Annotated in this window: 45 protein-coding genes, 1 tRNA gene and 1 pseudogene; 20 read left to right on the forward strand and 27 right to left on the reverse strand. The window is 51.3% G+C overall.

Going from position 1 to position 43,138, the window contains the following annotated elements; all coding sequences use genetic code 11:
• The first annotated feature begins 101 nt into the window (after positions 1-101).
• The gene (locus V5T57_RS18690; RefSeq protein WP_332892781.1) at positions 102-1,451 is read left to right on the forward strand and encodes a M16 family metallopeptidase; all 1,350 of its coding nucleotides are present in this window, start codon (positions 102-104) and stop codon (positions 1,449-1,451) included.
• Between the two features lie 393 nt (positions 1,452-1,844).
• Here the strand turns inward: V5T57_RS18690 and htpX are convergent, their stop codons facing one another.
• The 5 genes from htpX to V5T57_RS18715 form a co-directional block, all read right to left on the reverse strand.
• On the reverse strand, positions 1,845-2,693 hold the full coding sequence (gene htpX / locus V5T57_RS18695; RefSeq protein WP_332892782.1) for a zinc metalloprotease HtpX: 849 nt from the start codon (positions 2,691-2,693) through the stop codon (positions 1,845-1,847).
• A 425-nt stretch (positions 2,694-3,118) separates the two neighbouring features.
• Complete coding sequence (fmt, locus tag V5T57_RS18700) at positions 3,119-4,054, reverse strand: methionyl-tRNA formyltransferase (RefSeq protein ID WP_332892783.1); 936 nt, start codon at positions 4,052-4,054, stop codon at positions 3,119-3,121.
• Positions 4,054-4,572, reverse strand: a complete 519-nt coding sequence (def, locus tag V5T57_RS18705) for a peptide deformylase (protein WP_332892784.1) — start codon at positions 4,570-4,572, stop codon at positions 4,054-4,056. Before def ends, fmt begins: the two co-directional genes overlap by 1 nt.
• Before the next feature lie 458 nt (positions 4,573-5,030).
• Complete coding sequence (locus V5T57_RS18710; protein WP_332892786.1) at positions 5,031-5,558, reverse strand: putative molybdenum carrier protein; 528 nt, start codon at positions 5,556-5,558, stop codon at positions 5,031-5,033.
• 216 nt (positions 5,559-5,774) lie between these two features.
• On the reverse strand, positions 5,775-6,332 hold the full coding sequence (locus V5T57_RS18715; RefSeq protein ID WP_332892787.1) for a ClpXP protease specificity-enhancing factor SspB: 558 nt from the start codon (positions 6,330-6,332) through the stop codon (positions 5,775-5,777).
• Between the two features lie 275 nt (positions 6,333-6,607).
• Here V5T57_RS18715 and V5T57_RS18720 point away from each other — a divergent pair, with 275 nt between their 5' ends.
• Positions 6,608-7,432, forward strand: coding sequence for a ferredoxin--NADP reductase (locus V5T57_RS18720; protein WP_332892788.1), 825 nt, complete (start codon positions 6,608-6,610; stop codon positions 7,430-7,432).
• A 258-nt stretch (positions 7,433-7,690) separates the two neighbouring features.
• Here V5T57_RS18720 and truD read toward each other — a convergent pair whose 3' ends face one another.
• Positions 7,691-8,743 (reverse strand): tRNA pseudouridine(13) synthase TruD, encoded by a 1,053-nt coding sequence (truD, locus tag V5T57_RS18725; RefSeq protein WP_332892789.1) that lies wholly within the window; start codon positions 8,741-8,743, stop codon positions 7,691-7,693.
• A 325-nt stretch (positions 8,744-9,068) separates the two neighbouring features.
• Here truD and rho point away from each other — a divergent pair, with 325 nt between their 5' ends.
• The 3 genes from rho to V5T57_RS18740 all read left to right on the forward strand — a co-directional run bounded on the left by rho (position 9,069) and on the right by V5T57_RS18740 (position 11,508).
• On the forward strand, positions 9,069-10,322 hold the full coding sequence (gene rho, locus V5T57_RS18730) for a transcription termination factor Rho (RefSeq protein WP_332892790.1): 1,254 nt from the start codon (positions 9,069-9,071) through the stop codon (positions 10,320-10,322).
• A 158-nt stretch (positions 10,323-10,480) separates the two neighbouring features.
• Complete coding sequence (rpmE, locus tag V5T57_RS18735; RefSeq protein WP_332892791.1) at positions 10,481-10,693, forward strand: 50S ribosomal protein L31; 213 nt, start codon at positions 10,481-10,483, stop codon at positions 10,691-10,693.
• A 323-nt stretch (positions 10,694-11,016) separates the two neighbouring features.
• Positions 11,017-11,508: a methylated-DNA--[protein]-cysteine S-methyltransferase gene (locus tag V5T57_RS18740; RefSeq protein WP_332892792.1), complete on the forward strand. Its 492-nt coding sequence runs from the start codon at positions 11,017-11,019 to the stop codon at positions 11,506-11,508.
• A gap of 1,054 nt (positions 11,509-12,562) precedes the next feature.
• Here the strand turns inward: V5T57_RS18740 and V5T57_RS18745 are convergent.
• From V5T57_RS18745 to V5T57_RS18755, 3 genes are all read right to left on the reverse strand, one after another.
• Positions 12,563-13,612, reverse strand: coding sequence for an MBL fold metallo-hydrolase (locus V5T57_RS18745; protein ID WP_332892793.1), 1,050 nt, complete (start codon positions 13,610-13,612; stop codon positions 12,563-12,565).
• A 155-nt stretch (positions 13,613-13,767) separates the two neighbouring features.
• Positions 13,768-14,346 carry a TetR/AcrR family transcriptional regulator gene (locus V5T57_RS18750; protein ID WP_332892794.1) on the reverse strand — a complete coding sequence of 193 codons (579 nt, stop codon included), beginning with the start codon at positions 14,344-14,346 and terminating at the stop codon, positions 13,768-13,770.
• 614 nt (positions 14,347-14,960) lie between these two features.
• A tRNA-Arg gene (locus V5T57_RS18755) sits at positions 14,961-15,037 on the reverse strand.
• 315 nt (positions 15,038-15,352) lie between these two features.
• On the opposite strand from V5T57_RS18755, the gene trxA reads away from it, so the two are divergent.
• The 7 genes from trxA (at position 15,353) to gluQRS (ending at position 19,931) form a co-directional block, all read left to right on the forward strand.
• Entirely contained in the window at positions 15,353-15,685 is a 333-nt protein-coding gene (gene trxA, locus V5T57_RS18760) for a thioredoxin (protein WP_332892795.1), read from the forward strand.
• Between the two features lie 243 nt (positions 15,686-15,928).
• Entirely contained in the window at positions 15,929-16,645 is a 717-nt protein-coding gene (locus tag V5T57_RS18765) for a YggS family pyridoxal phosphate-dependent enzyme (protein WP_332892796.1), read from the forward strand.
• A 74-nt stretch (positions 16,646-16,719) separates the two neighbouring features.
• The gene (gene proC / locus V5T57_RS18770; RefSeq protein WP_332892797.1) at positions 16,720-17,535 is read left to right on the forward strand and encodes a pyrroline-5-carboxylate reductase; all 816 of its coding nucleotides are present in this window, start codon (positions 16,720-16,722) and stop codon (positions 17,533-17,535) included.
• A 23-nt stretch (positions 17,536-17,558) separates the two neighbouring features.
• Complete coding sequence (locus V5T57_RS18775) at positions 17,559-18,158, forward strand: YggT family protein (RefSeq protein ID WP_332892798.1); 600 nt, start codon at positions 17,559-17,561, stop codon at positions 18,156-18,158.
• Between the two features lie 5 nt (positions 18,159-18,163).
• On the forward strand, positions 18,164-18,463 hold the full coding sequence (locus V5T57_RS18780) for a DUF167 domain-containing protein (RefSeq protein WP_442918243.1): 300 nt from the start codon (positions 18,164-18,166) through the stop codon (positions 18,461-18,463).
• Between the two features lie 104 nt (positions 18,464-18,567).
• Positions 18,568-19,071, forward strand: a complete 504-nt coding sequence (locus tag V5T57_RS18785; protein ID WP_332892800.1) for a chemotaxis protein CheW — start codon at positions 18,568-18,570, stop codon at positions 19,069-19,071.
• Positions 19,071-19,931 carry a tRNA glutamyl-Q(34) synthetase GluQRS gene (gene gluQRS, locus V5T57_RS18790; RefSeq protein ID WP_332892801.1) on the forward strand — a complete coding sequence of 287 codons (861 nt, stop codon included), beginning with the start codon at positions 19,071-19,073 and terminating at the stop codon, positions 19,929-19,931. The genes V5T57_RS18785 and gluQRS overlap by 1 nt, the downstream gene beginning before the upstream one ends.
• A gap of 11 nt (positions 19,932-19,942) precedes the next feature.
• Here the strand turns inward: gluQRS and V5T57_RS18795 are convergent, their stop codons facing one another.
• The 4 genes from V5T57_RS18795 to V5T57_RS18810 form a co-directional block, all read right to left on the reverse strand.
• Positions 19,943-20,509, reverse strand: coding sequence for a TetR/AcrR family transcriptional regulator (locus V5T57_RS18795; RefSeq protein ID WP_332892802.1), 567 nt, complete (start codon positions 20,507-20,509; stop codon positions 19,943-19,945).
• 2 nt (positions 20,510-20,511) lie between these two features.
• On the reverse strand, positions 20,512-21,066 hold the full coding sequence (locus tag V5T57_RS18800; protein WP_332892803.1) for a dihydrofolate reductase family protein: 555 nt from the start codon (positions 21,064-21,066) through the stop codon (positions 20,512-20,514).
• An 83-nt stretch (positions 21,067-21,149) separates the two neighbouring features.
• Complete coding sequence (locus V5T57_RS18805; RefSeq protein WP_332892804.1) at positions 21,150-21,914, reverse strand: TatD family hydrolase; 765 nt, start codon at positions 21,912-21,914, stop codon at positions 21,150-21,152.
• 15 nt (positions 21,915-21,929) lie between these two features.
• Entirely contained in the window at positions 21,930-22,739 is an 810-nt protein-coding gene (locus V5T57_RS18810) for a FecR family protein (RefSeq protein ID WP_332892805.1), read from the reverse strand.
• A gap of 108 nt (positions 22,740-22,847) precedes the next feature.
• On the opposite strand from V5T57_RS18810, the gene rpe reads away from it, so the two are divergent.
• Both rpe and V5T57_RS18820 read left to right on the forward strand, forming a co-directional pair.
• Positions 22,848-23,513, forward strand: coding sequence for a ribulose-phosphate 3-epimerase (gene rpe, locus V5T57_RS18815; protein ID WP_332892806.1), 666 nt, complete (start codon positions 22,848-22,850; stop codon positions 23,511-23,513).
• A gap of 360 nt (positions 23,514-23,873) precedes the next feature.
• The gene (locus V5T57_RS18820; RefSeq protein WP_332892807.1) at positions 23,874-24,887 is read left to right on the forward strand and encodes an ankyrin repeat domain-containing protein; all 1,014 of its coding nucleotides are present in this window, start codon (positions 23,874-23,876) and stop codon (positions 24,885-24,887) included.
• A gap of 455 nt (positions 24,888-25,342) precedes the next feature.
• Here V5T57_RS18820 and V5T57_RS18825 read toward each other — a convergent pair whose 3' ends face one another.
• From V5T57_RS18825 to V5T57_RS18860, 8 genes are all read right to left on the reverse strand, one after another.
• Entirely contained in the window at positions 25,343-26,278 is a 936-nt protein-coding gene (locus V5T57_RS18825) for a hypothetical protein (protein WP_332892808.1), read from the reverse strand.
• Positions 26,279-26,594: 316 nt separating this feature from the next.
• On the reverse strand, positions 26,595-27,629 hold the full coding sequence (locus V5T57_RS18830) for a hypothetical protein (RefSeq protein WP_332892809.1): 1,035 nt from the start codon (positions 27,627-27,629) through the stop codon (positions 26,595-26,597).
• A gap of 464 nt (positions 27,630-28,093) precedes the next feature.
• The gene (locus tag V5T57_RS18835; protein ID WP_332892810.1) at positions 28,094-28,447 is read right to left on the reverse strand and encodes a YajD family HNH nuclease; all 354 of its coding nucleotides are present in this window, start codon (positions 28,445-28,447) and stop codon (positions 28,094-28,096) included.
• 9 nt (positions 28,448-28,456) lie between these two features.
• Positions 28,457-30,094: an electron transfer flavoprotein-ubiquinone oxidoreductase gene (locus tag V5T57_RS18840; RefSeq protein ID WP_332892811.1), complete on the reverse strand. Its 1,638-nt coding sequence runs from the start codon at positions 30,092-30,094 to the stop codon at positions 28,457-28,459.
• Positions 30,095-30,269: 175 nt separating this feature from the next.
• Positions 30,270-30,629, reverse strand: coding sequence for a P-II family nitrogen regulator (locus tag V5T57_RS18845; protein ID WP_332892813.1), 360 nt, complete (start codon positions 30,627-30,629; stop codon positions 30,270-30,272).
• An 18-nt stretch (positions 30,630-30,647) separates the two neighbouring features.
• Positions 30,648-31,451, reverse strand: a complete 804-nt coding sequence (locus V5T57_RS18850; RefSeq protein WP_332892814.1) for a DUF1538 domain-containing protein — start codon at positions 31,449-31,451, stop codon at positions 30,648-30,650.
• A 3-nt stretch (positions 31,452-31,454) separates the two neighbouring features.
• Positions 31,455-32,207, reverse strand: a complete 753-nt coding sequence (locus V5T57_RS18855) for a DUF1538 family protein (protein ID WP_332892815.1) — start codon at positions 32,205-32,207, stop codon at positions 31,455-31,457.
• Positions 32,208-32,214: 7 nt separating this feature from the next.
• Complete coding sequence (locus V5T57_RS18860) at positions 32,215-32,814, reverse strand: TIGR04211 family SH3 domain-containing protein (protein ID WP_332892816.1); 600 nt, start codon at positions 32,812-32,814, stop codon at positions 32,215-32,217.
• Positions 32,815-33,123: 309 nt separating this feature from the next.
• Between V5T57_RS18860 and argB the strand changes: the two genes are divergently transcribed.
• The 4 genes from argB (at position 33,124) to V5T57_RS18880 (ending at position 35,323) form a co-directional block, all read left to right on the forward strand.
• Positions 33,124-34,008: an acetylglutamate kinase gene (gene argB / locus V5T57_RS18865; RefSeq protein WP_332892817.1), complete on the forward strand. Its 885-nt coding sequence runs from the start codon at positions 33,124-33,126 to the stop codon at positions 34,006-34,008.
• Positions 34,009-34,246: 238 nt separating this feature from the next.
• The gene (locus tag V5T57_RS18870; protein WP_332892818.1) at positions 34,247-34,435 is read left to right on the forward strand and encodes a hypothetical protein; all 189 of its coding nucleotides are present in this window, start codon (positions 34,247-34,249) and stop codon (positions 34,433-34,435) included.
• A gap of 16 nt (positions 34,436-34,451) precedes the next feature.
• Entirely contained in the window at positions 34,452-34,829 is a 378-nt protein-coding gene (locus V5T57_RS18875; RefSeq protein ID WP_332892819.1) for an XdhC family protein, read from the forward strand.
• Positions 34,830-34,975: 146 nt separating this feature from the next.
• A complete protein-coding gene (locus tag V5T57_RS18880; protein ID WP_332892820.1) occupies positions 34,976-35,323 on the forward strand; it encodes a nucleotidyltransferase family protein in 348 nt (115 codons plus the stop codon).
• 92 nt (positions 35,324-35,415) lie between these two features.
• On the opposite strand, the gene V5T57_RS18885 is transcribed toward V5T57_RS18880, so the two are convergent.
• The 4 genes from V5T57_RS18885 to V5T57_RS18900 all read right to left on the reverse strand — a co-directional run bounded on the left by V5T57_RS18885 (position 35,416) and on the right by V5T57_RS18900 (position 38,349).
• Positions 35,416-36,012 carry a glutathione S-transferase N-terminal domain-containing protein gene (locus V5T57_RS18885; RefSeq protein WP_332892821.1) on the reverse strand — a complete coding sequence of 199 codons (597 nt, stop codon included), beginning with the start codon at positions 36,010-36,012 and terminating at the stop codon, positions 35,416-35,418.
• 153 nt (positions 36,013-36,165) lie between these two features.
• A complete protein-coding gene (locus V5T57_RS18890; RefSeq protein ID WP_332892822.1) occupies positions 36,166-36,825 on the reverse strand; it encodes a TVP38/TMEM64 family protein in 660 nt (219 codons plus the stop codon).
• Between the two features lie 3 nt (positions 36,826-36,828).
• The gene (locus V5T57_RS18895) at positions 36,829-37,659 is read right to left on the reverse strand and encodes a sterol desaturase family protein (protein ID WP_332892823.1); all 831 of its coding nucleotides are present in this window, start codon (positions 37,657-37,659) and stop codon (positions 36,829-36,831) included.
• 69 nt (positions 37,660-37,728) lie between these two features.
• On the reverse strand, positions 37,729-38,349 hold the full coding sequence (locus V5T57_RS18900) for a class I SAM-dependent methyltransferase (RefSeq protein ID WP_332892824.1): 621 nt from the start codon (positions 38,347-38,349) through the stop codon (positions 37,729-37,731).
• 255 nt (positions 38,350-38,604) lie between these two features.
• Between V5T57_RS18900 and V5T57_RS21025 the strand changes: the two genes are divergently transcribed.
• Positions 38,605-39,294: an ArsR/SmtB family transcription factor gene (locus V5T57_RS21025; protein WP_442918242.1), complete on the forward strand. Its 690-nt coding sequence runs from the start codon at positions 38,605-38,607 to the stop codon at positions 39,292-39,294.
• 41 nt (positions 39,295-39,335) lie between these two features.
• Here V5T57_RS21025 and V5T57_RS18915 read toward each other — a convergent pair whose 3' ends face one another.
• The gene (locus V5T57_RS18915) at positions 39,336-40,859 is read right to left on the reverse strand and encodes an NAD-binding protein (RefSeq protein WP_332892825.1); all 1,524 of its coding nucleotides are present in this window, start codon (positions 40,857-40,859) and stop codon (positions 39,336-39,338) included.
• A gap of 373 nt (positions 40,860-41,232) precedes the next feature.
• Between V5T57_RS18915 and V5T57_RS18920 the strand changes: the two genes are divergently transcribed.
• Entirely contained in the window at positions 41,233-42,630 is a 1,398-nt protein-coding gene (locus V5T57_RS18920; protein WP_332892826.1) for a glutamate--cysteine ligase, read from the forward strand.
• Positions 42,631-42,644: 14 nt separating this feature from the next.
• Here V5T57_RS18920 and V5T57_RS18925 read toward each other — a convergent pair.
• A pseudogene (locus V5T57_RS18925) lies at positions 42,645-43,138 on the reverse strand (MBOAT family O-acyltransferase); the annotation flags it as partial.

Consider the following 43,138-nt stretch of genomic DNA (forward strand, 5'->3'; position numbering starts at 1 on the left):
AGGGGGGCTGTGTTGATTTCTATTGCACCTGAGGGGACATCCCTATTTAATGGGCTTTTTTTCAATCACAACGGAAGTACTCACCTTTGCCACCCATGGATATGGAAGCATTTTCCCAAGCCCACCCGCTTACTGAGCCCCAGCACGGTATCAGTCAATTAAACAACGGCCTGACCGTGGTTAGCTTTCCCATGCCTTGGCTTCATGAGGTTGGGGTAACCATTCTTACCCGATCTGGAAGCCGTTTTGAGCTGGAAAGGGAGGCAGGTATTGCCCACTTTTTAGAGCATATGCTCTTTAAGGGCACCAAACGTATTCCTGACCCGACCGAACTGCATACGCGGCTGGAAGCTTTGGCGGCGGATATGAATGCCGCCACGGGCCCGGAATCTAACCTCTACTGGTTGAATGTTCCCCCCATCCATTTGGAAGAGAGTTTGACGCTCTTTTCCGAACTGTTTACCGAGCCAGCTCTTTTGGGTATTGAAAATGAGCGGCAGGTGATCTTGGCAGAGATGCGTGAAGATGAAAATGAAGCCGGGGAGAATACCCACCCTTTTGTGTTGGCCAGTGATCAACTGTGGAAAAATCATCCCCTGGGTCGCTCCGTACTGGGTACCCGTGAAGCGGTAGAGAGCCTTCAAGTGGCGGATCTACAACGCTTTTTGGCCAAGCACTACCGGGGTGATAATATGGCCATTGCCTTCTTTGGTCCGGTGGAGCACAGCCATGTCCATGATCTGGCCAACAAGTGTTTAGGTGCATTGCCCTCGGGTCCTGGTGAGTCAACGCCACCACCACCAGCTATGCCCAAGGGACCCCACTGGTTGGCGGTGAACGATCCTACCGCACAGCTGTCAATAAGCCTGTTCTTCCGTGCCGCTGGCCAGCAGGACCCAGCCCATTTTTACCCGACAGCGGCCATGCGCAGGCTGTTGGATGATGGCTTTGCCTCCCGCTTGCAAGCTCAGGTACGTGAGAAAAAAGGGTTGGTGTATGACCTCTGGGCTGCCTATTCCGCCTATACGGATACCGGTACATTGGAGATTGGTGCATCGGTTTCTCCTGAAAATTTAGATAACCTGTTCAGTAATTTAATTCATCAACTGGATAAATTACGACACGAGCCTGCTTCTGAAGAGGAGTGGAAGCGCTTAATGACCCGCTGGTATGCGGCTTTGGGTAGTTCGCTGGATCGTCCATCTGAACTGGTGGAGCGCTATGTCAGTGACCATCTGTTCCGTTGCGTAGAGCCAGTGACTGATAGCTGGCAACGGGTACTGCAACTCACCCCCCAACAGGTGCAGTCCCAAGCAGAGCTGCTGCTGCAACCAGAAAATCTGGTGGTGGTTTTGGTGGGACCCAATGCGGAAAAGCATCGTGATGATCTGCAAGCCCGTTTTACGGAGACCCTGGCAGGCTGGACCATCAACAGCTCTTGGGAGGCGTAGAACAGACGATCTGTTTGGTCTACCCATACCGTTTATCGACCTTTAAACCATAAGACCCGGCCAGATTGGCCGGGTCTTGTGGTTTAAGCTTCTGCCTAGGTGGGGTCAATCCACCCCGCGATAGATCTTCCCCATGGTTAAGATGAGCGTAGGAATCTTGCTTTTGTCTGCCCACCCTCTGTTTTATCGCCCATGTATCCAGACCTTTTAACATGCGTCGTGATCGTACGGTTGCAGGCTTTAGGGGTTAGAAAAAGGGTGGGCTACGCTCTATGGGCCTAGTGAGTGGTTGCTCTGTACTCTGGGTGGTGGTGCTTTAGGGGTATGGAAGAGGGGCCATAAAAAAGGCAGGAGGTTACCCCCCTGCCTTCAGTGTTCTGTATGCAACTCGGTTCAGCGGCCTGTTAAGTGCTCGAGACGTCTGATGCGCTCAGGGATGGGAGGGTGGGTAGAGAATAGATTGCCCAGACCACCGGCCAGAGGGTTGCAGATATACATATGGGCCGCAGCTGGGTGGGCCTCTGCGGTGCGGTTGGGAATTTGCTGAACCCCACGCTCCAGTTTATCCAACGCACTGGCCAGCCATAGAGGGTTACCGCATAGCTCAGCCCCAATTTTATCGGCTTTATACTCCCGTGTCCGGGAGATCGCCATTTGAATCAGTGAGGCAGCGATGGGGGCTAAGATCATCATGACCAGACCCATGGCACCTCCGCCTCCCTCTTCCTCATTATTATGGCTACCGAAGATCATAGCAAATTGGGCAATGTTGGCGATGGCGGTGATGGCCCCCGCAAAGGTGGCAGAGATGGTCCCGATGAGGGTGTCTCGATTAATGACATGGGCCATTTCATGGGCCATGACGCCAGCCAGCTCTTCGCGGTTAAGTATCTGCATTAAGCCTGTAGTGGCCGCTACCGCAGCATGCGCAGGATCCCGCCCTGTGGCAAACGCGTTGGGGGAGGGGTCATTGATGACATAAACCCGAGGCATGGGGGCTTTGGCCCGTTTGGCCAGGGATTGTACCAAGCCATAGAGCTCGGGGGCCTCCCGGGGGCCAACCTCTTGGGCATTATGCATGCGTAGAACCATCTGGTCTGAATTCCAGTAGGCATAGAAGTTCATACCACCGGCAAAAATCAAAGCGATAAGCATGCCGCCCTGGCCACCCAGGGCAAAGCCAATCATCATAAACAGTGCTGTGAGTCCAGCCAGTAGCACGGCTGTTTTCATGGTGTTCATCGATTAGCTCCTATTAGAAGAACAGAGGCCCGACCAACCAATAGAGATCTGTATGTCTCTATCCCATCCCCATAATCGTAAAAGGGAGGGGTGGTTTGTGGGTTCTGATGGGTCGATATGAGGTGGCGAGGTCAAGCTCTGACCACGCAGCCACCCCTAAGCCTTTTCCAGGTTTAGCCTTATGTCCAGGCAAGAGGCTGTGACTCAGGGGGTGTTGCATCCCATGTTCATAGGGTGAGGAGAGCAAGTTTATGGTCACCCTGTTTGTGGCGTGGGGCTGCGGCATTTTATCTTAACAAAGGGGCCGGTCCGCTAAAAAAGCCTTGGTTGCCACATGCCAGGGGATAAAACAGATGATCACCCATACGCTGTTGGGGTGCCCCAACCATGATAACCTCTACTTCTTTAAACGTGTGGGCGCTCTCTTATCCTTCGCCCAGGGTTTCACCCTTTTCCACGCCCCGCCCACGTAGCCAGTCTCCGGCAGCCATACGCTTTTTGCCAGCCGCTTGAACTTCGGCAAGGTGTAGGCTCCCTTCACCGCACGCGACAACAAAGCCATCCTTCTCAACCCGGATAACCTCACCCGGTTTACCTTCACCTTCCACTACCGTAGCCGAGAAGAGCTTTAACGGTTTACCTTGCCAAGAGGTAAAGGTACATGGCCAGGGATCAAAGGCCTGTACGGCACGTTGAATTTCCGTCGCTGGTTGGCCCCAGTCCACCACCCCTTCCTCTTTTTTAAGTTTAGAGGCGTAGGTTACACCCTCTTCCGGCTGTATCCGTGGGGTGAGTCCCTTTTTGATCTTGGCCAAGGTGTCGACCAGTAACCAGCCCCCTGCACCCATCAACTGGTCATGTAGTAAGCCACCGGTGGTTTTTGAAAAAATAGTCTGTACCACGGTACTGTACATGGGGCCGGTATCCAGCCCTTCTTCCATGGCCATAATGGTTACGCCGGTTTCACGGTCACCAGCTAGGATGGCGCGCTGAATGGGGGCAGCCCCTCGCCAGCGGGGGAGTAGGGAGGCGTGTACATTAATACAGCCATGGGGTGGAATATCCAGTACCTCGCGGGAGAGGATCTGCCCGTAGGCAACCACCACCACTATATCAGGTTTTAGGGCGCGAAGATCGGCAACAGCCTCTGGCTCACGTAGCTTGTTGGGTTGAAAAACCGGAATATCATGTTGTTCAGCCAACAGTTTGACCGGTGTTTTCTGAACCTTCATCCCTCGGCCAACCGGCTTATCAGGCTGGGTAAAGACACCAACCACTTCATCCGGGCCATCTAGCAGTGCTTGCAGTGAACCGGCAGCAAAATCAGGCGTGCCCATAAAGACTACGCGCCATGTACTCATTAGGCATGCTCCGCTTTAAGTTTTTTAAGTTTCTTAACGATCATATTGCGTTTGAGCGCCGAGAGACGATCAATGAACAGGGTCCCGTCCAGATGGTCCATCTCATGCTGTAGACAGACCGCAAACAGACCGTGGGCATCCAAAGTAACCTCTTGCCCCAGTTCATTCAGGCCACGCACCGTCACATGTTCCTTACGGTGGACCTTGCCGGTGGTTTCTGGGACAGAAAGACACCCTTCATCCCAAGTGATCTCACCATCCGCCGCAATGATCTCTGGGTTCGCCAGGCAGTAGGGTTCACCATCACTACCCCCATCCTCGGAGTAGGTGACATCCACCACAATAATCCGTTTGGAGATCCCAACCTGGGGCGCTGCCAAACCAATACCGGGGGCGTCATACATGGTCTCCAGCATATCTTTCATCAGTTGCTGGATGGTTTCATCGACAGCCTCCACAGGCTCCGCTTTCTTTTTTAAAACCGGATCTGGGGCTGTCACAATGGGTAAAATGGCCATTCAAGGCTCCTCAATTCACCACGATGGGTAATGTCTCTATGCACCATATGGGGTGTGTTGCGCCCCATTGCAAGCGTTCATGTGTGTTTAAAACAGCAGATAAACCGCTACTTCTACCGCTGTGATACGTTACCCAACCAGTAAGTTCAAGGGTCATGGGGGAAAAAAGCATGACGAAGGGGCTAAAAGGGGGAAAAGCTGAATTTTCTAGCATAAAAATTAGAATATTTGAATATTCGATTTTTTACTATTGCATTTAGGAATCGGACCCATTATTTTAAGAAATACCGAGGGGCTGGTGGTGGTCCGGTCAGATGTGCTCCGCTCATCTTCCACGCTACCCCACCGCATTTGGTCAGGCTTACCTGTGTAAATAGGATCGCTGGCCCCTTTGTACCCTGATGCTGAACACCCCATGGATCCACGTCCATGGGGTTTTTTTTGTTCTAAAATGGGTGTTAGGCGCAGGCAGAGTAGTTTTTGTTGTCAGGATCTGCTTGATCCAAGGGGTGGGGGTCTTGAAGTTTTTCGATTAGTTTAATCAGGCAGTTAAAGCTTTTTTGATAGATGCCTGGCTGGCGGCTTTCTCGGGGGCCCGCTATATTAAGGGTTTGAATCGGGTGGGCTGTGATCCACTGGCAAAGTGTGGAGATAAGATCGGGGTCTTGCAGGCAGCTTTGAATCTGTACGACCAGGAGTGGGCGGTTCAGGCGCTGGGCAAACTCCACTGTACGGGCGGTACCCCCACTTACGGGCCCGTCGGTAAAGATCAGGGTGGCATCGGAATCCTGTACATTGAGCCGGTTACGTGCCAGATATCCCCCCTTGGCCAAGGGGCGCATGGGGTAGTGAGAAGAGAGGGGCCCATCCTCAGCACGCCGGTTTGCGGGAATCCACCCACCGCAGCTCAACCCTTGATGAATGGCGGCATCCAGTGCGGCTCTATCCACACCCGTTTGACCACCTGAGATAATTTTTTTAAGCATAATAGTATCCATTGCCTTGCGAAAATAACCATGAAAACCCTCTTAGTTATATTCCCTCGCAGGCGGTCTCTCTGTCAATAAAAGCTTTACGGATCGCAGGGTTTTTAAATGCATAGGGTTATATGCTGACGGTTGTGGTGTTGTGTAATGAAGTAAAGTTGTATGGTTAGGCATGGTTAAAATCAGGCGAGTGGCCTGTGGGTTTGAGCTGGGTGGTTATTTGACCAGCCGTAGGCTAGGTTTGGGACGTTGAGGGGGCGGATCTTCATCGGTTGGGGGTTCGACAACTGCAGGGGGTTCACTGCTGTGGCCTTCAACAATTTGTAGCTGTGGACGATTATTTTGAGCCTGCTCTTCATCCATCCGCAGTTTTTTAACCTGCTCCAAGGCCCCTTCAGGCATCTCAAACCCACCCTCTTGTTGTAAGGATTGGGAGAGCCAATAGTTCTGTCGAACATCGTTGGGCATGGAGTCTGGCCATAACATGCCGTGGCCGGTATCGGGATTAAACGCCCCCCACAAAGTCCCGTAAGGGATAATGCAGTAGTGCGGGATGCCGCCAAAGCGCAGCTCCGACTCGACCGCATCTTCACCCACATGGATGGGTTGGGGCATCTGGCGGTTAAGCACCAGCCGCAGGCTGTTATCGTTTGCAAAGCGACGGGGGACTTCAGCCTGTTCTTGGGTCGCATCCACGCAGAGCATGACGCGGCCTTCCTCTTCAAGGAGGTAGCGTATTACATCAGGCTTGGTGGGTTGTTCCGTGGTAACCATGCGCTAATCTCGACAGATGCCATTAACAGTGAGCGATTCCAACATCCTGCGCAATCTGACCGTAATTGGCAACGGACCGTCTGCGTCCAATAGCAGAACCCTTTGAGCAAAAATAGACTTTTTCATCGTAAGGCCGTGCATGAAGGGGGCAGATAAGGCATGCTCCAAAACATATACGTTGGGATCACCCCACGGTTTTCCTGGGGTTGAAAAGCGTGTATATGTAAAATTCAGGGTGGGTAGCACATGCTTTAACCAAATAGGGAGAGCTGGGCATGGTAACGGCGAATGCGTATAACGCCACAGTGGTAGAACGTCTGAATATTACCCCCAACTTGATGATTGTTCGGGTTAAGCCGGATCTATCAAGCTTTGCCTACAAAGCTGGGCAGTTTGCGGTGTTGGGTCTTAAACGTGAAGCACTCCGTATTCCTGAATCGGATCCTGAAGAGGTTCCAGAAGAGAAGGCCCAACGTCTGGTCCGGCGTGCTTATTCGATCAGCAGTGGTAGCCATGAGGACTATTTGGAGTTTTATATCTCCCTGGTGCAAAGTGGTGAGTTGACCCCACGTCTGTTTGCTTTGCAGGAGGGGGATCGACTGTTCTTAGGAAAATCAGCCAGTGGCTTTTTTACCTTAGACCGCGTACCGCCGGGGCAGAATATTTTAATGATCTCCACCGGTACTGGGTTGGCACCTTATATCAGCATGGTTCGTACCATGGCCTTAGGTATTGGGTGTCCGGTAACCCCCATTGCGGTGGTGCATGGTGCCAGTTACTCCTGGGATCTGGGATACCGCACAGAGTTGGAAGGGTTAACCCGTCAGTGTGATCACTTCCGCTATGTTCCTGTCGTTTCACGTCCGCAGGATGATAAGGACTGGGCCGGCCGTACCGGTCGCTTGAATGAGTGGGTTGAGAACAAGAAGGCGCTGGAAGAGGCGTGTGGTTTTCCGTTAGACCCCGCCCATACCCACATTTTTCTGTGTGGTAATCCTGGTATGGTCGAGTTTTCGGAGCAGTATTTGGTTGATAACCATGGCTATGATGCTGGATCCAAAAAAGACCCCGGCAATTTGCATGCAGAGAAGTATTGGTAGGCGGTCTGTTCAGGCGGTGTGGGGTCAGATTGGGTCGATGCCTGAGCATGCCTAGGCATGGTTGGTCCACCCTTGACGTCAAAAGCAGACCTGTAAGTGGGCGGCGGTTCAAAATAGGAGGCGACCCTCAGGTGTCGCTTGCTTGAGTGGCAGCATGGGGTATGGCCGGCCCTGTGGCAGGGTGGTTCCTGTTTGACGGGATAGGGCCAGAGACATTGCTGACGTGCCCCTGTCCCCTACCTGGGGGCGCCTTAAGCCCTACATATACTCCCGCATGACACTGGTGGCAAAGCAGCCTCGGGGTAAGGTGAAGGTAGCCACCAGATCTTCGCCCTCCCAGCTATGGGTTAAATCCTGTGGCATTAAGCGCATAGCCCGCCGAGCCCCCTTCATACCAAACCGGTTCAATAGGTCGATAACATCGGCCTCTGCGTGTGCCACCAGCTCTTCGTACTTGGCCGCTTCACCGGTGGGTGCCAGCAGGTCCTGACCAAAGAGAGGGCCTGAGGGGTGGATCTCCCTGGCATCAAAGCGGGGTTGTTCTGCGCAGAGATCTTCCACCCGGAATGAAGCGGTACGACCGGCCAGCTGTACCACATCACCCTCTAACAGGGTTTGGAATAGGTTGGCCTGTAAGCGTGCCGCAACAACCCGGTTAAACAGCTCAGAACGCACAGCAGAGATCTGCAGCCCCTCGGTGTTACGGTTACCCTTGCGGCGTTTGCGCCCAGCTTTAAGGAGCTTTATGCCCTGATCCCAGTTGTCGCCATCCCGACCAAAGCGCTGGGGGCCAAAATAGTTGGGGGCCCCCTGGGTTAAGATACGTTGCCGGGCCTGTTCAGCCAGAGTGTGGCGCTGTTCCATGGAGAGCGTATCATCACACCCCCGCAGACGAATGATAAAGCGGTTGCCCGAGAGCATGCCGGGTTTAATTTTGCGTCGGTCGCGGTTGAGTGTAAGCAGGGTGATCCCCTCCAGCAGCTCTTGGTCCCAACCTTTGGGGGGGGACTTGCCAGGGAGGTGTACGGAAAAATCTTGAATGGTGATGGCGTGCCGATCTTTTTGTCCCGCAAAACCGATGTTTTTACGGGGTACGCCAAAACGTCGACAGAGCCATCCTGCGACTTGGTCTGTCGTTAAATCCTGCTTTTGAATACGTAAAATCCAGTGCTCTCCATCCCCACTTAAGGGGTCGGGTCGCAGTTCCTCGACATGGAAGTCTGCTGGCTGTTGTTTAAGGTAACCCCCCAACCCCTTGTGTGACGTGAGTTTGGGCAGTTGTGGCTGAATGGCTGAAATTTCACGATTCATGCGGTTTTTCGTTTGACTTTCCAGTGAAGTAAAAGTAGTTTTTCCTGCAATCCGACACGACTGAAACCTCAGTATCGTTTCCCCGGCCTACAAAAATCACCTGAAAATCCGCAGCGGCGGGCTGTTTTCGGTGCGTAAACCTTAAGAATGTTGGGTTTTGATGTTTTATAACCCTGCTTTAGATAATCAAGATGGATCTTGAAAATCGTCACTTAAAAGATGATTTAGCATAATCTTGGATGTGCGCACAAAGGCCAGACATGGTTTTTGTCCTCCATTCGTTTTTCTTACTCTCCCTTTCGCCAAACGACCTACGTGCACTCTCATGAATCTCAAAGACTTGAAAACGATGACAGCGGCCGACCTCTCCGAAATGGCAGAGGAGCGGAAAATCGAAAACTACAGCGGTATGCGTCGGCAAGAGCTGATTTATGCTTTGCTGAAGACCGAGAGCGAGAATAACGGGCAGATTTACGGTGAAGGGGTTTTGGAAGTCCTGCAGGATGGCTTCGGCTTTCTGCGTGCACCCGATACCAACTACCTGCCTGGTCCTGATGATATCTACGTCTCCCCCTCGCAGATCCGCCGTTTTGGCCTGCGTACCGGTGATGTGATTGAAGGTCAGATTCGCGCTCCTAAGGAGAGCGAGCGTTACTTCGCCCTGCTGCGGGTAGAACGTATCAACTATGAAGATCCCCTGAAGTCCCGAAACAAGATTCTGTTTGATAATCTCACCCCGCTCTATCCAGATGAGCGGCTGCAGATGGAGATTGAGAACGAGTCATCCAATCTGGAACCTCGGGTTTTGGATCTGGTGGTTCCCATCGGTAAAGGTCAGCGTGGCCTGATTGTGGCCCAGCCCCGTACCGGTAAAACCATGTTGATGCAGAAAATTGCCCACTCCATTGCGGAAAATCATCCTGAGACAGTGCTGTTGGTACTGCTGATTGATGAGCGCCCTGAAGAAGTGACCGACATGAAGCGTTCGGTACGGGGTGAAGTGGTCTCTTCTACCTTTGATGAGCCTGCAACCCGCCACGTTCAAGTTGCTGAAATGGTCTTGGAAAAAGCCAAGCGCTTGGTTGAGCATAAGCGTGATGTGGTTATTCTTCTGGACTCCATTACCCGTTTGGCGCGTGCCTACAACACCGTAGCTCCTTCTTCAGGTAAGGTGCTCTCGGGTGGTATTGATGCCAACGCCCTGCAACGTCCCAAGCGTTTCTTTGGTGCTGCACGAAATGTGGAAGAGGGTGGTTCTTTGACCATTCTGGCCACCGCTTTGGTGGATACCGGATCGCGTATGGATGAAGTGATCTTTGAAGAGTTCAAGGGTACCGGTAACATGGAGGTACACCTGGATCGTAAGTTGGTGGAGAAGCGTACCTTCCCCGCCATTGACATCGCCAAATCCGGCACCCGTAAGGAAGAGCTTCTGACCGGTCGGGACGAGCTTTCCAAGCTTTGGGTGTTGCGTCGCATTCTGCTCCCCATGGGTCCTTTGGATTCCATGAGTTTCCTCCTGGACAAATTGCGTGCGACCAAGGATAATAGCGAATTTTTCGAAAGCATGAACGGCTGATTGAAGCAGAGTCGGCGGCACGCCTGAGGGCCTGGTTACAACAGGTTGGCAGGTGCTTTGCTTTAAACGCGTTAAAATAGCTCTATGGTCATGGCGATCATGGGGTATGAACATGTAACTCAAGAACAGAGCCGTCGGGCCAGCAAGGACGAAGCACCATGAAAGAAGGCATCCACCCCAAGTATGAAGAGGCCACTTTTACGTGTGCCAGCTGCTCCAACGAAATTAAGACCCGCTCCACCGGCGGCGACATCACTTTGGGTGTCTGCTCCGCGTGCCACCCGTTCTTTACTGGTAAGCACAAGTTGGTGGATACTGCCGGTCGTGTTGAGCGTTTCCGTCGTAAGTACGGTAATCAAGCTCAAAAATAAGACCTACGCCTTACTAGACGTACTAAAAAAGCCCAGCACCACTAGTGCTGGGCTTTTTCTGTTTTTATTACAATGATTTGCGTGTTTGGCCTGGGTGGTTTCAATGGGTTAGCGAGCAGCTAAAACTACGTTTTTTTATTGCCTAATGACCAATAAAATGACGAATCACAAATTTTTTTCTTTGGAATTCAATATCTTTTTCCGATTTTAAGTTTTATAGTGCATTTAGGCCCTTGACATAAATAGGGCTAAGTGCATTGAAACTTGTCCATCTGGACGTTTGACCCCTGGTTTTTAGGGGGTAGTACCTGGGAGGTAATCCTGTGTCTTTTTTGCCCTATGATTCGCCCGTTGGCATGTTGTGGTTGGAACTCCGTCAGGGGGCGTTGGTATCGCTCTCCTGGTCACTACCGGACTCCATGGCAGATCCTCAGGAAGATGCGGAAGTGTGTCGTCGTGTTACCCGTTGGTTGGATGACTACTTTAAACGCGCTCCTCGTCCGGTCGACTTTACCGTTCGTCCAGATGGTACCGTCTTTCAACAGAAAGTTTGGCGGGAGATGAGTAAGGTTGGACCTGGTGAGACCATGACCTATGGGGAGCTGGCCAAGCGTTTAAACAGCTCTGCCCGTGCGGTTGGTGTTGCTGCAGGTCAAAACCCCATTCCTGTAATTATCCCATGTCATCGTGTGGTTGGTGCCAAGGAGCTGGGGGGGTATAGTGGCCATGGTGGTTTACAGACCAAGCGGACACTGCTTAGTCTGGAAGGTGCCCTGATTGGTGATATGGGTATTCCTTATCGTCAGGCTTCATAATATGAGTTAACCACCCTATTGGGTGTGACGTACGAGATATCATTTTCGGGCCGGAGGGGTAGGATACCCTCTGGCCCGTTTTTATTGGGGCTGCTAGCTTAAACCACACCATAAAAATGTCATACGCTCGGCTGTTTTTTGGGCTAAATGTTCATCACCCTGTTAAAGGGGTCACACGTGTTGAGGGTGATATGTTGAATGGGCAGGGATGGTATGGGTAGAGAGTGCGAGAAAAAGCACCTGCTTTTATGGTGGGGTGGTTCTGCTTGGGTTGAGTTGTCTGCCACGTCATATGGAGCTGAAAAGGGATTACGCCTAGTTTCCAATGTGGTCAGAGGGGATCCTTTAAAGGCTGTATGGACCATGAATTTGGCCAACTGTGCAAGCGGTAGCAGGGCAGGCAGGGTTGTAGAGAGGTTGTATAAGGCGTTTGCTAAGCAAGAGTTTTTGCGTGGGCAGATAGGATGAATGTCGCCAGATTGGAACAGGTATACGTGTTTAAACCCCATAACCAACAGTCCACTTTCTATAGCACCCTGTCCACGAGTAAGTAAATACTGTGTTGGGGCTGTATTGGTATAGGGCCTGAGCACTGTTAAGGGGGGGGTCTACGGTCATTCGGTGCCACTGGTCCCGGTCAACCAGCCCCGGAGATGCTCAGGTAGAAAACCCTGATATCTTGGTGTTGAAACAGAGATTCTAGACTTGAGAGGTTACAAATCTTACGCAGGGTCACCTCTTGACGCTTAGGGTTCGTTATCCCAGTGGATATGAGGATCTAGCGGGTTACTTGGGGCCGTGACAAGCCGGTTTGCAGTATGAATTCTCCGACCATATCCGTGGCACGGGTTGATAGGATATGGCGTGTATTCTCTCCTTTGGGTATAGGTTGTCCCTGCCAAGGTTATCCATACGGACCTTTTATAGGCGTATGAAATATAGTCTTTTTAACTTCAAAGGGTTTGGGCCCATGCCCCAGACAGTAGAGAATGGCATGGACCCAATGTTCAGGTGGTATCAAACCGTTGAAACGGCTAGAACCCTCACGGTTTGTTTAGCGTACTGAAGCGTGTGCGTGGTCCTGAGGGTGGTGGATCGGTTGTAAATGTTTCCACCAAGATGTAGTGGGGTACGCTTCGGTTAGGGTGAATCGTTGCCCAATCATGGGGGTGATGATTTGAAGATCTTTGAGGGATGCCGCCTTTTTTAGCCGCTCAATGGGTTCATTCCAGGTATGGAGTGAGAGGTTGAATCGCCCCCAGTGGATCGGTAATAGCGCCTCTCCACGTAGATCTTGGTGGGCCTGAGCGGTCTGTTCGGGAAACATATGTACGTTGGGCCAGCCTGGGTTATACGCACCACACTCCAGCATGGTGAGATCAAACGGCCCAAGACGGTCACCAATCTCTTTAAAACCGGGAAAGTAGCCGCTATCCCCACTAAAGAAGATATTTTCTGATTGACCACGTATGGCCCAGCTTGCCCATAGGGTTTGATTACCCCCTGTCAGGCTACGACCAGAGAAGTGGCGGGCCGGTGTTGCGGTTAAGGTCAGGGGCCCCAATGTGGTCTCCTGCCACCAATCCCGTTCGATAATTTTCTGTTCAGGGACCCCCCAGCGTTGGAGGTGGGCCCCCACACCCAATGGAACCACAAAGTGATCCACCTTGGGGCCAAGTTTTTTTATGCTCTGCATATCCAGGTGATCGTAGTGATCATGGGAGATCACCACGATATTAATGTGTTCCACAGTATCCAGGGTGATGGGCAGTTCAGGGAAAAAACTTTTTGGGGGGAGCCATGCAAAGGGAGAAGCATGGTTACTGAAAACAGGGTCCATGAGTACAGTTTGACCATCCATCTCCAATAATAAGGTAGAGTGCCCCATCCAGGTAATATGGCTACGACCATCGTCTACCTTAAGGGTGCTGAGCTTATGAACGGGAATGGGTTGGGTCGGGGGGCGGCCAGGTCGGGTAAAGATCCACTGGTAGAGGGTTGACCAGAAGTGGCCTTTCTCCAGGCCCTGAGGCGTGGGGATGGTGTTCATGAATTGGCCATCCTCATAGCGGCTTGTACGGTTTGTATGGGTGTGTTCAGACATGGGTTCTAAACCTCCAAAAGGTTCGGTTTGCACCAAGGTGCAACCCACTAAAATGAGGGTTATGATGAGTAAAAGGGTCAATCGCTTGGCCATAGTGATCGCTCTATCTGCTAACTGACTGGTCAGTCATAAAAGGTTAAAAAAAAGCCCACGGTTTAATGGGTAGTGATGCCTTGCCAGTAGACATGAAAACCTTGTGCAATCGTGGTTTGTGTCTCTGTAGCCTCTCCCTCTGGTGTTCTTAGGAAGGTGATGGTGGCATTAATAAGGGCGCCAGCCATGGTTAGGTGATAGGTGACGGGGAGGTCGCAGATGATTTTCTCCTTTATACCCATCTGCATATCCATGGAGAAGCCAGTGAATTCAGCTGCCATGGCTTCACGTGTCTCTTGGGAGACCAGCTCTGAGAGACGTAGTTGCTCCATGAGATCATAGTGTGTGGGGTTGTTCTGTGCCCACAGGATCATACCTGTCCATGCTTGTAGCAGTTTTTCCCTTAGGTGCGCTTTAGGGTCCCAGTTGGCCATAATATGGGCATAGAGATCTTTTTTAAGCCGTATATAGACTGCATCAATCAGGATATCTTTGGAGCTGAAGTAATGAAATAGGGTACCGGTGGCAACCTGAGCCTCTTTGGCAATACTGGCCGTTGAGGTTTTCCAGAAGCCATCTCTGGCAAAAAGGTAGATGGCCGCTTCTAGAATGCGGGTCTTTTTATCTTTTAAGGTATCCATGGATCTGACTTTAGCTCTGATTGAGTGATCAGTCAATCATAAAAAGGTAAGCGCTATCTTAGCCTCCTAACGGGGTGAAATAGTCATATAGGGGCGGGTTTTTTAGGGGGTAGATATCCATGGCATCTACCTGTCCATGAGGGATGCAGATTCGTCCCGAAATGTCCCTGGGCAAGAGGTCACCAAGAACAGGGTGGTTATAAGACAGAAGGGGATGTCTAAAAAAGAAGGAAGGACAAATCATGACCAAACGGCCCACCCTGAGCGGAAGAGTTCACATTCTACCTGTTTACCTGCAAGCCTGTGGTGGCGCGGAAAGAGCAGGTACCTCTAATCGTGAAAAAGCGCGTACAGGTGGCGCATCATTAAAAAATCTAGGGATAGTTTTAGTTGAGTGGACCCACACTGAAGGCGTAAACCGATCCGTCCTCAAGAGTGAGCAAGTCATGCTTTTGGGGTGTTCAAAAAGGTCGTTCGGAAGGCAACAGACAGATAATGCATAGCAGGACACCAAGGGTACAACGCTTTGGAATGCCCCTCCGACCATCTGATTACTATTTGATTGCTAGAAACAAAAAAGGCTTACGATGTGAATCGTAAGCCTTTGATATAAATGGCGCGCGGTAGAGGATTCGAACCTCTGACCTTTGGCTTCGGAGGCCAACACTCTATCCGGCTGAGCTAACCGCGCGTAGACAGAAATTTTGGATGTGCAACTATAGGTACTGGACGCTGGATTGTCAAAGGCCAAATGAGAGCAACTTGACAACGGCAAGCAGGCAACCTACGGTAGCACGAATGCAATGTCACACCATGGTGGCTTGTAGGGTAGAAAATGGAAGAATGGATTTCCTTTTTTTTAAGGAAATTGGAACATATGCCCCCTTGGTATGCCTAAGGTGGGAACATGGACAGCAGCGTATGCCATTGAGCGGTGGACCCCTATAAAAAAGGTCCAGGTGGTAGCGCCAATATCTCTTTATGTGCAAGAGGAGCAGACCAGATCATGAGCGAAAATGTCACGAGCACCACAGATAGCCAGTTTGAAGCCGACGTTCTGCAAGAAGATAAGCCGGTATTGGTGGATTTCTGGGCCGAGTGGTGTGGCCCCTGTAAGCAGGTTGCCCCTTTCCTGGAGCAGCTGGCTCAGGATAAGGCGGATAGCCTGAAAGTGGTCAAATTGAACATTGATGAGAACCCCAACGTTCCCGGTCGCTTCGGTGTACGTGGTATCCCCACCTTGATGATTTTTAAAGGTGGCCAGATCCAGGCTTCCAAGATTGGCGCCATGCCTAAATCCAAGCTGTATGAGTGGGTAGATGAAGCCATGGCTGGCTAAGTCATCCCCATTGGATGTATAAAAAAAGGCTGGTCATTTCGACCAGCCTTTTTTTAATTCTACCTGGACACAACGGTACCTTCATAAAAAGGTCCAACATCCACCGTGATCAGGTGACACTTTTTTCAAGCCTTTTTTATCCAAGCACTTTGTTTCATCCTGACTCAATCATGGTACCGTGTTTTTATACTGTGTACCCTGTAGCATGGCCTTTTTCCTATTTACCCCAACGGGTTCACGACCATGGAAACCATCACCCAACGTTTGGAACAGATACAAGAGCGTATCATCACAGCCTGTCAACGCGTGGGCCGTTCCCCTCAGGAGATTCAGCTCATGGCGGTCTCCAAACGTAAACCAGCACAAGCCATAGAAGAAGCTTTGCAGGCAGGCCATCTCCTCTTTGGAGAGAACCGGGTGCAGGAGGCCAGAGAGAAGCTGCCGGCGGTTCAGATACCTGCAGAGGCCACCCCTCAGTGGCATCTTATTGGTCCTTTACAGAAGAATAAGGTCAAATACATTGGCGGCTTGTTTCATATGGTGCAGACCGTAGATACATTGGAGCTGGCTGAGGCGATAGATAAACGTATGGGCCAGGAGCAGCGGAACATGCCGATACTGTTGCAGGTCAATGTGGGGGGTGAGGTACAGAAAAGTGGGATGGCACCGGATGATCTGGAGGCGGTGGTCACCGCCATTGCCCCGCTACAAGGGGTGACGGTAAAAGGGTTGATGACGGTACCACCCTTTGCAGAAGATCCTGAACAGGTACGTCCCTACTTCCGTGCGTTGCGTACCCTGGCCACCCATGTCAAACAGATGCGCTTACCCGGTGTTCATATGGATGAACTCTCTATGGGTATGAGTCACGATTTTCATGTCGCCATTGAAGAAGGGGCGACCATGGTACGGGTGGGGAGCGCACTGTTTGGTGCCCGTGAACCGTTATCGTCCGATTGATTCTGGAAAGCGGATCGTACAGAGGCTATGCTCATAGCCCACGGATTTCTGATAGCCTGTTGAGAGTCAAAGATATGTCCACCCATCCTCAAATCGCCTTTCTAGGCGGCGGTAATATGGCCAGTGCCATCCTTGCGGGCCTACGTCAGGCAGAATTTCCTGGACGTAACCTCCATGTGGGCGAGCCTAATACTGACCAGCGTACGGCGCTACAGTCCAAATTTGGTCTGCAGGGTCATGCACAAAACCGCGATGCCGTGACGGGGGCTGACTTGGTTGTGGTCGCGGTTAAGCCTAACCTGGTTCCCATCGTGTTGGCGGATGTGGCGGAACACCTACCCCCCACGGCTGTGGTGCTCTCCATAGCAGCGGGTATGGATCTGGATACCATGGCGGATGCGCTCAATGGGCCACAGCCGATCATTCGTGCCATGCCTAATACCCCGGCTTTGGTGGGGGAGGGGGTGACGGTACTCTGCCCCAATGACCATGTGACCGATGCTCAGCTTACCCAGGCTAAAACGGTACTAGAGAGTGTGGGGCAGGTGGCTGTGGTGAAGCAGGAGAGCTTGATTGATGGTGTCACAGCACTGTCTGGATCAGGGCCGGCATATGTGTTTTTGATGGCGGAAGCACTCTCAGATGGTGGTGTCTCCTGTGGGCTGCCTCGGGATCTGGCTGATCAATTGGCGGTACAGACCCTGCTGGGATCAGCCACCCTTTTACGGGAGAGTGGTGAACACCCGGGAGTCTTAAAAAACCGGGTTACCTCACCCGGTGGTACCACCATTGCTGGGATGGGGGTGTTGGAACGTCATGGTGTGCGTGGTGCATTGATTGATGCGGTACAGGCTGCCTGGAGCCGTTCCAAGGAACTCAGTGGTAAGTAAGTACGTGTAAGGAATAAATATCCATGGATATCATGAGTTCTATCGGTCAGTTATTAACCTTTTTTCTGGGTATCTACTCCTGGATTATTCTCTTTCGGGTGTTGATCTCCTGGGTTAATCCAGACCCCTATAACCCCATCGTTCAGTTGCTGATACGGGTAACCGAACCGGTATTGGGTCCTCTGCGGCGTATGATCCCCTCTATTGCGGGTATCGACTTTTCCCCCATCGTGGCCTTTTTGGGCATCAACATGCTGCAGAGCATGATACACGCCCTTTTCTCCTCCGGTAATGTAGGGGGAGCCATGATGGCCATACTGGGGCAGCTGATCCAGTTTGTGTATCTGATTGTGGTTTTCTATATGCTGCTGCTGCTGGTACGGGGTGGGATTAATTTGTACTCCTGGTCCAGCTTCCGTCGCGGGCAGACCTCAAAGCTGGATCTGCGTCATCCTCTGGCCCGTTTTATCTTTCAGGCAACAGAGCCTGCGGTGCGGCCACTGAAGCGTTATGTGCCCACCGTGTTTGGCTTGGAGATCTCCCCTTTTATTGCCGCATTGTTGAGTATCTTCGTATTGAATATTCTACAGATTGTGGTGGCAGCCTTAATGGGTATCCGCTAACTGTGGTGCGAGAGACCCTAAGCTGGCAGGGGGAAACCCTGTACCTGACGGTTCGGGTTCAGCCTAAGGCATCTCGTGAACGAGTGATGGGCTGGCAAGGGGATCACCTGAAAATTGCGTTGAATGCACCACCGGTAGATGGTGCGGCCAATAAGGCTTTGTGTGGCTTTTTGGCCAAACAGTTTGGGGTTGCCAAGGGGCAAGTGTGTATTGTTCGGGGGGAAAAATCCCGTGAAAAGCAGCTCGCTTTACACGGTGTGGATCAGACGATGTGGGCCAAATTTGCACAGTGCCACGGCCTATAAACCATCTTTTTTCAAACTTTCCACTATCTTTTCTTCTCCAAAGCTTTGAATCAGGCTATCTTTTTTAGAGGTATGTTGGGTTTTTAGCCGTAGGGAGTGTGCCGATGTCTGTCAAAGGGATTTTAGAAACCACCCAATTTCTCACGTTCACCTTGGATCAAGAGGTGTTTGCGGTAGACATTGCGCGGGTACGAGAGGTGCTGGAGTATACCTCGGTCACCAAAGTACCCCGAACACCCGAGTTTATGAGTGGTGTGATCAACCTACGGGGTAGTGTGGTCCCGGTGGTGGATCTGCGTGTGAAGTTTGGTATGGAGGCCACGGCTCAGACCGTCGATACTTGTATTATCATCATTGAGATTGAGAATGGTGGTGAAAAAACGGTGCTGGGTGCCTTGGCGGATTCCGTGAAAGAGGTGATGAGCCTGGAACCGGAGAATATTGAGAATGCCCCCAAGCTGGGAACCAGCCTGCGTACAGACTTTATCCGCGGTATGGGTAAAGAGGGCAACACCTTCATTATTATTCTGGATACTGATCGGGTGTTTAGTGCTGAAGAGCTCTCCTCCATGACCGATGGTCCAGACGAGACCAGTTCGGCAGCCTAATGGGTCTGGTTACCACCCGTTTTGCCCCCAGCCCGACGGGCTATCTCCATTTAGGTCATGCTTTTTCAGCATGGACTGCTTTTGATTTCGCCCACCGCCATGGTGGGCGTTTTCTATTGCGTATTGAGGATATCGATGGGGGGCGCTGTCGCCCGGAGTATATCGATGCCATCTATGAAGATCTCAACTGGCTGGGGATCTATTGGCCTGAACCCGTCCGTCAGCAGTCCCGCCACATGGTGGCCTATGGAGATGCCTTGGTCCAGTTACAGGATTTAGGGGTTCTCTATCCCTGCTTCTGTACCCGTAAGGAGATCCAGCAGGAGATCGCCAATGCCGATCATGCGCCCCATGGGCCAGATGGACCCCTCTACCCTGGGCGATGTCGTGATCTCTCTTCAGGGGAGCAGGGTGAGCGGCTCATGTCAGGGGCCTCCCACGCTCTCCGTTTGGATATGACCCAAGCGATTGCCTTGCTTGCTCAGCCCTTATACTGGGTGGATGGCGATCGTGAGGAGGAGATCACGGCAACCCCTGAAATGTTTGGGGATGTGGTCTTGGCCCGTAAGGATTCCCCCACCAGTTACCACCTAGCTGTGACGGTGGATGACCATATTCAAAAAATCTCCCATGTGGTGCGGGGAGCAGATCTACGTGAAGCAACCCACGTACACCGTTTGCTACAGGCGTTGTTGGGCTTGCAGACCCCAATTTATCATCACCATGGTCTGATGACCGATGAGCAGGGTAAACGTTATGCCAAACGGGATAAAAGCCTGACCCTGCGGGCATTGCGGGCATCCGGGGTGACGGTGGATGAGATCAAAGCCCGTTTAAAGCCAACAACTCTCTCCAGTTAACCAACGGTTCCTCACGATTGTCCTTGGTCAATGGCCTCTAATATCCAGGTTAAACCCTTTTGAAAATCCTCAATCTGTAGAGGGGGGATAGACGCTGTCTCTCCACCATAGGCGGTGGCAGAGAAGGCAAAACCATGGGTGTAATCAATCATAATGCCCAAAAGTAGATCGATTTGTGAGGGGGGTAGATTTAGAGCTTTCAGTTGGTTGCGTACCTGGTTAGTCAGGTGTTGTAGGGGTTTAGACATCAAGGTCGGGTCAGCCAAAATGGCGTGTACCAGGTTTGGGTGGGCCATGACCATAAGGCCATACTGCTGGAGCATGGCGTGTATACAGGCTTGGGGTGTGTCGGCTAAGGGTGTGGTGGCGACGGGATGAAAGACTTGATGAACCAAGGCCTGTAACAGCTGTTTCCGTGTTCCGACATGATGGGTAATGGCCATGGGGGTAACCTGCATCTGTTTGGCCAAGGCACGAAAAGTCAGGCCGTGTATGCCTTGATTGTCCAACAGATGTAAGGCCACCTTTAAGATCTTTGGTTTGCTTAAGTGGCTCGCGGCTTTAGTCGGGCGTGCCATGTTCAAGCTTCCCCATGCGTTGGTTGACAGAACTGGTAGTGGTTCTGCACCAAGCCGGAGGCAAAGCTTCGGCTTTGTATCAGCTTGAGGTCGATATCCTGATCCACCATACCAAAGAGTCGTATGCCCTCCCCAATGAGTATGGGTATGGTGGTTAGGGTGATATCTGCTATCAAACCCAGGCGTATAAAGGACTGGATCACTAGGCCACCATCTATATAAGCCTGTTGCCAGCCCTGTGTGTGCAGCTGGGCCATCAGTGCCTTGGGGCCCAGTTGGGTTATCTGAACCTTATTCTGTAGAGCATCCGGAACATCAGCTGGTGTAAGTGAGTGGCTCATCACCACCACGGGCTTTTGATAGGGCCAGGCATCAAAAGTTAAGAGGGTTTTAAAAGAGCCCCGACCCATCACCAAGCCATCTACCCCTGCCATAAAGGCTGCATAGCCGTGATCTTCACCTTCTGTCGAATGTTTCATTAACCAATCCAATGCATGGTTTGGGCGTGCAACAAAGCCATCCAGGCTGGTGGCGATAAAGCTATGTCCTGTGGTCATGATGTCCCCCGCTTTTGCATGGAATTAATTATACAGTGTATAAATAATAAGGTGAGGAAGTAAAGCGGGGTGAATAGGTGGATTTAGGTAAGGGCGGTGTAGAGCTTTTGTGTGTTTTCCCAGACCACTTCACGGAGCTGCGCTTGGGAGATGCCTTTAACCTCTGCAATAACCGGTAGGCTTTGGGCAATATTCGCAGGTTCATTACGTTGATCTGGCTCTGGGCCCAAAACTGGGCTGTCAGACTCCAACAACAAACAGCTTAATGGAAGTTTGGCGACCAGTTCACGCATCTGCCCAGAACGTACGACAGAAGGGGGGATGGAGAAGTACCAGCCAGCTTCAACCGCTTTAAGGGCGGGTTTGTGGGGGCCATGGTAGGCATGCATCTGTACCTTTTTGGCATCCTGTTCCAAGAGCAGTTCAATAACCGGTTTACCTGCGGAGCGGGAGTGACAGTTTAGGGGAAGGTCCCAAGCTTTGGCCAACTGAGCAAAGCGGACTAAAACTTCACGTTGTATGGCACGTTGTGGTTCCTCTTTGGCCAACATGTAATCCAACCCGACCTCACCAATGGCCACCCAGCGGGATTGATGCTCGGTCATAAAGGTGATCATCTGATCCGCTTGGTCAAGATCTGCATGATCGGGGTAGAGTCCGCAAGCTGGCTGTAGAAGCGGGTAGGTTGCGCAAAGCTCTAAGTTGCGTTGTGCATCGGCCAGGGTTTCACTGACGGCAACAATGGTGGATAGACCAGCCTCGGTGGCACGGGCCAAGACCGCTTCACGATCGGCATCAAAACGGTCATCACACAAATGGGCGTGGGTATCGATCAAGGTTTGTGACATGGTCGGTTTTCTCGTTTAATAGCTGCTGGTACCACTGATGATCTTACCAAAGCGGTCTAAAAAAGGGGGTTTGCGTAGAACCAGTGCCTCTAACATGATGAGCTCTGCATCGGTGTGGTTAACCACTGGGGCTTTGACCATCATGTTATCCCCTTTCATATCGATGTAGCGGGGATCATCGTGGTGTCTGGTTTTTACCCGCTTTTGCATCTCTGGGTTACCCAAAGGCATGAGATCAGCCTCACCGTAGCAGGTGCAGGCATAGGTCCGTTTAGGTTCTAACTCCAAATAAATGCCGGTACCACGAATGGCAATGTGTGCCTGAGGGGTGCGGAGCAATCTGGGACCTGTGGCAAAGACCGAAAGCACCCCCCCGGATTGTAAATCAAAACCGGTAATGCCCAATAGATCCGTTGGTTCCCCCTCAGGGGGCAGTTCCGGTTCCCCCTCAGGGGGCAGTTCCGGTTCCCCCTCAGGGGGCAGTTCCGGCTGTGATTTGGCGGATAAGCTGGTGTTTTGTCGATGGCTTAGGGGGGCATCCAGTAACAAACGGGTGTCGGCACGTAGTAGTAGGGCATCCTTGCCGATCACCACCACGGCTTCGGTACCCAGATCGGTTTCCAAAAGGGCACCCGCGGGTATGGGTTCCCCCTGTTTCAGGGGTTTACCATTGGCCGTTATACCGCCAGCACCCTGATGTAGCCCAGGCTTGATTAAACCGGTTTTCATGCAAGCACTCAGTAAGGGGGTTAAAAGACCCCAAGCTGCCAATGTATGGGCACTGCGTTGCAGTAGAGAACGGCGACTTATTGGTAAGGTTGGCATGGTGATTTTATCCCTGTGCTAGAAAATGCTTGCTCCCAGCGACTATCTTGACCACAATCCCTCGCATTGTCACACGATTCCACGCCCTTGCAACAGGTAGCGACCATCATGATCAAAGTAGCCCCCTCTATCCTCTCTGCTGACTTTGCCAATCTTGCTGAAGAGATTCGCACAGTAGAGGCCGCTGGTGCCGACTATATCCATGTGGATGTCATGGATGGGCACTTTGTTCCCAACATTACCATGGGACCACCAGTGGTAGCCTCTATCAGTAAGGTTGCCACTAAGCCCCTGGATGTACACCTGATGATCTCTCCAGTAGATCCGTACATTGAAGCGTTTGCCAAAGCTGGTAGTGATATCATCACCGTACATGCCGAAGCTACCCACCACCTGGATCGCACACTTAACTTGATTAAGGAGTGTGGTAAAAAAGCGGGTGTCTCCATCAACCCAGCCACGCCGGTTAGCGTGATCGAAAATGTACTCCACATAGTCGATATGGTGTTGGTGATGAGTGTAAACCCAGGGTTTGGGGGGCAAAGCTTTATCCCACAAACATTGGGTAAAGTGCGCCAGGTACGGGATATGATCAATAGTCAGGACCGCCCCATTGAGTTGGAAGTGGATGGTGGTGTGAAGCCTGATAACATCGCAAAAATTGCTGAAGCTGGCGCCAATGTTTTTGTCGCAGGTTCTGCGGTTTTCTCCCAGCCTGACTACAGAATTGTCATTGATACCATGCGTAAAAATGTACGTGATGCCAGTAAATAAAGGGTGAAATTGGGGATTTACAAAGGGGTTACACTTTTCGTGAAACCGTTGCATATATGCATTTTAGGCTATATACGGTTTTTTGCAATTAGGTTACACTTTTAACCACTTACCCTAAATCACAATACCTGTCTGGGTTTAAAGCCCCCTTCACTGTAACACTGGTGAAGGGGGCTTTTTATTTGGCCTTACGGTTGCTAGATGTTGAGGGTCTCTTTTGACCTTTACAATATAATAATTAGAATTTCATTATGAACTAACATAGCCGATACAGACTCCCAAGATCTGTAACGATAAATGACATAAAACGCACCATGTGGGTGGTGTGTTTTTAAGATAGCGAAAGCAGGGGATGAGCAGATGATAGCCTATAAAAGACTAAAAGCCCGTTATCGAACCGGTGTGGTGGTTATGGCGTTGACTGCAGCATGTTTAACCGTGACGCAAACAGCCCAAGCTGCCACAGAAAAAGCGATGGCTGCTAGCTTGCGCCAAGCTGCCATGGTTGGTGATACCAGCCAGATTAATACACTGTTGGCCAATAAAGTTGATCTTAACCGGGCCAGCTCTGTGGGTCAGACCGCATTAATGTGGGCCGCACAGGAGGGCCATGGGTCGGTGATCAAGCAGCTACTACTGGCTGGTGCCGACCCCAACCGCAAAGATCAGTCCGGCTTTACGGCTTTAATAACAGCTGCACAAGAGGGGCATGAGCAGGCGGTTTTGGCGCTTTTGCAATCCTCCAAGCTGGATAAAGATGCCCAGAGTAACCATGGACGTTCAGCCGCGACAGAGGCTGCCCGCTATGGTCATGAAGGGGTTATGACTCTCTTGATCAGTCATGGTGTTAACCTCAATCATCAGGATGGCCATGGTCAAACCCCACTCATGTTGGCCGCTCAAGCTGGCCATAAAACCATGGCCAGTATGATGGTGGCCTCTGGTGCCGATGTGGATGCCGCAGGTCGCTACGGTATGACCGCTCTGATGGTGGCAACAGATGCTGGCTACAGTAGCTTGGTGGACCGTCTGGTGCGTCTCAAGGCAGATCTCTCCATAAAGACCTCGTGTGGCTGTACCGCACTCACACTGGCTGCAGATCGTGGTTATGCATCCATTGCTGAGGCATTGGTTAAAGCCGGTGCAGATATCAATACGCGTAATGAAGATGGTCAGACGCCACTGATGTTGGCGGCAAAGGGGGATCATTTGGATGCTGTGCAGATGCTCCTTAAGCATGGGGCCAATCAATTTCTCTTGGATCATACGGGTAAAAGCGCTCTAGATCTTTCCCCCGGTAGTCATCTATCAGGTGTGGGCCAATTGTTGATAGAAGCACGCAACCTGTCACGTATGACCGCATCTTTGCGGTAAAGCATGGCGCTGACACTCTGTTTACAGAGTGTTGCCATCGCCCCCCATCTCTTCCTCCCCCCCCTTAGTGGAGATGGTGTGGGCGTGAATTGAGGGCCGGAGTCCTGCCAGACTCCAGGCCCTTTTTTTGTGGGTAAAGCCCTAATCTTTTTGGGGTAAAAGAGAAGGTAAAACTCAATCAAGTCCCCTGTGTTTTATGAGGTTTCAGAGGGGGGGTATTCTTAATGATGTGCATGGTGGAAAACTGGGGTCTAGCTTACGTGACTGTCTGCCCATGCGGCTTTTTCACCATGGGTGTGTGGGGGAGGCTCTGTTGATCCCGTAGCGTTTTGTGTCGTGTACACAGATCAATAAAATCCATAGCTCTAGACGGTTAAAGGGGGCCAGCTTGCCGTTGACCCCCTTCACAGAGTGAGCGTTGCGAACGCTCAGGGACCCGAAGGTCCAAATATCTATTACTGTGTGATGATTTTTGAGGATTTGATGCCATCAAAAGGTACCAGGGCAATCCAGTCCTGACCAGATAGCCCGCCATGCACCCGCTCTTGCCAGTGGCCTTCATCCCCCATGATAAACTCACGGTAACCATGGTCATGGTGTAGGTATGTTTGTCGGACACGGCGTACTTCAGAGAGAAAGCGTGCATCATCAAAACCAGTGCGGGTAATACGCCCTAAAAAGGCTCGGCAACCTGTGTCGGCTAGAAAACGGTCACTGGTATGGTGTTCCAAATAGTGGTCCAGTAGATAATCTCCCCGGATGCCTAAACGGCTGAGATAGTCAGGAATCCACTGTTTACCACGGGTTAGCTGGGCCTCTAAGTGGACAAAACGGCGTAACCCACCATCCCCATACGCATAGATAAACAGTTTTCGCCACTGGGTTGGGGTGATCATCATGGTGGCCATGGCGGTCAGGACACAGCCCAACTGTCGGGCACGGATATCCAGAATACGCAGACGATCGTGGTTTTCAGCATGATACCCCGAACGCTGCTCTTTTAGAGTCAGTTCAAGGTAGGCACTGAGATCATCACTTTTATAGCGGTTAGCGCGATGGGTGGTGATACGTCCCAGGATGGTATCGATGACCAGTTCCAAGGCATCGGCAAAGGTGGTGAACTGTTTGGGGTCGCCATGAAGACCGTTATGTAGGTTGGCCACATGGGGAAGGACCAGCCCAATCTCATGAAGTAGGTCAAGCTCTTCACGTAGATCATGCACCCGTTGGGTAAAATCTTTGGGGGATCCTATGTTAGATGGATCGGTATGGGACCAGCGCCCCATACGTCGCATAAGTCGTTGAAAGGATACAACGCGAAGTAGCCTTTTATCGCAATGATCATAACGATCATCACCAAGGGTTGAATGTGCATCCATGTGCAGACCCATGCTCACCTCCTTTGAAGTATTCAACTCATGAATAAGACATATTTCCATTGGCAAGGTTCGAATGAAAATTTTTATGCCCGCTAAGTTGAGTGTATGACGTGGGAGCCACGCTACGTTTCAAAGGTTTGCACGAGAGTCGGATGAGAAGAAAAAAAACCATGCATACGCAAGGGGTGGGTAAGCAGGTATCGACAGGTCGACCTGTTTGTCAGGCATGTTTCTAGGTTTGAGCTCAGTGTGGTTCGACCGGTTGGCCGAACCACAACATGGTTTGATCTTAATAGAGTGATTATGGAATTTTTGCCTTGCTGCAAACTTAGACGTTATCTCCTGCGGCATCCTCTGATGCGTTCATAATATAGATCAGTACTTTCCCAGCCCCACCGGATGCGTCGTTTACAATGGCTCTTACTCGGATTTTATGGTTCCCGGTAAAATCGACCTGCAAAGAGTCTTGATCATCATATTTGGACCAGTACTGCTCCAGGTTGGAACCATCATTCACGCTAATGGCAACACCGTTATGGCCATTTTCAGGTTGGTAGTAATAGATTTTCAGGTCGTGCTCAGTCGGTGTTTCAACGTTCGTGTTTAAAGCGTTCGTGAGTTTGTAGGCACCTGCAGCACCAAACAGGGCGGAGTCGTTTTTTTGGAACCCAAAAATGTTGGCATAAACGGTCTCAGCCGTTCGTGCCGGAATGGCAATGGTACCTGCTTCTTCCGTCGCTGGCATCAAAACGGTTTTGCCATGGTGATTGTATAGGTCAGTAAAGGGGGAAAAGAGAAAATTGTAGTCAGAGTCGTTAATAATAAAATGTTGCTGCTGTTCATCTTTAAACATTAAGGGGGCCAATGCGCCAAAGACAACAGCTGTCACACCAAGAGCTGCAATCGCCACCGTTGTTGCGGAGGCTGCTGCCGTCGCCGCTGCGGCATCTTCCCCTGCGGCCATGCCGACAGCAATTTCAGCCTCAGAACCTTCTATGCCTGCTGTTGCATCGGCTTCAGCGACAGCACTGGCTTCCGACTCAGCCGCCTCAGCATCAGCCTCGGTCGTTGCACTTACGGGGTCACTGGCCCGTGCTTTTAAAAAGCCAGCAACGGTACCCAGTAGACCGGTCCCTGATATGGTTTCTGAAATGACGATAAAGGTTGAACCGCTGCCATTTTCAATATCTGTAACCTGTTCTTTATAGATATCAAATATTTTTTGTGGCATGGCATGGTCCGCACTTTCTGGTCGGCAGGCCTTGTGCCAGAGGTTTAACTTTTCTCGCACACCATCTTTTGTTAAATCAAAGCTAATTTGCTGTGTGGCACTGGCATCTGATACATCAAAATCATAACTCATCGTAACGCACCTTTGGTAAAATTTATATTGTATCCATGCATATCATGAGTAATAAAATAAAGACAAGAAGTAATCTTAAGGTGTATGGGTTGATGTTAGAAAGGGCGTGTTATGGCCTGCCTTAAAATGGATTGTTAATTGTAAATATAAGATATACAAAATAGTTATTATGGTTATATAGGGTCCGAGTATGAGCGAGTAAAGATTAATTGGCCGGGTGGGTTGTATATGTCTTTAGGTATTAAGATGTGTTGTGTCGGTGTGTGCTGGCATCCATGATGTTGCTCGAGAAATTGGGATGCAGAGGCTTAGAGTACGGCAGCCACGGTAGAGTACGGCAGCCACGGTAGAGTACGGCAGCCACGGTAGAGTACGGCAGCCACGGTAGAGTACGGCAGCCACGGTAGAGTACGGCAGCCACGGTTGGATCATGCAGGGGGGGATGTATGTTATCAGGTGCGATGTTACCCGCTATTTTGGCGTTCCATCATCGCTTTTAAATCGGCAAAAGGGTTATGGGTTGCGGCGGGTCCTTCATCTGGTTTTAAACCACTGCTGCCGTACATTTGGGCTTCGGTCATACGAGCATGCTCATTATCATGGCAGTACAGGCACAACAGCTCCCAATTGCTGCCATCTTCAGGATTGTTGAAATGGTCATGATCCTTGTGGTGAACCGTTAACTCTTGAAGGTTCTTGTGGTTGAACTCCCGCTGACAGCGGCCACATACCCAGGGGTAGATGCGCAGTGCCTTCTCACGGTAACCACCTGATTTCAGAAGTTTACTGATGCGACCTTGCAACTCGTCCATGCTCATATCACACTCCTACAAATCTCGAAAATCTGGCCCATTGCCCCCCTCAGGTGGGGTCCAACGAATGTTGTTGAAGGGATCCTTAATATCACAGCTTTTACACTGGAGACAATTGCCCCCATGACGACGGTACTGAATAGTCCCGTCCTCGCTTTGTTTGACCTCAAAAACCCGTGCAGGGCAGTAGCGTAATTCAGGAAAACCGTAGGTTGCCCCTTTACGGGCAGGCAGCGCTGGATCACGCAACTGTAAATGCGTAGGTTGATCTTCCTCATAACTCAAACCGCTACTGGCCAAGGCCTGTTCCACCGACCGGCTGGTTGGAGTCTCTGTGAGCGGCTCACTATGCTGCCATGTCTGGTTGGCGGGCCATGGTTTTAATCGCGCCCGGTCCTGATCTTTCCAGCGTAGAGAAAAACCATTCTCCCCGTTGGCTCGTAACCCTGTCAGGGCGGCTACGGCCATACCCCCCAGTTTACCACCAACCCGAAAACCTGCTCTAACATTGCGCTCTTCCTGCAGCGTTTTGGCCAGATCAGAGGCTTCCCATGCGTGTTGATATGGGCTTAAACCGGTTTGGCTGACATCTCCATCACTCCATGCCTGAACCAATGTCTTGGCCGCTAAAATACCGGAGTGTATGGCCCCTTTAACCCCTTTTAACCGGGCAGGATTTAAAAACCCCGCACCATCCCCCACTAGGACACCACCGTTGAAAGTAAGCTTGGGTAGGGCCATCCACCCCCCCTGGCTAAGGGTGCGGGCACCATAACCAATGGCTGTGCCCCCCTTTAATAAAGGGGCAATGGTTGGGTGGTTTTTCCAGCGTTGAAAAGCGGCATAAGGGTCAAAGGTCGGGTCGGTATAGTCCAAACCAACCACCAGACCCAAAGCAATACGGTTTTCTGGCAGGTGATAGATAAACCCACCCCCATGGGACTGGGTCATAGGCCAGCCGACGGTGTGCCGGGTTGTGCCCGGTACACTTTTGGGGACCGACCAAAGCTCTTTGATGCCCAACCCGTAGGTTTGTGGGGTACACCCTTGGTTTAGCCCCAACTGTTCGATCAAAGGTTGGGTGAGGAAACCACGGGTGCCTTCAGCCAGGACAGTCAGTTTAGCCTGAATATTAATACCCGGTTGGAAGGTGGCCTTCTTCTCACCATGGCGGTCGATACCCATATCTCCGGTCACCACACCACTAATAGTCTCACCATCCTGCATGAGATCCACGGCGGCAAAACCGGGAAAGATCTCTGCACCCAGAGATTCAGCATGGTCAGCCAACCAACGGCAGAGAGCACCCAGGGCGTAGAGGTGGGCACCGTTATCGTGCCACTTTTTAGGGTGTGGCAAGGCGACGGCTCGGTTGGCCGTTAACATCTGCGTGGTGGCGTGTTTAACCGTGGTTAAAATCGGAGGGGGGGTTGAGGGGAGGGCATCATCCTGAAACAGCTGATCCAAGGCATCGGGTTCAACCAAGGCCCCTGAGAGTTGATGACCCCCAATACGGGCAGCTTTTTCTAAAATACAGAGTGTAATTTCCTGCTGCTGCCGTTTGGCTTGTTGCAAAACCGCAATGGCGGTTGCCAGCCCCGCTGGACCAGCACCGACGATGGCAATGTCATAGTGTAGGGTATCTCGGGTCATGATCACGGGCCTCAGGTGGAGTTTCCCCCTTCTTTTTTGCGCCCAAACATGGTGGGTTCAAATAAGTCGGGTGATCAGCCGAGCCATGGAACAAAAGACGCAACTGGTGAGATTTCTGATCCATGGCATGACTTGGGAAGCATGAAGAAAACCTTGGGTAAAAGGCCCAATCGCCTTATTTCTTGGCTTCCTTCTCCAGTATTTCAAGCTCTTCCTTAAAGCGGGGAATTTGGCTCTCCATTCCGGCTACTTCATCAACCCGCAGGGCAAAGGCAATGCCGGTTCCAGGGCTGGCAAAATCACCACCTTTGTGGATGGCATCCAGGATGAGTGTGGTCAGGTGTTCTTCAACCAACATCAGGGAGATATCCCGCTGAGTATCCAGGGTCAGTCCAAAAAAGGTACGTGCCTCATGAATACCAGTGCCACGTCCAGGCAAGATCGTAGCGCCAGTGGCGCCGGCTGCTTTGGCCGCATCAACAATACGATCGGTTAGATCGGTTCGGGACATCACAACGATCAACTTAAATTGCATGGTATGTCTCCTTCATAATCAGGATTCTTGATCCTGTTGAGCAGCGTGCTGTTTTTTAAAATTACGATTGGAAAGCCACTCTGCCACTTGAGCATAGCCCATGACCGACATGATGGGAAACAGACTGGCAAACGCGATCAATCCAAAACCGTCCAGTGCCGGATTACGGCCTGGAATGGTGGCCGATAACCCCAGACCCAGTGCCGCCACCAGGGGCACGGTCACGGTGGAGGTGGTTACCCCGCCGGAATCATACGCTAAGGGGATAATCATCTTGGGTGCAAAAAAGGTCTGGACGATGACCACCAGGTACCCGGCTACAATGTAATAGACCAGGTCATGCCCAGTGACAATACGAAAGGTACCCAGTGTAATCCCCACCGCGACACCAAAGGCCACGGCAATACGTAGGTGAAAAGGTTCTACCGCACCGCGTGAGACCTCTTGTGCCTTAATGGCCACCGCCAACAGTGAAGGCTCAGCAATGGTGGTGGAAAAGCCGATTAAAAAGGCAAAAAGATAGACCCACCCATAGCGCCACCAACCGGGATTATCCGGTACCTGTTCAGAACCAAACACCAACATAGGGTCTGACAGTTGTGTGGCCATTAATTTCCCGATGGGGAACAAAGCTTTTTCCAGACCGGAGAGAAAAAGGGCCAAGCCCAACAGAACGTAGATAAATCCAATGATGGTATTGCGGGCGTGGGGTAGGGGTTTGCGCAACACTAGGAACTGAAAACCCACCAGTAACAACAGAATCGGTAGGATATCCCAGATGGTTTGGAAAAGGGTTTTCCCCAGTTCAAGGATCAGTTCCATGGCTCACCCCGTCCCCATGATAATGGTGCCATAGGCCATCACAAAGATCATGGGCAACAGACTGGCAAAAGCAATTAAACCAAAACCATCAATCATAGGGTTGCGTCCGTGGATGACGGAAGCCAAGCCAACCCCCAGTGCGGTGACCAGTGGTACGGTGACTGTAGAGGTTGTGACACCACCGGAGTCAAAAGCGATACCGATAATGGCGTCGGGTGCAATAAAGGTCATACCCACCACAATGACATAGCCTGTGATAATCAGGTAGTGAACAGGCCAGCCTTTGATAATGCGCACCACCCCCAGCACAATGGCAAATCCAACCGATAGGGCGACACTTAAGCGTAGCCCCCATGCGTAGCTATCCATACTTTCTTGGCTGTTCTCAATCACCCCACCCCCGGCGGCCACACTGGCTGCTTCAGCGGCCACGGCAATGAGGGCTGGTTCGGCCACCGTGGTAGAAAAACCCAGTAGAAAAGCAAATAGGATCAGCCAGACAGCATTCCCTTTATAGGCGAGGTTATGGGCCATGTTTTCCCCAATGGGAAACAGTCCCATCTCCAGACCCCGTACAAAAAAGGTTAACCCCAGCATGACCATGATTAGGCCTGTGAGGATATCACCTGGATTGGGCAGTGGGCGTTGGAGTACAACCCCTTGGAAAAAGGCAATAACCAGAATGATAGGTAGCAGATCCCGAAAGGCATCTTTTAACCATAACAGTGGTACAAACCAAGCGCGGGCAATGGACATATCAAGCTCACATCAACGCATCGTACGGGGCCTGTTTCCCCCGACGACGCATAATGGCACCGGCAATCATACCTAAAATCAGCACGCCAGCACCGGAAAGAAAAAATTGGGTTTCGGCACTCTTTTCCAGTACCCGTTTATCGGCGGTCACATTCTGCAGATCACGCTCCAGGGTGGCCACCCGCTGTTCCAGGTCCTGATTGGTTTTTTCCAGCTCAATGGCATTTTTAGAGACCCGTTTAATGTGCATAAGCTCAGACTCAAGACGTCGCTGATTGCGCAATTGGCCCTGTAGCTCAGCCAACTGTTCTCGCAAGCCGTCCCGGTCCCGGATCGCTTGATCTTTTTGGGCAATAGCTTGATCGAGCAGTGTTCGGGCAGCCGGCTGGTCGGAGAGATAACGACGGAGCACCCACCCTTCACGGCTGGTACGACTACGTACCCGATCCCAACCCTGATCCCCTTTTTCCAGGATCTCGACCCCTTCACCCGATTTCAGAACCTGGCGAATGCGGTATTTATTGCCAGGGCCACCACGCATCATAATACGAAATTCGTCGGTGACATAGCGGGTTGCCGCATAGGATTCAAGAGCGAACCCCAGCATAAAAAACACCGCAAGTAGTAGCAAAAATATAGGTTTAGTCGATGGCCGTATTGAGCCCATGACGCAGATATCCGTGACAAGTTAATCGGTATAACCGAGTTTTTTGGCGGCTTGCCCTTGCACGCATTTATCTGTTTGATAATACGTGCTTGAATCCAATGGGAAAATGGGGCAAATTAAGCGCTTTTTTCATGCGCCGCTTCCCCACCGCCTATGGTCTGGGGCTGTGGCAATGAGTATAGTGAAGGGCTTCCCTTCCGGCAAGCGTACCTAACCGGTACGCCGAAGTTCATTTCAGGAGTAGACACCATGCCCATGCGCAAACAGGTGGATAAGGTCAAAGTTCTCATTGAAGCACTACCCTATATGCGTGAGTTTGAGGGTAAGACCTTTGTGATCAAGTATGGTGGTAACGCCATGGTGGATGATGCTCTGAAAAATGCCTTCGCCCAGGATGTTATCCTCATGCGGCAAGTGGGTATTAACCCCATTATTGTTCATGGTGGTGGTCCTCAAATTGGTCACATTATGCAGCGTATGGGCCTAGAGCCCAAGTTTATTGATGGTCTGCGCGTGACCGATGAAGATACCGTCAGTGTGGTGGAGATGGTACTGGCTGGTAAGGTGAACAAGGATATTGTAAATCTGATTAATCTCAATGGTGGTCGTGCGGCTGGTCTGTCTGGTAAGGATGGCCATACCATTCAATCCCGTAAGCGTACCCATGTGCGTAAGGGACCTGACGTACAGGTACCTGAGATCATTGACTTGGGTTGGGTGGGGGATGTGGAACGCATTGAGACCAACCTGCTAGATCGCTTCCGTGCTTCGGATATTATCCCCGTGGTGGCTCCGGTGGGTGTGGGGGCGAATGGTGAGACCTATAACATCAATGCCGACTCTGTTGCGGGTCACATCGCCACCGCCATGCAGGCTGAAAAGCTGATTTTGCTCACCGATGTTCCCGGTGTGCAGGATAAAAATGGTGAGCTGATGAACCAAATTTTAGAAGGGGATGTGGATGAGTTGATCCGTAATGGTACGGTCTCCGGTGGTATGATCCCCAAGGTGGAAACCTGCCGTACGGCGCATGCGGGTGGTGTGAATGCCAGCCACATTATTGATGGTCGTATCGAGCACGCACTGTTGCTTGAGGTCTTCACCGACCGTGGTATCGGTACGGTTATTCGTTAATCCTCGCTCCAATAAACCTCATAAGGGGGCTAAGCCTGTTTTCAAGGCTTAGCCCCCTTTTTTATGCCGTCATTCTGATCGGTTGCCCCGACCCGCCATAAAAGCAGAAATAGGCATAAAATGGAGAGTAATGGATCTTCTCTACCCTTCCTTACGTTAGATATTATGATGCACATCACACCTTGGTTGTCATAAACGTGGTCTGCTCTATCAACAGCTAGAACAGCGGGGATCTGGTGTGTACCGACAATTGATCCCACAACAGGATGGTCAGGTTGCCTGTGATTTTGAAGCAACCCATACGCCACCGGCCAAAACAGCTCTGGTTCATGCACAGGGTGCAACCTGGTTGATCACCCCCATCCATCCCGTGCCCCATCTTTTGGTGGTGGGTGGAGGGGTGGTGCCCGACCGGTTGTATCCCTAGCCCATGACTGGGTTGGATGGTCTCGGTGTGGGATCCTTGCCCAGCCAATGCGCAGCGACGTTTTTTTATGAAAGCAGACCATCTGTTGCAAGGGCCCGTTATGCAACGGCCTGCTTTTATACCGAGCCAACGGGTGGATGCCGCCGTATTGATGAGCCACAATATTTCGTTAGATGCTCAAGCTTTGGTACAACTGAATGGGCAATCTCTCACCTATTTGGCGTTGCTCGGACCCATCAATCGGCGTAAGTGGGTGATACAAGTGGCAGGTCTACAGAATGAGTATCTCCACCCTCCTCTGTGTGGTCCTGCGGGGCTGAATATCGGTGGGGAGTTGCCTGAGAGTATGGCACTTTCTATCTTGGCAGAGGCCCACGCTGCACTGTATCAATAGAATGGCCGTTCACTCAGTGAGGTTATGGTCGCATGAGGTTGGCAACCCTGATCATGGGCGCTGGTGAGAGCCGTCGTTTTGGTGGGTAAACCGTTGCTTCAGCACGCTTTGGACCATGCACAACAGCTAACACCGCACATCACTATGTGGTCACCGGGGCTTGGCATGACACGCTTAGCCAGGCCATGGTACAGGGTACACTCTCAACCACGCAGCTTCTGTATGATGCGCAGTGGCAACGGGGGTTGGGAAGTTCATTGGTATTTGGTATTGCGCAGTTGTTAGACCAACATTATCGGGGGATATTGATTCTCTTGGGGCATCAAGTTGGTCTGACGCAAGGTGATCTACAGAAACTGGTGGGGGCGTTTAACCCCAAGGGGTGTGCCTGTGCTTTCTATCACGGGGCACCGGGTGTACCCGCCCTATTTAGGGCTGAGACTTTTCACCACTTAACCAAGCTATTTGGACCACGTGGTGCCAAGTCTCTATGACAGGGTGATCTTTTTCCCGTGCAGCCTATGGCTGGTGCAACCCTGGATATCGACCGGCCGGAAGATATCCAGGGTGGATGATGCGGTCTCATTTAGGTGGTGGGTGGCTGGGTATCTTGCATACTTGGGCGTTGTGCAAATTCGGTGTACCAGTCGGCCAACTGTGTACACCCCTGACGCCACTCCAGCTGTGGCAGACGAAAATCCAAATATCCTAACGTTGCGCCCAGTGCCAACTGTCCCAAGGTAAGTGGCCCGGTATAGGCGTTGAGGTCGCTTTCCACATGTTGCGCACTGCGTAAAATGGCAGCCTGCCAGTGCTTAAGCCATGATAGGGATTGTTCTTCTAGGGGGCGTTTGAGCTCAGTGACCATACTTAGAGCGGCATCCAACATACCATCGGTTAGGGCCTCCTGGCACAACACCTGCCAACGGGCATCCCCCTGGGGAATAAGCTGTGGGGTGCGGTTTAGATCATCTAAATAGGCACAGATAACGGGACTGTCATAGAGTTGGTGTGTGGTATCGATAATGAGTGTTGGTACCTTACCCAAAGGGTTGAGTGGGGTAATGGTACTGTTATCGGCCATGGGGTTGGCACTTTGAAGATCCAACGGAATACGCTTTTCTAGAGCAACCATACGAACTTTTCGGGCGTAGGGGGAGGTGGGTGAGTAGATCAGGCGCATGGATCTTTCCTTTGCATGGCAGATGATAAAATCTCTCTATTCGAGGCTGTTTAGCCTCTAAGGTTTCGGAAATTTTACCACCTGACCGTATTGGTATGAATCGTCCCCCAATGTGTCCCCAGCTTGTGATTAGGATGTTTAAGCGCGGGCTTTTTAGGTTTTCTTCCCACCAATACGTTGAACAAATCTGGGTAAAAACAGCACGGTTGCCAGCAATCCCAAAGCCAATAGGGCTTGATGTATCAAATCTTCCCCACCGATGGCGGCCTCCCGCCCTACATAGCCTAACCATGTGTAGGCCAATGCACCAGGCAGCATACATATCCAAGTGGTCAGCAGATAGCTGAGCCAGGAGATGCCAGTTAACCCCAGGGCATAGTTAAGTAGATTAAAAGGAAACAGCGGAACCAGACGCACAAAGGCCACAAAGCGCCACCCCTCTTGTGCCACCCCCTTCATGAGGGTCGCCAAGCGTGAACCAGCGCTGCGCTGAACCCACGCTGCACCTAAGTGGCGTGCCAGTAAAAAGGCGCATAGGGCCCCAAGGGTTGCCCCTGTCAAATTGAGTAGTGTTCCAATAAAGGGACCAAAGAGGGCGCCTCCGGCTAGGGTTAAGAGAGCGCCGGGAAAAAATAGGATCGTGGCCAGGATATAGATTACCAAAAACACCACCCATGCCATGGGACCAAGGTTTGCCATCCAGGTGGTGATGGTTTCCAACGTCAGGGTTTGGCCCCACCATAAAGTGATGGCAACCGCGATCAGTAGTAAGGCTATACCCCATAAGCGCCATCGGCTATCGATAGGTTTCATGATCTAGCGTCGATTAAGGGGGTAGGCGCCGATTTTATGTATAAACGGTAACCTCAGCATGTCGGGCAGGGTATTGGTTATCTGAGGGTTCCTAAAAGTCTCCAGACCAATTGGCATCTGTTGGTGTCCTTCCGGTGGCTGGGCAAGATAGGTTCCCATAAGCCGGTCCCACCAAGGTAGGTTGACCCCAAAGTTGCTATTGGCCAAAGGGGCCTGTACAGCCTGGTGGGCACGGTGCATATCCGGTGTGACCACCAGCCACCGCAGTAGACGATCGAGAGGGATTGGCAAATGAATGTTGCCATGGTTAAACATAGCGGTTGCATTGAGCAGAACTTCAAAGATCAAGACAGCGACGGCCGAAGGGCCAAGGGCCGCAATAACCGCCAGTTTAATACCCATGGAAAGTAGCATCTCAATGGGATGAAAACGGGCACCGGTGGTGACATCATAATCCAGATCTGCATGGTGCATGCGGTGTAAACGCCAGAGTATGGGGATGGTATGAAACATCACATGTTGGGTATAAATGGCCAAATCCAACAGTATAACCCCCATAATCAGCGCCAGAGTGGGGGGGATATCCCAGTTATTCAGCAAGCCCCACCCATGGGCTTGGCCCATGAGTGCCAACCCTATCGCGGCTGTGGGAAAAAAAAGACGTAGGGTTAGGGGGTTGAGTGCAATAATTCCAAGATTAGCGCGCCAGTGGGCATATTTGGGTAGGCGTAGTGTGCGTCTGGGGGCAAGCCACGCCCAGAGCGCAACCGTGGCAAAAATACCAAAGAAAAAGCTAAGCCGAAGCCATATTTCATGGTTCAGAAGTGCGTCCATGGTACACCCTTTCACCTCCAAAAAATCTTATTCAATGGATTAGTTGAATATAGGGTGTGGGGGATGTTGTCAATGGCATTCTTGTACAGGAATGAGCTTAACCAGTAAAAATCCACCCCAGAGCAGACGATCTGGAATAGGCCTTTCCAGCCACCGGCCCCATGTCCACGGTTGGGTGAGGAACAGTGCGGAGCTCATGGCGCCAACCTGCCAGTTTGGGTGAGGTCCAAGTGCTACTTCAACCTGTTTGGTAATCTCTTGTGGTGTGTACCAACGGGCTTTTTGGTAACTCCTTAAGCGGTGGCGCTGTGTATACAGCAGGCTATGACGGTTGAATAGGCCCAGGAGTATGCTGTGACGGGCGACACGGGTACACTCACGTAAAACCTGATCTGGGTTATCCATAAAAGGTAGGCTGGTGATGGCAGTTATGTGGTCAAAGGAGTGGTTTGTAAAGGGGAGCTGTTGGGCACGGCCGTGTGTCCAGCTAAGGTGAGGTGCTAAGGTTTTGGCGTGGTGTAGTGCGTCATGATCCACATCTAGCCCGGTAACCTCTAGTTTCTCTTCTTGGGCCAGTCGGCGAGAAAAATAGCCTGTACCACAGCCAACATCCAGCACGCTCTGCCCCGGTTGTAGATCCGCCAGTGTGCGGATGAGTGCGGTCTCTCGGTCGCCGACCCATTGGCCCATCGGTGTTTGGTACCAGGCTTCATATATGACAGGGTTATGCATGGCATTCGTTTGGGGTTGCTGGGTGAAAAGACGTGGTATTTAAGGATTTATATTCAACAGAATAATTGAATGTAAAAGGCTTGAAAAGAGGTTTACGTCGAATAGGCCTGTTTATCATCGGGTGTGCATCCTATGATGGCTTGCAAGTAGGCGACCCAACAGTCACAGGCTTGTGGGCATGGTACTTTCACAATGGATGCCGGTTGAAGCGATATGGAAACCAACAAACCCTATAAAACACAAATCTTTGATCAGCTTGCCCGTGTTGGCAAAGCGCTGGCCAACGGACACCGGCTGGAACTGTTGGAATTTTTAGCACAGGGAGAGCGTACAGTGGATGCCTTGGCGGGGGTCTCTAAGCTCTCTGTGGCAAATACTTCCCAACATCTACAAGTGTTGCGGCAAGCAGGTTTGGTGGATAACCGTAAAGAGGGGCAGAAAGTTTATTATCGGCTTTCGGATACGCGGGTCATTGCGTTGATCTCTTTAATCCAAGCCTTGGCCGAGGATCATTTGGCCGAAATGGACCGCTTGATCGCAGCCTATTTGACCAGTCGTGATGCCATGGAGCCGATGCCCGTTGATGAGCTGTTGGTTCGGGCACGCGAGGGTAGTGTTACGGTATTGGATGTTCGCCCACCTGAGGAGTATGCTGCGGGTCATTTACCCGGCGCCATTAATATTCCCCTAAAGGAGCTTGAGGCACGTCTGGCGCAACTGCCCAGCGGGCAGGAGGTGGTGGCCTATTGTCGAGGTCCCTACTGTGTGTTGTCCTTTGAGACCGTCGCCATTCTTCGCGCTAAAGGGATCAAAGCACGCCGTCTTCAGGATGGCATGCCCGAGTGGCGATTGGCTGGCCTGCCTGTGGAAGGGGCAAACCCAAGCGACGACCCCGTGCATTAACAGACCAGGTATCGTTTTTTCAAAACCCTATGCGCTGTGTTTTAATCCTTTAAAGCCCGCTTGAGCCGCTCCAAATCATCCACATGACCGGTGCAGATCAGAATATCGTCCCCATGGATGATAAAGTCATCATGGGGTTTAAAATGCATTTCGGTATCCCGTACAAAACCCATGACAATGACATCGTAAATATGGCTGATGCGGGAATCCCCCAAGCTCATATTGCAGAAACTGGATGCTTTAGGGACCAACAGCTCTTCAATTTCCAGATCCACATGGTCCCGTCGCAGGGCCAAATCAAAAAAGCGTAAAGCGGTAGGGCGTAAGGCGGTATAAGCCATATACTGACCACCATCAAACGAGGGGGAGATGGCGCGGTCTGCACCTACCTTCATTAACCGTTTGACCGATGCATCACTACCTGCAGCGACAATGATATAACAATCCTCCCGGCTTTCTCGGATGGTGAGAATCATATAGACATTGGTGGCTTCATTATCAATGGCACTAACCACACCGCGGGCACGTGTTAAACCCATACGGTTCCAGGTCTCCTCATCGGAGACATCCCCCATAATGGCGGTCCAACCTTTGCGGATGGCGTCATCCACCAAATCTTGTTTCTGCTCAACCACACAAAATGAGCGCCCCTCAGCTTGCAGTGTGCGGCAGATCGCCTGACCGGTAAGGTTTAGTCCACACACAATAAAGTGATCACGGAGTTTCTCTACCTGCCGCTCCATACGTTGCTCCTTCAACTCAAAAATCCGCTCTGACAGGGCCGAGACAATAATGGAGGTCATTAAAACCGTAACCCACATGCCGACCAGGGTACCGGTTATGGCAACCATGCGACCGGCATCGGTAGCAGGGGTGATATCCCCATAGCCCACCGTGGTAATGGTAATAATGGTCCAATAGAGCGCCTCCCATAAGTTGGTAATATCAGGGTTATGACCCCGCTCTACCACAAAAAAGGCAAGGGAGACCATGCCAAACACAACGGCTGAAATGGTAAACAGCGAGGTCAGTTCAAAGGCACGTTCGGTAATGATGTTACTGAAAAAAGTTAACCGCTTAGAGTAGCGGAACAGTTTAAGAACCCGTAATACCCGTAACACCCGCAATAAGCGGAAGGCACGGAACATGGGTAAAATGGCCAACAGATCCACAATGGAGAGGGGTTGGCGCATCCAACGCACTTTGAACATAATCGCCGTGCGTAGTGCCCGGAACATGGCCAAATAGGTTTTATGTCGATGACTCCGGCGACGCTCCCGTTGAAAAGCTTCATCAAAATCCAGGGTAAAGTCGCTGCAAACCCACCAACGCAACATATATTCGATCAAAAAGATGACGCTAAAGGCGGTTTCTAGAAAATCAAAAAAAGCCCGCTCTTCAAAGGTCAGGTTGGGGTCAGATTCCAGAGCCATTTCTGTTAAAGAAGCAATAACAATCAACATCATCAAGATGTTAAAAGCATTTCTGGCACGGCTGGTAGGATCTTCCAGTAGATGATAGAAGATGGATTTAATACGACCGCGTTTACGACGTTGGTAGGCCATGTAGGGAGATACCCTATGAAAAAGGGAGACCACCAGGGGTAAGCCACATCTGGCACCCCAACCCGTAAGAATAGACTCTTCTATACCTAGCACATCTTATGCCCTTATCTATAGGCATACACACTTTTTTCGGTACTACAGGAGAGATGCTCAAGTATTGAAAAGTGTTTGGATGCCCCCCCCCTTTATACAGCGTGCCGAATAAACCCCATTTACCGGGTTGGACTGGCGTTAAACCGCTAACAGAGGTAAAGTGTGGCTAGTTTTCTAGGACCATAAACGGCCCTTTATCGCCAGAGTATGACAAAGCGGCTGCCAATTTTATTGAAACACCTTTTTCTAAAAGTAAAAGGTGGCAACGAGCGTGACTTTCATGAGTGCCTTCGATTCCTCAACTCCGCTTACCCGGTTTGACCAGCTGGTTTCCTACATGGAGGCAGGCTGTACACCTAAAGAGCAGTGGCGTGTTGGTACCGAGCATGAAAAATTTGGCTTTCGTAAGCGAGACCTTACGCCTATTCCCTATGAAGGGGAGGCGGGTATTGGGCGCCTATTGCATAACATGGCAGACCGCTATGGCTGGCAACGGGTAGAGGAAGCCGGTCATGTGATTGCACTGATCAAAGATGGTGCTTCGGTTACCCTGGAGCCTGGTGGTCAACTGGAACTCTCAGGCGCTCCTTTAAGTACCATTCACCAGACCCAAGATGAGATTAATGAGCACCTAAACCAGCTTGGTGAAGTGTGTCGGGATCTGGATATCGCGTTTACCGGTTTGGGTGTGCAGCCCAAATGGCCCTTTAAAGATATTCCCTGGATGCCCAAGGGGCGTTACCGGGTTATGCGTGAGTATTTGCCCACTAAAGGGCATTTAAGTCTGGATATGATGGCCCGTACCTGTACGGTCCAGGCCAATTTTGACTTTGCCAGTGAAACGGACATGATCAACAAGTTCCGTCTGGCCATGGCACTACAACCCCTGACCACCGCCCTATTTGCCAACTCCCCCTTTGTGGATGGCAAACCCAACGGTTTTCTCTCTTACCGGGCTGAGATCTGGCGTTTTACAGATCCAGATCGGTGTGGTTGGTTACCGTTTGTGTTTGATGACGATTTTGGTTTTGCCCGGTATGTGGAGTACGCCCTGGACTGCCCCATGTTGTTCTTGTTGGAAGATGGGGTGTATGGACATGGCGGTGGGATACCTTTCCGTGCCTATCTGGAGGGTAAACACCCTGCTAAACCGGGTGTGTACCCCACGGTGGCAGATTGGGAGACCCACCTGTCCACACTGTTCCCGGATGTACGCTTAAAGCACTATATGGAGTTGCGTGGTGCGGATGCTGGTAACTCCCGCACACTGTGTGCGCTGCCAGCGTTATGGAAAGGTCTGCTGCATGATGATGCCGCGCTATTGGCGGCCTGGGATCGGGTTAAACGTTGGGTGCCAGAGGAGCGGAACCGTATTCACCTGGAAGCACCCCGTCTGGGGCTACAGACCCGTACACCGGAAGGGATTAGTTTCCGTGCTTTGGGTCTCTCTATTCTGGAGATTGCACGGGCTAGCCTGCATCGTCAGGCCCAACGTAACGCCAAAGGGTGTGATGAATCCATTTTCCTCGATCCCCTGTTTATTACCGTTGAGGATAACCAAACACCTGCTGAAAGGCTGTTGGATGCCTTTAAAGGACGCTGGAAAGGTGCGGTTGAGCCGATCTTCTGGGAAGAGGAGTTTGAATCCTTTTATGCAGAGTGTAGTAAGTCCTCATGATGTGGAGGGCCCCACTAAAACTGGAAATAGATAAACTGGCTGATGGGTCTTAGAAAAATAAAGACCAAACCCATGATTACAGCCAGCATGATGGTCTCCAGTATCTTTGGAATAATCGGCCAGCTACGTTGTGTCAGATAGGGCCAAATATGGTGGCTGACCCCATAGCTGAGTAAAAAACCCAGCAGTACCAGCGCTGTGACCAGATAGTTGTTTTCACGCATACCCAGCCACAGATAGCGGCTGGGTTGAAAAAGATGGCTATAAAGGGTCCATGTCTGTTCCAGGCTTTCCGCCCTAAAGGGAATCCAGCTCAGCATGACCACAGGTAGCGTGATTAACCACCCCGCCACATGGCGTATGGGATAGGACCAGTGTTTGACGACTTGGCGTCCATTCCGATACGCAAAAATCCAAATGGCATGCAGCAAACCCCATAGAACAAATGTCCAGGCCGCCCCATGCCAAAGGCCCATAATGGCCCATGTAAGAAACAGACTACGGGTAA

It is taken from the genome of Magnetococcus sp. PR-3 (genome assembly GCF_036689865.1).
Classification (GTDB): Bacteria; Pseudomonadota; Magnetococcia; order Magnetococcales; family Magnetococcaceae; genus Magnetococcus.

What these genes read in the sequence shown, in the direction of transcription:
- V5T57_RS18690 (WP_332892781.1), top strand. Translation starts at nt 102, where the DNA reads ATGGAAGCATTTTCCCAAGCCCACCCGCTTACTGAGCCCCAGCACGGT.
- htpX (WP_332892782.1), bottom strand. Translation starts at nt 2,693, where the DNA reads ATGAACACCATGAAAACAGCCGTGCTACTGGCTGGACTCACAGCACTG.
- fmt (WP_332892783.1), bottom strand. Translation starts at nt 4,054, where the DNA reads ATGAGTACATGGCGCGTAGTCTTTATGGGCACGCCTGATTTTGCTGCC.
- def (WP_332892784.1), bottom strand. Translation starts at nt 4,572, where the DNA reads ATGGCCATTTTACCCATTGTGACAGCCCCAGATCCGGTTTTAAAAAAG.
- V5T57_RS18710 (WP_332892786.1), bottom strand. Translation starts at nt 5,558, where the DNA reads ATGCTTAAAAAAATTATCTCAGGTGGTCAAACGGGTGTGGATAGAGCC.
- V5T57_RS18715 (WP_332892787.1), bottom strand. Translation starts at nt 6,332, where the DNA reads ATGGTTACCACGGAACAACCCACCAAGCCTGATGTAATACGCTACCTC.
- V5T57_RS18720 (WP_332892788.1), top strand. Translation starts at nt 6,608, where the DNA reads ATGGTAACGGCGAATGCGTATAACGCCACAGTGGTAGAACGTCTGAAT.
- truD (WP_332892789.1), bottom strand. Translation starts at nt 8,743, where the DNA reads ATGAATCGTGAAATTTCAGCCATTCAGCCACAACTGCCCAAACTCACG.
- rho (WP_332892790.1), top strand. Translation starts at nt 9,069, where the DNA reads ATGAATCTCAAAGACTTGAAAACGATGACAGCGGCCGACCTCTCCGAA.
- rpmE (WP_332892791.1), top strand. Translation starts at nt 10,481, where the DNA reads ATGAAAGAAGGCATCCACCCCAAGTATGAAGAGGCCACTTTTACGTGT.
- V5T57_RS18745 (WP_332892793.1), bottom strand. Translation starts at nt 13,612, where the DNA reads ATGTCTGAACACACCCATACAAACCGTACAAGCCGCTATGAGGATGGC.
- V5T57_RS18750 (WP_332892794.1), bottom strand. Translation starts at nt 14,346, where the DNA reads ATGGATACCTTAAAAGATAAAAAGACCCGCATTCTAGAAGCGGCCATC.
- trxA (WP_332892795.1), top strand. Translation starts at nt 15,353, where the DNA reads ATGAGCGAAAATGTCACGAGCACCACAGATAGCCAGTTTGAAGCCGAC.
- V5T57_RS18765 (WP_332892796.1), top strand. Translation starts at nt 15,929, where the DNA reads ATGGAAACCATCACCCAACGTTTGGAACAGATACAAGAGCGTATCATC.
- proC (WP_332892797.1), top strand. Translation starts at nt 16,720, where the DNA reads ATGTCCACCCATCCTCAAATCGCCTTTCTAGGCGGCGGTAATATGGCC.
- V5T57_RS18775 (WP_332892798.1), top strand. Translation starts at nt 17,559, where the DNA reads ATGGATATCATGAGTTCTATCGGTCAGTTATTAACCTTTTTTCTGGGT.
- V5T57_RS18785 (WP_332892800.1), top strand. Translation starts at nt 18,568, where the DNA reads ATGTCTGTCAAAGGGATTTTAGAAACCACCCAATTTCTCACGTTCACC.
- gluQRS (WP_332892801.1), top strand. Translation starts at nt 19,071, where the DNA reads ATGGGTCTGGTTACCACCCGTTTTGCCCCCAGCCCGACGGGCTATCTC.
- V5T57_RS18795 (WP_332892802.1), bottom strand. Translation starts at nt 20,509, where the DNA reads ATGGCACGCCCGACTAAAGCCGCGAGCCACTTAAGCAAACCAAAGATC.
- V5T57_RS18800 (WP_332892803.1), bottom strand. Translation starts at nt 21,066, where the DNA reads ATGACCACAGGACATAGCTTTATCGCCACCAGCCTGGATGGCTTTGTT.
- V5T57_RS18805 (WP_332892804.1), bottom strand. Translation starts at nt 21,914, where the DNA reads ATGTCACAAACCTTGATCGATACCCACGCCCATTTGTGTGATGACCGT.
- V5T57_RS18810 (WP_332892805.1), bottom strand. Translation starts at nt 22,739, where the DNA reads ATGCCAACCTTACCAATAAGTCGCCGTTCTCTACTGCAACGCAGTGCC.
- rpe (WP_332892806.1), top strand. Translation starts at nt 22,848, where the DNA reads ATGATCAAAGTAGCCCCCTCTATCCTCTCTGCTGACTTTGCCAATCTT.
- V5T57_RS18820 (WP_332892807.1), top strand. Translation starts at nt 23,874, where the DNA reads ATGATAGCCTATAAAAGACTAAAAGCCCGTTATCGAACCGGTGTGGTG.
- V5T57_RS18825 (WP_332892808.1), bottom strand. Translation starts at nt 26,278, where the DNA reads ATGGGTCTGCACATGGATGCACATTCAACCCTTGGTGATGATCGTTAT.
- V5T57_RS18830 (WP_332892809.1), bottom strand. Translation starts at nt 27,629, where the DNA reads ATGAGTTATGATTTTGATGTATCAGATGCCAGTGCCACACAGCAAATT.
- V5T57_RS18835 (WP_332892810.1), bottom strand. Translation starts at nt 28,447, where the DNA reads ATGAGCATGGACGAGTTGCAAGGTCGCATCAGTAAACTTCTGAAATCA.
- V5T57_RS18840 (WP_332892811.1), bottom strand. Translation starts at nt 30,094, where the DNA reads ATGACCCGAGATACCCTACACTATGACATTGCCATCGTCGGTGCTGGT.
- V5T57_RS18845 (WP_332892813.1), bottom strand. Translation starts at nt 30,629, where the DNA reads ATGCAATTTAAGTTGATCGTTGTGATGTCCCGAACCGATCTAACCGAT.
- V5T57_RS18850 (WP_332892814.1), bottom strand. Translation starts at nt 31,451, where the DNA reads ATGGAACTGATCCTTGAACTGGGGAAAACCCTTTTCCAAACCATCTGG.
- V5T57_RS18855 (WP_332892815.1), bottom strand. Translation starts at nt 32,207, where the DNA reads ATGTCCATTGCCCGCGCTTGGTTTGTACCACTGTTATGGTTAAAAGAT.
- V5T57_RS18860 (WP_332892816.1), bottom strand. Translation starts at nt 32,814, where the DNA reads ATGCTGGGGTTCGCTCTTGAATCCTATGCGGCAACCCGCTATGTCACC.
- argB (WP_332892817.1), top strand. Translation starts at nt 33,124, where the DNA reads ATGCCCATGCGCAAACAGGTGGATAAGGTCAAAGTTCTCATTGAAGCA.
- V5T57_RS18875 (WP_332892819.1), top strand. Translation starts at nt 34,452, where the DNA reads ATGGTCTCGGTGTGGGATCCTTGCCCAGCCAATGCGCAGCGACGTTTT.
- V5T57_RS18885 (WP_332892821.1), bottom strand. Translation starts at nt 36,012, where the DNA reads ATGCGCCTGATCTACTCACCCACCTCCCCCTACGCCCGAAAAGTTCGT.
- V5T57_RS18890 (WP_332892822.1), bottom strand. Translation starts at nt 36,825, where the DNA reads ATGAAACCTATCGATAGCCGATGGCGCTTATGGGGTATAGCCTTACTA.
- V5T57_RS18895 (WP_332892823.1), bottom strand. Translation starts at nt 37,659, where the DNA reads ATGGACGCACTTCTGAACCATGAAATATGGCTTCGGCTTAGCTTTTTC.
- V5T57_RS18900 (WP_332892824.1), bottom strand. Translation starts at nt 38,349, where the DNA reads ATGGGCCAATGGGTCGGCGACCGAGAGACCGCACTCATCCGCACACTG.
- V5T57_RS21025 (WP_442918242.1), top strand. Translation starts at nt 38,605, where the DNA reads ATGGAAACCAACAAACCCTATAAAACACAAATCTTTGATCAGCTTGCC.
- V5T57_RS18915 (WP_332892825.1), bottom strand. Translation starts at nt 40,859, where the DNA reads ATGGCCTACCAACGTCGTAAACGCGGTCGTATTAAATCCATCTTCTAT.
- V5T57_RS18920 (WP_332892826.1), top strand. Translation starts at nt 41,233, where the DNA reads ATGAGTGCCTTCGATTCCTCAACTCCGCTTACCCGGTTTGACCAGCTG.